This is a genomic window from Nocardia sp. Marseille-Q1738, assembly GCF_965283145.1.
Map to the genome: position 1 here is coordinate 283738 of NZ_CBDIMS010000003.1, position 57222 is coordinate 340959.

Sequence of the window (57222 nt, forward strand, 5' to 3'; positions counted from 1 at the left end):
GGCCAGCACCTCGCAGTCGGCGGCACCGCAGTTGGCGAGCGCCGCGGCCCTCGCCTCGTCGAAGCCCGCCTCATCGGTGCTCACCCCGTACGTCCAAGAGCCGCCGCTCACCGCGATCGCCGCGTACGAGCCCGCCGCATTCGCCGATCCCGCGCCCAACACCGATCCCACCGCAAGGCTGCTTACCGCGACGGCAAAGCCGACCTTACCCATCAATCTCATCGAACAGTCTTTCTCTTGGGATGCGCCCCGGAATCGGAACCACCGCAATCATTGCCGCTGTCCTCGAATCCGTCCAAATGCGGGACGAGTACGCCGATGCCGCATGACGACCCCGGAAGCCTGACGCAGCGCCAGGACATGGGACGGGCCCGGATCGTTGCGATCCGGGCCCGATGTCGAACGGCGCTACGCGAAGGCAGGAGGTACGCACAAGCGGCGCTGCCGGACGTAGTCCGTCCTCAGCCCGCGCATGGCCGGAGCGAAGGCGGAGGTACGCCTAAACCGTGAAGCCGAGCGCGCGCAGCTGTTCGCGTCCGTCCTCGGTGATCTTGTCCGGACCCCACGGCGGCATCCAGACCCAGTTGATCTTCAGGTCTTCCACCAGTCCGCTGCGCACCAGCGCGTTGCGCGACTGGTCCTCGATGACATCGGTCAGCGGGCAGGCCGCGGAGGTCAGCGTCATGTCGAGGACGGCGACGTTGTCCTGGTCGACGCGCAGTCCGTAGACCAGGCCCAGGTCGACGACGTTGATACCGAGTTCCGGGTCGACGACATCGCGCATCGCCTCTTCGATGTCCTCGAGCAGCTTGATGTCCTCGGCGGACAGCTCGACCTGCTCGGCCGTGTCGGTGGCCGGTGTGTCACTCATGACGCTTTCCCGTCTCCCATCGGACGCTTCACTTCTGTTCTGCCGTGCCAGCGGGCTGCTCGGGGCCGATCCGCAGGACAGCGTCCTTGAACGCCATCCACCCGAGCAGCGCGCACTTCACCCGTGCGGGGTACTTCGACACCCCGGCGAGGGCGATGCCGTCACCGATCACGTCTTCGTCGCCTTCGATGGTGCCGCGGCTGGAGATCATCTCGCTGTAGGAGTCGACCACCTTCAGCGCCTGCTGCACCGGCAGCCCGATGACCTGATCGGTGAGGATCGAGGTGGCGGCCTGGCTGATCGAGCAGCCCTGCCCATCGTAGGAGACGTCGGCGACGTCGCCGTTGTCGTCCAGCGCAACGCGCAGGGTCACCTCGTCGCCGCAGGTCGGGTTCACGTGGTGCACCTCGGCCCCGAACGGCTCCCGCAGCCCGCGGTGATGCGGGTGCTTGTAGTGGTCCAGGATCACTTCCTGGTACATCTGCTCCATGCGCATGTCTTATGCAACCCCGAAGAAGCTCTGCGCCTTCCGCACCGCGGCGACCAGCGCGTCCACCTCGGCAACGGTGTTGTAGACCGCGAAGGATGCGCGGGCGGTGGCGGCGATACCGAAACGCCGGTGCAGCGGCCACGCACAGTGGTGGCCAACCCGGATGGCGACGCCCTCGTCGTCCAGGATCTGCCCGACATCGTGGGCGTGGATGCCGTCGACCACGAACGACACCGCACCGCCGCGGTCGATGTTCTCGGCCGGGCCGATAACCCGCACGCCGTCGATCCCGGCCAGCCCTTCCAGCGCCGCGCTGACCAGCGTGTGCTCGTGTGCGGCAACGGCTTCCATGCCGATCTCTTCCAGATACCGCACGGCCGCGCCCAATCCGACCACCTGCGAGGTCATCGGCACGCCCGCCTCGAACCGCTGCGGCGGCGGGGCATAGGTGCTGTGGTCCATGAACACCGTCTCGATCATGGACCCGCCGGTGATGAACGGCGGCACCTCCTCCAGCAGCGCGCGGCGGCCGTAGAGCACGCCGACGCCCGAGGGGCCGAGCATCTTGTGCCCGGAGAAGGCGGCGAAATCGACGCCGAGCTCGCGGAAGTCCACCGGCATGTGCGGCACCGACTGGCAGGCGTCGAGCACCACCAGCGCACCGACATTCTTGGCCCGGCGCACCAATTCGGCGACCGGGGCGACCGCGCCGGTGACGTTCGACTGATGGGTGAACGCGACCACCTTCGTGGCGGGCGACAATTCCAGCGAGTCGAGGTCGATGCGGCCGTCCTCGGTGACCCCGTACCACTTCAGCGTCGCGCCGGTGCGGCGGGCCAGCTCCTGCCAGGGCACCAGATTCGCGTGGTGCTCCAGCTCGGTGATGACGATCTCGTCGCCCGGCCCGACGTGGTACGGGAACCGGTGGTCGGCGAACGCGTAGGTCACCAGGTTCAGCGACTCGGTGGCGTTCTTCGTGAAGACGATCTCGCCCGCGTCGACACCGACGAACCGCGCGATATCGGCCCGCGCGCCCTCATAGGCGTCGGTCGCCTCCTCGGCCAGCTGATGCGCGCCGCGGTGCACCGCCGAGTTGCTGGTGATCAAGAAGTCGCGTTCGGCCTCGAGCACCCCGATCGGCCGCTGCGCGGTCGCGCCGGAGTCCAAGTACACCAACGGTTTCCCGTCCCGAACCGTGCGGCTCAGGATCGGGAAGTCGGCCCGGATGCGGGCGACGTCGAGGGTGCGGACCGTAGCGGTCATATCAGGCTCCAGCGGTAGCAGTCTGGGTGAAGCGGACGTAGCCGTTGGCATCGAGTTCCTCGGCGAGCTCGGGGCCGCCCTCGGCGACGATGCGGCCGCCGACGAAGACGTGCACGAATTCCGGCTGGATGTAGCGCAGGATGCGGGTGTAGTGCGTGATCAGCAGGACGCCGCCGTCCTCGCGCTCCTTGTAGCGGTTGACGCCCTCGGAGACGATGCGCAGCGCGTCGACGTCCAGGCCGGAGTCGGTCTCGTCCAGGATCGCGATCTTCGGCTTGAGCAGGCCGAGCTGCAGGATCTCGTGGCGCTTCTTCTCACCGCCGGAGAAGCCCTCGTTCACGCTGCGGTCGGCGAAGGCGGCGTCGATCTCCAGCTCGCTCATCGACTCCTTCACCTCCTTGACCCAGTGCCGCAGCTTGGGGGCCTCGCCGCGGATGGCGGTAGCGGCGGTGCGCAGGAAGTTCGACATCGAGACGCCGGGAACCTCGACCGGGTACTGCATGGCGAGAAACAGGCCCGCACGCGCGCGCTCGTCGACCGACATCTCCAGCACGTCCTCGCCGTCCAGCGTGATCGAGCCGGAGGTCACCGTGTACTTCGGGTGACCGGCGATCGCGTAGGACAGCGTCGACTTGCCGGAGCCATTCGGGCCCATGATCGCGTGCGTCTCACCGGATTTCACCGTGAGGTTCACGCCCTTGAGGATCTTGATGGGCTCGCCGGACTCGTCGGGGTTGGCGACCTCGACGTGCAGGTCCTTGATTTCCAGAGTCGTCATCGAATTCGAATTCCTTTTGCAGGGTGAGTGGTTCGGGTTTCAGACGCCGATCGCGGCGAGTTCGGCTTCGATGGCCGACTCCAGCCGCTCCCGGATCTCGGGCACCGCGATCTTCTGGATGAGTTCGTGGAAGAAGCCGCGCACCACCAGGCGGCGAGCGGCGTCCTCCGGGATACCGCGGGCGCGAAGGTAGAACAGCTGCTCGTCGTCGAACCGACCGGTGGCACTCGCGTGCCCGGCACCGACGATCTCGCCGGTCTCGATCTCCAGATTCGGCACCGAATCGGCGCGGGCGCCGTCGGTGAGCACCAGGTTGCGGTTCACCTCGAAGGTGTCGGTGCCTTCGGCGGCGGCGCGGATCAGCACGTCGCCGACCCACACGGTGCGGGCGTCACCCTTGGGCGAATGCGGGTCGCCTTGCAGCGCACCCTTGTACAGCACGTTCGACTTGCACTGCGGCACCGCGTGGTCGACCAGCAGACGCTGCTCGAAGTGCTGGCCTGCGTCGGCGAAGTAGAGGCCGAGCAACTCGGCGTCGCCCCCGGGGCCGTCGTAGCGCACGGTGGCGGTGAGGCGCACCAGATCGCCGCCGAGGGTGACCGCGATGTGCCGCAGCGTGGCGTCCCGACCCACCTTGCCGTGGTGCGCGGTGGCGTTCACGGCGTCGTCGGCCCAGTCCTGGACCGCGACGACGGTCAGCTTCGCGCTGTCACCGAGCACGAATTCCACGTTCTCGGCGTAGGTTCCGCTGCCACGCTGGTCGATCACCACGGTCGCGACCGCGAAGGCGTCCAGCCTGATCTGCAGGTGTCCGTAGGCGGTCTTGCCCTCGCCGGGGCCGGTGACCGTGATGATGACCGGTTCAGCGACCTCGGTCTCCGCGCCGACCGACACGATGGTGGCCGATTCGAAGCCCGAATAAGCCTGGGCGGCAACCCGGTCCGCCGGCACACCCGCCTCGCCGAGGCGAGAGTCGGTGCGCGTCACGGTCTCGACCTTCACACCGGCGACCTGGGTGACCTCGACCGTGGCCGCGCCGTCCCGGACGGCGGTGCCGTCGTGCAGCCCGCGCAAGCGGCGCAGCGGCGTGAACCGCCACGCCTCGTCATGCGAGGAGGGCACCTCGAAGGCGTTCACGTCGTATGAGGTGAAGACCTCGCCCTTGTTGGTCGCGGCCCCTGCGCCCGGGTTCTGAATCGGCTTGGCCGTGGGGTTCTCGCCCTCGACCGCTCCAATCACACCAGTCGCCATCAGCCAACGGCCCCTTCCATCTGCAGCTCGATGAGCCGGTTCAGTTCCAATGCGTATTCCATCGGCAGTTCCTTGGCGATCGGCTCGACGAAGCCGCGCACCACCATCGCCATCGCCTCGTCCTCGGTGAGGCCGCGGCTCATCAGGTAGAACAGCTGGTCCTCGGAGACCTTGGAGACGGTCGCCTCGTGGCCCATGGTCACGTCGTCCTCGCGGATATCGACGTAGGGGTAGGTGTCGGAGCGGCTGATCGTGTCGACCAGCAGCGCGTCGCACTTCACCGTGGACTTCGAGCCGTGCGCGCCCTTGTTCACCTGCACCAGGCCGCGGTAGGAGGCCCGGCCGCCGCCGCGCGCCACCGACTTCGACACGATGGTCGAGGAGGTGTGCGGGGCGAGGTGCAGCATCTTCGCGCCGGTGTCCTGGTGCTGGCCTTCACCGGCGAAGGCCACCGAGAGCACCTCGCCCTTGGCGTACTCGCCGGTCATCCAGACGGCCGGATACTTCATGGTGACCTTGGAGCCGATGTTGCCGTCGATCCACTCCATGGTCGCGCCCGCCTCGGCCTTGGCCCGCTTGGTGACCAGGTTGTAGACGTTGTTGGACCAGTTCTGGATGGTGGTGTAGCGGCAGCGGCCGCCCTTCTTCACGATGATCTCCACCACCGCGGAGTGCAGCGAGTCCGACTTGTAGATCGGCGCGGTGCAGCCCTCGACGTAGTGCACGTAGGCGCCCTCGTCGACGATGATCAGCGTCCGCTCGAACTGGCCCATGTTCTCGGTGTTGATCCGGAAGTAGGCCTGCAGCGGGATGTCGACGTGCACGCCCGGCGGCACGTAGATGAACGAGCCGCCCGACCACACCGCGGTGTTCAGCGCCGAGAACTTGTTGTCACCGGCGGGGATCACCGAGCCGAAGTACTGCTGGAAGATCTCCGGGTGCTCCTTGAGACCGGTGTCGGTGTCCAGGAAGATCACGCCCTGGGCCTCCAGGTCCTCGCGGATCTGGTGGTAGACGACCTCGGACTCGTACTGCGCGGCAACACCGGCGACCAGCCGCTGCTTCTCCGCCTCCGGGATGCCCAGCTTGTCGTAGGTGTTCTTGATGTCCTCGGGCAGCTCGTCCCAGGACGCGGCCTGCTTCTCGGTCGAGCGCACGAAGTACTTGATGTTGTCGAAGTCGATGCCGTCGAGGTTGGAGCCCCAGTTCGGCATGGGCTTGCGATCGAAGATCCGCAGTGCCTTGAGCCGCTGCTCGAGCATCCAGACCGGCTCGTCCTTCTTCGCCGAGATGTCGCGGACAACCGCCTCGGACAGACCTCGTTGCGCACTGGCGCCGGCCACATCCGAATCGGCCCAGCCGTAACCGTATTTGCCCAGCGAGGCGATGGTCTCTTCCTGGGTGAGCGGTTGCACCTGGTCGGTGGTCGTCGTCATTCGGCACTCCTTCCGGAGTCGTTCGTTCGTACCGCTGCGGGCTGTGCAGCGGTTTGTGCTGACGTTGTGGTCTGGGCTATCGGTGGCACCACCAGCGGCACGTGCGTGGTGCAGGCGCAGTCGCCGTTGGCGATCGTCGCCAGTCGCTGCACGTGCGTGCCGAGCAGCTCACGGAACGCCTCGAGTTCGGCCGCGCACAATTGCGGGAACTCCTCGGCGACGTGCGAGACCGGGCAGTGGTGCTGGCAGATCTGCACGCCCGCGCCCACCTTGCGGGTGGTGGCGGCGAAACCGGCGTCGGTGAACGCCTCGGCGATCTCCTCGGCCTTGGCCTCGGTCCGCTCCGGGGTGTGCTCCGCGACCGGTTCGATCCCGGCCACGATAGTGCGTGCCCGTTGGCGAGCGAACTCGGTGATGGCCTGGTCGCCGCCGATCTTGCCGAGCTGTCGCATGGCGGCTCCGGCCAGATCGTCGTAGGCGTGGCCCAGTTTGCCTCGTCCCGCCGCGGTGAGCTGGTATTGCTTGGCCGGGCGACCGCGGCCCTTCTGCTGCCACGGCGCCGATCGGCTGGCTCGTGCCTGACCGGACTCGATCAGGGCGTCCAAGTGCCTGCGCACGCCCGCCGGGGCCAGGCCCAGCCTGCTCCCGATGGCGGTCGCGGTGATCGGCCCTTCCTCCAGCAGCAACTGGACGATGGCCGCACGGGTATGTCCCTCGCCGCCGACCGTCGCGGGCGCAGCGACCGACCCGGCGTCGGCTCTGCGACCGGCTCCTGCGTCGTCTCTCCGCAAACCCACGGTTTTCACAACATCAGTGTGGCGGAATTCGTTCCCGAAATCTAATAAGGGTCCCCTGAGTTCTCGACCCGACTGACCTGCGCGAATCGGGCGGCGACGAGCGTCCTTCCGGGGCGGTGCGGGACGGGTGCCGACGGGCCGCAAACCGCGACCTGTGCGGGGCTCCACCCGGCTGACCTGCAGATAGACAAGGCTGGACGAATCCGGCCGGTGAGCGCTCAACCATCGCCGACCAGTCCTCACCCTCAGCAGGCTCGATCCACGCGGCTGTCGGCGCTTCGGTGAGCGGGCGGAGTGCGATTGGTCACAGAGTGACGCTCACCGCACCGCGACCAGCTTCATCGGGGTCTCCAGCAGTGCCTCTACAGCGTCGTCCCACGCGGCCGTGGCGGTGGTGACCAGTGACGGATCGAAGCGGCCCGTGGCGACCAGATCGAGAATGGCGGGAATGACGGGTCGAACGTGCGCGCGGCCGGTGTGGAAGGTGCAGCAGCGGTTGTACATGTCGAGGACCGGCAGCGCGACATCCTGCAACTGGACGCTGACGCTGGTGCACCAGCCGTCGTAGGCGGTCGCAGCGATCGCCGCGCGCAGCGCCTTCGCCCCGCCCGCCGCCTCCACGATGATCGGGAACCGGCCGACTCGAGCCTCCGGTGGTCCCTCGACCGCCTCCGTGCCCAAGGATTTCGCGATCTCCAGTCGTTCGACGGAGTCGTCGAGATAAACGACGCGGGCGGAGCCGAGGGCGACAGCGAGCCCCGCGGCGTACAGGCCGATCGACGACGCGGCGGGGCCGCCGATCACCAGGACTTCGGCACCCGGGTCGTCGGCCAGTTGCGGCCCGACCGAGCGGTAGGCGTCCGGGATGTTGTCGCTGGCGCTGGCGACAGCGACCGGATCGACACCCGGCGGCAGCGCGACGAGCATGGCGTCGGCGTGCGGCACCAACGTCAGGTCGGCCCACAGCCCGCCCCATCCGAGCCCGCCCATCGCGCCGAGCCCGAAGGTGGACAGCCGCGGATGGCTGCCACAGTTCCCGGTCCGGCCCCGCGTGCACGCCCGACAGCTGCCGCACGAAATCTGGAACGGCACCACTACGAGATCGCCGACGACGACACTACGGACCTCCGGGCCGATCGCGACCACTTCTGCGACCCCCTCGTGCCCGAACGGGTAGGGCCCGGCCAGTGGGAACGTGCCGCGCAGGACGGAGGGGTCGATGTCGCAGGTGGCCAGCGCGACCGGCCGCACCAGCGCCTGGTCTGACCCGCTCAGCTCGGGTTCGGGATGTTCTTCCCAGCGCATTTCACCGGGACCGGTCAGCATCAGACGCTTCATCGTCCGAGTGTCGCTAGAACGTTCTTTCTAGTCAAGGTTCGACGATGATCGCCCCTTCTCCACTGGTGTTTCCGGAATATTTCCGGCCGACGCATCCGCGACCTCGGGGCCGGCGACGTCGGGCCTGGTTCCGGCGGCCGACTCATGCCCCGCCGCGCCCGCATGCACCGACGCGAACGCCGACCGGATGAGCCGCTCCATCGATACCGCCATGGTCCGCAACGGCACATCCGATTGCCTGAGCCGGGCCAAAATCGTCGCACCCTCGTACGCGGCGACCACCGTGGTGGCCAACGAGGCCGCTTCTTCCTCGCCGAGTCCGAGCTCGGCGAGCAGACCGGCGAAAGCCTGCTCCATCGTGTCGAAGGCGGTCACGCAGGCCGAACGCACCGCCTCGACGTCGCTGCCGCCGTCGAGCGCGGGTGTCCCGATCGGGCACCCATCGGTCCAGTCCGAGTCCGCGAGTTTGGCGACCATGTATTCGAACAGCGTCGCCATGGTGGCGAACACATCGTTCGGGGCCTGCCGGATCATCCGGCCGGTCAGCACCCCGGTGCCGGTGATCGCGGCGACCGCGATCTCCTCCTTGCCGCCGGGAAAGTGGTGGTAGATCGAGCCGTACGGCAGTTCCGCCGCGTCGCTCAACGCCTTCAGCCCGAACCCGTGATACCCGTGTCGCGCCAGTAGCCTGCACGCGGCGACCTCGATTCGCCGCCTGGACTCCGAAACCATGCGTCGATTGTGCCGCGCTGACGGGAGAGGTCCGATCGGAACGAGCGGTGCCCGTTCGCGGTGGGCGACCGCCGCCCGAACTAGGCTTCGTCTCGTGGCGGTACTGGAGGGCGCGCGGCGCAGGACACTGGCGTTCGGGCGCCGGGCACTCGGACTCGATGTGCCCACGCCCGATCACACGATCGCGGTGCTGCATCGGGACGAATCGGAAGTGCCCGGTCTCGACCGCAAAGAGCTGGCGCAGCTGGAGCGGATCCGCCTGATGGGCGCGACGGGCACGGTGCTGATGGCGATCAGCGCGCTCGGCATCGGCGCGCAGCCGGTGCATCAGAACCCGACCTCCGGTGTCCGCGTGCTCGGCATCTTCGCCCGTGCGCACACCGGCTCGCTGGCCATGTGCATGACCGGCACCGTCGTGGTGGTGCTGGCCTGGCTGCTGCTGGGCCGGTTCGCGGTGGGCGGCATCGGCGGCTCCCCCATCCACCGGCTGACCCGCTCGCAGCTGGACCGCACGCTGTTGCTGTGGATCATCCCGCTCAGCGTGGCGCCGCCGCTGTTCAGCAACGACGTGTACTCCTATCTGGCGCAGAGCGAGATCGCCGCGCGCGGCATCGATCCCTATGAGGAGGGGCCGGTCGCGGGGCTGGGCATCGACAACGTCCTCACCAACAACGTTCCGACTATTTGGCGTGATACTCCCGCGCCGTACGGTCCGCTGTTCCTCTGGATCGGTCGCGGAATCGCCGAACTCACCGGCGACAACATCATCGCGGGCGTCTGGGTGCACCGGATGCTGGCGCTGGGTGGCGTCGCGCTGATCGTCTGGGCGCTGCCGCGGCTGTCGGTGCGCTGCGGCGTCGCGCCGGTGAGCGCGCTGTGGCTCGGCGCGGCCAACCCGCTGGTGCTGTTCCACCTGGTCGGCGGCGTCCACAACGACGCGCTCATGCTCGGGCTGATGCTGGCCGGACTCGAGTTCTGCCTGCGCGCCATCGAGGACACCCACCCGTTCGACGGCCGCGCCTACGCCTGGCTGACCAGCGGCGCGGTCATCATCACGCTCTCCTCGTCGATCAAATTCACCTCGATCATCGCGCTCGGCTTCGTCGGGATGGCGCTCGCCCGGCGCTGGGGCGCCTCGCTGCGCACCGTCGCCATCGCGGCCGCCATGCTCGGCGCGATCGCCGTCGGCACCACACTTTTCGTGAGTTCGGCGAGCGGGCTCGGCTTCGGCTGGATCTACACCCTGAACACCGCGAGCGTGGTGCGCAGCTGGATGTCGCTGCCCACGGTGCTCGGCATCATCACCGGATTCGGCGGCGTGCTGCTCGGACTCGGGGACCACACCACCGCGCTGCTGAGCATCACCCGGCCGATCGCGGCGGTGGTCGCGGGCTTCTTCACGGTGCGCATGCTGGTGGCCACCGGCACCGGGCGGCTGCACGCGGTGGGAGCGCTCGGCGTGGCGCTGGGCGCCATCGTGCTGCTGTTCCCGGTGGTGCAGCCGTGGTATCTGCTGTGGGCGATCGTGCCGATGGCCGCGTGGGCCACCCGGCCGGTGTTCCGCGTTCCGGCGGTGGTCTTCTCGGCGGTCGTGAGCGTGATCCTGATGCCGCGCGGCGCAAACCTCGAGGTGTTCCAGATCGTGGGCGCCGCCATCGCCACCGTGATCGTCGGAGTGCTGTTCATCGTGATCACGCGCAACGTGCTGCCGTGGCGTGGGCAGACGGGGGTGTCGGCTCCGTCACAGGTGCCCACCTCTTACGGTGTGAGATCGTGACCGAGCGCAGCGAGGGAACCAATCAACACAGCACCTACGGGCACGACGCAGCCGAGCGCCAGCGAGGCGGAGTCGTGACCGAGCGCAGCGAGGGAACCAATCAACACAGCACCTACGGGCACGACGCAGCCGAGCGCCAGCGAGGCGGAGTCGTGACCGAGCGCGGCGAGGGAGCCATCCAGACAGCGGGCGCAACGCGGCCGAGCGAGGCGAAGTCGTGACACTGACTTCCGGACCTGCCGTCAGCGTCGACGGTGTCGTCAAGCGTTACGGCGAGACAACGGCGGTGGACGGCTTGACGTTCGACGTCGAACCGGCGCAGGTGCTCGCGCTGCTCGGACCGAACGGGGCGGGCAAGACCACCACGGTGGAGATGTGCGAGGGGTTCGCCGCACCGGACGCGGGTGCGGTGCGGGTGCTCGGCCTGGACCCGATCGCCGATTCCGAACGGCTTCGTCCCCGCATTGGCGTCATGCTCCAAGGCGGCGGCGCGTATCCGGGTGCGCGAGCGGGCGAAATGCTCGATCTGGTGGCCGCCTATTCCGCCGATCCGCTCGATCCCGATTGGCTGCTGCGCACGCTCGGTCTTCAGGACAACCGGCGCACGCCCTACCGTCGTCTCTCCGGCGGCCAGCAGCAGCGTCTCGCGCTGGCCTGCGCACTGGTGGGCAAGCCGGAGATCGTCTTCCTGGACGAGCCGACCGCCGGTCTGGACGCCCAGGCCAGGCTGATGGTCTGGGAACTGATCGACGCCCTGCGCCGCGACGGGGTGACCGTGGTGCTCACCACGCACATGATGGACGAGGCCGAGCAGCTCGCCGACCAGCTGGTGATCATCGACCACGGCCGCATCGTCGCCTCCGGGACTCCGGCCGAGGTCACCGCACATGGCGCGGCCGGTCAGCTGCGGTTCTGCGCGCCGGCCAAACTGAATTTGGATTTGTTGAAGGCGGCGCTGCCGGAAGGCTTCGCGCCCAGGGAGACCGCACCGGGCACGTATCTGGTGGAGGGCGAGATCACTCCGCAGGTGCTCGCGACCGTCACCGCGTGGTGCGCGCGAATGGATGTGCTGGCCACCGACATCCGGATCGATCAGCGCCGTCTCGAAGACGTCTTCCTGGAACTGACCGGACGGGATTTGCGCGGATGAGCACGCACGATTCGACCGCCAACCGCTTCGCGCCGGGCACCTTCACCCCCGCCCCCCGCCCGAGTTCCCGCTCCGCGATGATGCTCGCGCAGACCCGGCTCGAGCTGATCCTGTTGCTGCGCAATGGCGAACAGCTGCTGCTGACCATGTTCATCCCGATCACGCTGCTGGTCGGTCTGAGCCTGCTGCCGTTCGGCGACCTGGGCACGCACCGGGTGGACACCATCGTGCCCGCGGTGATGATGGTCGCCGTGATGTCCACCGCGTTCACCGGTCAGGCCATCGCGGTCGGCTTCGACCGCCGCTACGGCGCGCTCAAGCGGCTCGGCGCGACGGCATTGCCGCGCTGGGGTGTCATCGCGGGCAAGAGCGCGGCGGTGCTCATCGTCGTGGTGCTGCAAGCGGTCCTGCTCGGCCTGATCGGCGTCACGCTGGGCTGGCGACCCGAACCCCTCGGGCTGCTGCTGGGCGCCGCGGTGATCGCGCTGGGCACCGCCACCTTCGCGGCGATGGGCCTGCTGCTCGGCGGCACGCTCAAGGCCGAGGTGGTGCTCGCGCTGGCGAACATCCTGTGGTTCGTCATGCTCGGCATCGCCAGCATCGTGTTCGCCCGCGACGACCTGCCGACCGCGGTGAGCGTGCTGGCCCGGCTGGTGCCCTCGGGCGCGCTGGCGATCGCCTTGGAGGACGCGATGCGCGACAGCCTCGACTGGTTCGGCCTGGCCGTGCTCGCCGTGTGGGGCGCGGTGTCCGGAGTCCTCGCGACCAGGCTGTTCCGCTTCCACTGAGCCAGCCAACGACGGAATGTAGTAGACCGGGTGCGGTGGCCCGATCCGGCCGGGCTACCATTTTCGACGTGCTGTATCGCGCGTTCCTGCGACTCGTCGACAAGCTGCCGCTGCCCTCGTTGCGGGTGCAGCGCCTGATCGCGGTCGCGGTGATCCTCTCCCAGGCGGGCATCTCGGTCACCGGCGCCGTCGTGCGAGTCACCGCGTCCGGTCTCGGTTGCCCCACCTGGCCGCAGTGCTTCCCCGGCAGCTTCACGCCGGTCGCGGTGTCGGAGGTTCCGGCGATCCACCAGACCGTCGAGTTCTCCAATCGACTGCTCACCTTCGTCGTCTCGCTGTGCGCCGGGCTGATCGTGCTCGCCGTGACCCGCGCGCGGCGACGCCGCGAAGTGTTGGCGTACGCGTGGCTGATGCCCGGCGGCACGGTCGTGCAGGCCATCATCGGCGGTATCACGGTGCGCACCGGACTGCTGTGGTGGACCGTCGCGACGCACCTGCTCGCGTCCATGGTGATGGTCTGGCTCGCGGTGGTGCTGTACGCCAAGATCGGCGAACCCGACGACGGCGTCGACACCGTGCAGGCGCCCGCGCCGCTGCGCTGGCTCACCGGGCTCACCGGCGTCGCGCTCGGCGCCGTCTTGATCGCGGGCACCCTGGTGACCGCGGCGGGTCCGCACGCGGGCGACAAGAGCATCGAGCGGCCCGTCGAGCGGCTGGAGGTCGAGATCGTCACGCTGGTGCACCTGCACTCGCAGCTGCTGGTCGGATATCTCGCGCTGCTGATCGGCCTGGCCTTCGGCCTGTTCGCCGTCGGCATCACCCCCGCGGTACGCACCCGGCTGTTGGTCCTGCTCGGATTGGTCTGCTCGCAGGCGCTGATCGGCGTCGTGCAGTACTTCACCGATGTGCCCGCGGCGCTGGTCGTCGTGCACGTCGGCGGGGCCGCGGCCTGCACCGCCGGTACCGCGGCGCTCTGGGCCTCGCTGCGCACCAGGGAGCGGGTCGGCGCACCGGCCCCCGCGACGCAGGCAGCCTGAGCGCCGTCCGCGGGTACCGTGGTCGTCCGTGTCCACGCCTGACCCGGAACCCGAAGCACCGCAGCCGTTTCCCGACCTCGACCCGTACGCCCACGGGCTGCTCGACGTCGGGGAGGGCCAGCGGATCTACTGGGAGACCAGCGGTAATCCGACCGGCAAACCGGCACTGGTCGTACACGGCGGCCCCGGCGGCGGAGGACGGCGGGGCGCGCGGAAGTCGTTCGACCCGCAGGTCTACCGGATCGTCCTGTTCGATCAGCGCGGGTGTGGGGAGAGTCTGCCGCACGCTTCCGACCCCACGGTCGACATGGCGCACAACACCACCGACCACCTGATCGCCGACATGGAACGGTTGCGCGAGCACCTCGGCATCGATCGGTGGCTGCTGTACGGCGGTTCCTGGGGGTCGACGCTGATCCTCGCCTACGCCCAGCGCTACCCGGAGCGGGTCAGCGAGATCGTGCTCGTCGGGGTCACGATGACCAGACCCGAAGAGATCGACTGGCTCTATCGTGGCGTCGCGCGGCTGCTGCCCGAGCAGTGGGAGAGCTTCCGCGCCGGAGTTCCCCTCGCCGATCGCGACGGCGACCTCGTCGAGGCTTATCGCAAGCTGATGGAAAGCCCCGACGCGGCTACGCGGGAGCTGGCGGCGCGGCGCTGGTGCGCCTGGGAAGACGCGGTGATCGCCCACGAAAACCTCGGCAGCCCCGGCCAATACAGCGCCAAGCCGGACGCGGGGCAATTGGCTTTCGTGCGGATCTGCACGCACTACTTCGCCAACGCCGCCTGGCTGGAGGACGGGCAATTGCTGCGCGATGCGTACCGGCTCGCGGGCATCCCCGGCGTGCTGATCCACGGCAGGCTCGACCTGAGCGGTCCGCTGTATACGGCATGGCAACTGGCGCAGGCCTGGCCCGATGCCGAATTGCAGGTCATCGCGGATTCCGGGCACACCGGCAGCCCGGCCATGCGCACCGCCATCCTGCGGGCCATCGACCGGTTCGCCCGCTAGGGTCCGGACTGCCGCACGGGCCGGGTGGCCGGTCACCCACGTGGGCGCCGGTTACCAGGAAGCAACCCGGTCCGCACCGAAGATCTGGTCCCCCAATGAAGGGTCTTAGGTCCCTGTCATCGAGGCCCGGCGACCCCGTTCGGCGCGGGGGGTCGGCTGCAACTGTGAAGTCAACCACGTCGCAGCGATCAACCGGAGAACAGATGAGCACGCTCGCCGATCGCCAGTCGATCGTCGTCGGAATCGACGGCACCGCCACCGCGCTGGCGGCAGCCCGCTGGGCGGGTGCCATCGCGAATCGCCTGCGCGCCCCACTTGTGCTGCTCGGCGTCGCCCCCACCCTCGACTACCCGCTGACCTCGTCGTCGGGCATCAATCTGGTGCCCGAACTCCGGGCCGCGGCGAAGAACAAGCTCGACGAGGCGTTCGAGGCCGTACGCGCCGATCAGCCGCGGGTGGAAATCCGCCAGTTCGTCGAAGACGGCATGCCCGCACGCAAGCTGATCGAGCACAGCGCCGTCGCACGCATGATCGTCGTCGCGGCGAACTTCAGCGACCGGCTCACCACATTGCTCCTTGGATCAACCACCCTGACGGTCGCGAACAAGGCGGCCTGCCCGGTGACGGTGTGGCGTGGCAGCACCGACCAGCCGCTGCCGGACGGGCGGCCGGTGCTGGTCGGCGTCGACGGCAGCCTCGCCAGCACCGCGGCGGTCGGCGAGGCGTTCGAGCTGGCGTCGGCGCTGGACGTCGAGGTCGTCGCGTTGCACGCCTGGAACGACCCCGACCTGCTGCAGTGGACTCCGGTGCCGGACGCCTGGGAGACGCTGGCCCAGCAGGAGGAGGAACTGCTGTCCGAGCGCATGGCCGGGTGGAGCGAAAAGTACCCGGACACCACCGTCACCAAAGTGGTCCAGAAGAACACGCCCGCGCAGGCGCTGCTCGAATACGCCGAGAGCACGCAGCTGGTGCTGACCGGCAGCCGCGGGCACAACCGTCTCACCGGACTTCTGGTCGGATCGACCAGCCAGAATCTCCTGCACCACGCCCCGAACCCGGTTGTCATCTGCCGTGAACGCTAGGACCGCGAGTAGGAGCCTTCACCGCATGCCCGACCAGCCACCTCCCGACGACCGCGACAAGGAGCTCGCTCCCCTCGCGCCGATCGCGCTGGTCCTGGGCCTGGTGATGATCGTCGCCGCGCTCATCGCGGTGGTCGAGGTCCCCGGGTGGGCAGTGGACTACGGCATCATGGTGGTCGCCGCGGGTTTCGTCTACCTCGGCGTCGCCGCGTGGTTGGTGTACTGGGGTGTGGGGCAGCTGCGGAATCGCTCCAGCGACTGATCGGCATATAACCGCAGCCTGACCAGCAAACGTGCCACCAAATGCTCGTGGTCGACGCACTTCGAATGCGGATACTGTGATCGGATGTGTGGTGGCGAACTATTGGAGCTCTGGCAACAACATTGGCCGCGGTGTCCCCCATTGGCTGACGAGCTGAAACATGCCTATCGGGATCGATGGGTGCGGTTCCATAGCCTGCCTGGGTCGAAGCGCTATCCAGGAACTGCTGACGAGTACAGCATTGTGCTCGACCGGTACAACACGGTCCTGGACGAGTTGTTCGCTGGGCAAGAGGTCTACCTCATCACGTGCGACTGGTCCAACCGTGCTGAGCCAGGCGCGCGGCCCGATGAGCATGCACAATGGCATCCCGGTGCCCGCTACTGGACCTCGGTCTGCAATGACCCAACCGAGACCGACGCCGAGTTCATCGCCTACACCCACCTGTTCGTCAGCCAGATCCCCTGGCAGTGCGGCGCTGCAGACGACCTTCTGCGCGCCGTCGCCGACGACACCACCGCAGGGGTCATGATCGCTGACCTGTCTTTGGGGCGGATTCACCATCCCTACGACGGCGGCACGGATGTCCTGCTGCCCACCACCGCCGAACGTGACACGCTCATGCACCAATACGCGCGCTGGCTTTCCCCTCACCCCGAAGGTTTCTGAGCGCCGCGCTTGCGCAGGCCGCGAAATCCAGACGCACGTCGTGGCACGTGCATCAGTTCGGGCCTTCTGCAGGGACATCAATCAGTCTCAGCAGCAATGCATTGAGTTGGGCTTGTTCCTGTTCGGTCAGGTTGCGTAGCAGTTCGTTCTGGGCCGCGTTGACGACAGCATCTAGTTCGAGCAGGACCTTGGTGCCTGTCGAGGTGATTTCGACGATATTGCGTCGGCCGTCCGTCGGGTCGGGGATGCGGCGGGTGACTCCCTCGCGTTCCATGCTGTTGAGCGCCGATACGGCATCGCCGCGATCGATTCCCAGTCTGCGGCACAGTTCGGCCTGACTGAGCGGGCCGTACTCGGTGAGGCCGGCGAGGATGGCGTATCGCATCCGCACGCCTGGGCGGTGACCGGCCTTGGCGGCGACCACACGCTTGGCGCGGGCGGCGGCGTGATTCAGCAGCCACGATGTCAATCCACGCAACCGCGCCGGGGGGTAGGGCGCCGGGTCGGGTGTCGGCTCGTCCACGCAGGAAAGCTATCACATTCGTTGGATACCCAACGAACGTTTGATATCGTTGGAACTCCAACGATCAACCGATACGCGACTTGGAAGGGATATGCCATGACCCGAATAGCGGTCATCATCGGAAGCACCCGGCCGGGCCGGCGAGGACCGATGGTCGCCGAATGGGTGTACAAGCTGGCGTCTCAACGGACCGACGCCACCGTTGATCTCATCGACTTGGCCGACTATGACCTGCCGCATCTCGATGAGCCGGTGCCTGCCGCCATGGGGTCGGACTACGCCAAGCAGCACACGCGGCGATGGTCGGAAACGATCGCCGCCTACGACGGGTACGTCTTCGTGACACCGGAATACAACCACGCGATCCCGGGTGTGCTGAAGAACGCGATCGACTTCTTATATGACGAGTGGCGGAACAAATCCGCGGGCTTCGTCGGATATGGCCTGCTCGGTGCCACCAGGGCCGTCGAACAGTTGCGGTTGATAATGGCGGAGCTGCACATCGCCGACGTGCGTGATCAGATCGCCTTGTCGGTGTTCACGGACTTCATCGACGGCGCCGACTTCGCACCGGCGGAGCACCACGAGCCCGTCTTGCGACGCATGCTCGATCAAATCATCACGTGGGCCGATGCCTTGGCGCCGCTGCGTGCGGATGTTCGGTCGTAGACGCGAGCGCTGCTCCGAATCACCGACCCGATCACGCAAATGGAGCCAAGGGCCGAAGAAACCAAGCCGTTTTGTGGCCGAGGAATTCTGGAATGAGAGGAGAAACGGTGCCCGAGATAGTGCACAGATACCTGCAGGTCGGCACCATTCGTATGCACATCGCCGAAGCCGGGACAGGGCCGCTGGTGGTGCTGCTGCACGGCTTCCCGGAGTCGTGGTATTCGTGGCGCCACCAACTGGTGGCTCTGGCCGCTGCGGGGTATCGGGCCGTGGCACCCGATCAGCGCGGATACGGGGAGACCGACCGGCCGGAGGCCGTTGAGGACTATACGATTCTGCACACTGTCGGTGACGTCATCTGCCTGATCGACGCATTGGGGGAACAGCAGGCGGTGGTAGTCGGCCATGACTGGGGCGCAGGGGTGGCCTGGCACAGCGCCCTGATGCGGCCGGATCGGATCCGGGCGGTGGTGGCGCTCGGGGCGCCGCAGGGGCCCAGGCCTGCGGTCCCCCCGCTGACGACGATGCGGGCGACCGTAGGGGACAACTTCTACATCGCATACTTCCAGCGCCCCGGGGTCGCCGATCGAGAGCTGGTGCAAGACCCACACGCCACAGTGCGTCGAGCGCTACACGGCGCGTCGGGTGACGGCTATCCGTGGAATCCAGTCATACCGGACGGCGGCGGACTTCTGGACACCTGGCCCGAGCCGAAGCAGCTACCGGAATGGCTGTCCGAAGACGATATCGAAGTCTATGCAGCGGATTTCGCACGCACAGGATTCACCGGTGCACTGAACTGGTTTCGCAATGTCGACCGGAACTGGGCGCTCACCGCGGCCTGGCAGGGCGCCGTGGTACAACCGCCCGCCCTCTACATCGCCGGGGACCTAGATTCTGCCGCGGCGCTGCCCGGTGCACGCGAATTGATCGCGGGCACCTCGCCCCTGGTGCCCAACTTGAAGTCGGCCGTCGTGCTGCCCGGATGCGGTCACTGGACTCAACAGGAACGGCCCGCCGAGGTCAATGACGCAGTACTCGCTTTTCTCAATGCTCTGTGACGCCAGAGCGCACCCACCCGAAACCACGACGAATGGAATGAAGATGTCCGACCGACCCAATGCGTTCAGCGCTGTGGCCGATGAGGCCGATGCCGTGCAGTTACAGGAACTGATCACCGGAATCGTGGAAGGCTTCAACCGCAAAGACGCAGAACTCCTCGACGCTCGGTTCACTGCCGACGCGGTTCTCGTCGCCCCCGACGGCCGGATGGTCCGCGGATGGGACGAACTGTTCGCGTACCACACAGAACGTCTGGCCCACGCGGTCGTGGACTGGTCGACCGATATTTCGATTCTCTCCGTAAACCGACTGAGCTCTGACGTGGCCGTCGTTCATGTCCGGCAAGACACGACGACCCCGGATCGGGCATTCAGTAATCACGGCACGGTCGTCACGATCGAACGGGACGGGAAATGGTGGATCGCCGCGTTCCACAACACCACAGTGTCGATCCATTAGGCCGCCGGGAAAGCTCTGGAACCGATACCGCCCAACGGCAGCAGCCCGGCACCGGAAACGCTGCGTGAAGTTCTGGACAAGCTGACCGAGCTGGCCCCACCGGTGCACCTTCGTCGAAATCGGCCGCGCACACGCGCTCCGGCGCGACTACCGCAGCTCCCTGTACGCACTGTTGCGCGCCGAACACATCGCACCCCAGCAAGCCCGGGGAATGACCCATGTTCGTGAACTGGTCGGCCACATGATGCGCTCGGCACGCCGCGACCTGACCACCGGTGACCTGGGCCGACTCGCCAAACGCATCGGCGCGGTTCCGGCATGAACCGCAGCGATCCGGTGTCGCGACAGATGCGCGAGATTGCCAGCGGCTGTTGACAAGACTTCGCGGTCAGGTCACCTGAGCAGAGCCGGGCAATCATGACAGTATCTAGACCATGCCGATCGCCACCAGTTCGTTCGACCATGCCCGCTTGACAGTGACCGACATCGACAGGTCGCGGGCCTTCTATGACGCCGTCTTCGGCTGGCCGATCGCGTGGGAGTGTCCCGCGGACGCAGACGAAGCCACGCGGGAGCGATACGGATTCCTCTTCGGCGGCGTGATCTACCAAATGGGTGATGCACTGCTCGGACTTCGCCCGGTCGCCAGCGACGAGTTCGACGAAGATCGAGTAGGACTCGACCACCTCGCCTTCGCCCTTGCCACACGGTCGGAGCTCGATGCGGCGGCTGCCTTGCTCGACGAACTCGGCATCGCTCACGCGGGCGTGAAAGACCTCGGCCCCATGTACATTCTGGAATTCCGCGATCCCGACAACATCGCGCTGGAATTGGTCGTACGCAAGCAGTGATCGCCTCCTTCCGTCGTGCAGGCGCGGCATCGCAGGTGCCGCTGCAGGCGCTGCTGGCGCACCCACGCCGCACAAATGTGGAACGCCCGGCGTCGAACTGAGGGCTGCGCCTGCCTGCGGCAGCGGAGGTGTCGGACTGCGCCGGGCGCTGCTGCCATATCCACTGGTCCGTCAACGCACCGCCGAATGAAGCCTCGCGGAGCAATGGAATGCTATGCGGCACAGCAAATTACAGTCGATTTGGTCAGCCGACTGACGCGTTCCGACCGATCCATCGATCGAACAGCCGGTCCACCTCACCGGTCGCGAGTTGGGTCGCTAGATAGGCATTCAGCGCGGTGGCCAAGACCGCGTCGTTCTTCCGCACCAGCAGCACCTTGCCGAACGAATCGAACGGCGCCTCCGGGTGCAGTACCTGGAGGTCCGGGTGCTGGCGGACGCGGTAGCGGCCCTCGACGGCGTCGGTGACGAACACGTCGGCGCGGCCCTGTTCGATCTCGCCGAAGATCGTCAGGTTGTCCGGCCACAGGGTGAGCTGCGCCTCGGGAAAGTTCTTGCGCGCGAATTCCTCGTTGGTGCCCCCGCGGTTCGCGATGACCCGGACGCCCGGACGGTTGATCTCCTCGATGGTCGAGTAGGCGGCGCCGTTCGAGCGGCGGGTGATCGGGGTCTTGCCGTCGGTGCCGTAGGTGATCGAGAAGTCGGCGAAAGTGCGGCGGGACGGCTGGTCGGAGATGCCTCCGACGGCGATATCGCAGTTCCGCTCGGCGAAATCCCTTTTCAGGGTGGCCCACGTCACGGGCACGAATTCGATCGGGCGGCCGAGCGCGGCGGCGAATCCGCGGGCGAGATCGACGTCCACGCCGCGGTAGCCGCCGTCGGCGACCGAGTACGGCGGGTAGTCGCCCGGCGTGCAGGCGCGCAAGGCATTCGACGTGTCCTGCGCCGCCGCCGGAATCGTCACTGCGACAAGGGCGGTACACCCGGCGGCCAGCACCGCGCCGATGCGGCTCGACAGCCGCGTCATCCGGCTACGCACCGATCACTTCTCGTTGCGCGCCTTGGGGAAACGGGTCTGCTTGGCGACCCAGCCCGCCATCTTGGCCCAATGGCCCTTGCGGGGGGTGACGATCGAGGTGAGCTCGCGCTCCCATTCGTCGGTCTCGGTGAGGCCGTCGATCGTGGCAACCAGCTCCTTGGCGGCGTCCAGGTCGGGGACGACGCGATCGCCGAGGACGCCGTCGGCGCCGACCAGGGTGACCCGGACGCCGGTGCGCCCGATCGGCTGGAGCACGGCCGTGGCGGAGCCGCCGTGATCGGCGACGAATCCCTTGACGGACTCCACGAGAGCGCCCGACGGCTTCGTCGGGGGCGTGGCGGTTTCAGCACTCATGGCAGGCAGTTTACCGACCGGTAGGATGCGGTCCAGCCCCTCGGGTGTACAACTGGATCTCATGCGCGCCATTCAGGTTTCCGAGCATGGTGGTCCCGAGGTCCTGAAGTACGTGGAGGTGCCCGATCCGCAGATCGGGCCGGACCAGCTACTGGTCGAGACGCAGGCGATCGGTGTCAACTTCATCGACACCTACATCCGCACCGGGCGCTACCCGCAGGATGTCCCCTACATTCCGGGAGCGGAGGGCACCGGCGTCGTCGCCGAGGTCGGCGCGAACGTCACCGAGTTCTCCGTCGGCGACCGGGTGGCCTGGGCCTCCGCACCGGGCAGCTACGCACCCGAAGTCGCGGTGAATGCCGCCGTCGCCATCGCGGTGCCGGACGGTGTCGAGCCGCCGGTGGCCGCGTCGGCGCTGTTGCAGGGCATGACCGCGCACTACCTCATCGAATCCATCTACAAGCCGGAGCCCGGGGAGACCGTGCTGGTGCACGCGGGCGCGGGTGGTGTCGGGCTGATCCTGACCCAGCTCCTCACGGCACGCGGCGTGCGCGTGATCACGACGGTGTCCTCCGACGACAAGGAGATCCTGTCCCGCGCGGCGGGCGCGGCCGAGGTGCTGCGCTACGGCGACGAGCTCGCCTATCAGGTGCGCGAACTCACCGACGGGGTCGGCGTGGCCGCGGTCTACGACGGCGTCGGCGCGGCGACCTTCGAATCGAGTCTGGCCTCGCTGCGTGTGCGCGGCATGCTCGCGCTGTTCGGCGGGGCGAGCGGGCCGGTGCCGCCGTTCGACCTGCAACGCCTCAGCACGTCCGGTTCGCTGTTCGTCACCCGCCCCAGCCTCGTGCATTACACCCGCGACCGCGCCGAACTCGCTTGGCGCGCGGGCGATGTCCTCGACGCCATCGCCGATGGCACGTTGACTATCCGGATCGGCGCGACCTATCCGCTCGCTCAGGCCGAGCGGGCCCACCGCGACCTGGAAGGCCGCAAGACCACCGGTTCCATCGTCCTTCTTCCGTGAACTCGAGCAGGGGGCGACTCGACGGGTGGCTCACCGTCAGGTGTCTTCCACGGCAAAGAAGCGCCCGGGCGATGATTCCCTGACTCGCCGCAACCGAACAGTCTCGTAGGTCGAGCCATACTGCGCCGGTGTGGATGAGGCCGTTGAGGCGGGAAACGTCCGCCGCGATGACGGGGTGACCTACCTGACCGAGCCCGGGCAAGGATCGGTCGGCGCGGAGAATCGTCCGCGCCGACCAGAGCATTGTCAGGTGAGCTGTCGCGTCACTGGTTGGCGCCGGCGATACCCCCGATGATCCCGCCGATGACACAGCCGGGAAGGGCCCCGACGATCAGGAAGAGCAGGCCGATCAACGCACCCACGGCGCAACCGATCAACACGCCGGCGACCGTGGTACCGGCGTCACCGATGAACTGCGGTGCACCCGGCTCCGGTGTCGCCGTGCCGACGGGTGTCAGGGTCAAGGTCGTCGCGGTGGCATCGATGCCGGGCGCCACATGCACCTCCTGGCCCGAGACGCTGCGCAGCGTCGTCGGCACCTGGCCGATTACCGAACCGTCCGGCGCCGCCACGGATACCCCGGTGGGTGTCAGGACGAATGAGCCCGAGGCAAGGGTGACGGTCGCACTGGACCGGTCGGATGCCACCGCGGCCGTGTACGCGACACCCTGGTCGACACCGCTGATTTCGGCACCGGCCACACCCGCCTCGCCATGGCCGCTCGCGGCCGTGACGCCCAGTGCGACGGTGGAAAGAACTGCTGTCGCGGCAATTTTCGCAATGATCATGATGGTTACCTGCAATCACGAGTCGATTCACCGCGGCCCCGAACATGAGCGCCCGGTCGCCGTCATCGAATCGGCAGCACGCGTGGGGCGTGGCGAATCGGGATCCAATTGTGCTGCCCTGAACAGGGATCCGGCCCTCCGGCACGTCCCTGATAAACAAACCGGGCTGTTCCCATGGTGCGCTCGATCGGATCACAATGGAATACCCCTGTTTCGGGGTGGCGTGTCAGCCCGCAGCGTAACCCAGCGGCAATCGCGCGGCTACTCCAGCTCGCCTCGGTCTCTAGGTAAACCTGCTGCAGACTCTCCAGCGTCTCGAATTCGAGTTACCCCAACAGCTTCTGCTCGGCGGCCTCCAGCAATCATTCCGCGATCCCATCCAGGGCTCAGGGATCGGACTGCTCCATGGCGGGCCGTTCCGCAACACTGCCTACCTGTCGGTGAACAACGTTGCGCTGTACCGGCTTCCATTCGACTACGCGCTGCGCGACGGAAATGTGCTGAGTATTGATATGGCAGTCGGTGTCGATGGCTCGGTGACGCCGGTTGTGCGGCGCTGTGTTTCGGCCGGAATCAGCTGGGTTCCGGGATATCGCGCCCGGTCAACCCTCGGTAGACGAAGCGGGTCAGGCCGTCCACCGCCTGTTCATCGGTCAACGCGACCGTGCCGTCCTCGACCGCGGCCAGCAGGCTCTGGGTGAGCAGGAACATCATCGCCAGGCTGGCGTCGGGGGTGCTCGGCAGCCGTAATCCTTTGTCGGCGAAGCCCGTCACGTGGTCGGCGATGTCCGCGCGCTGCTGGACGGCGAAGCGCGAGACCATACGGGCGAAGTCCTCGTTGACCAGCGCCGCCTGATTCACCGCGCGCAGCACCGGTCCGTGCTCTCGCGCGAAGGTCCAATACGCGGCGACGTGGTAGCGCACGGCCTCCGGGTCGCTGAAATCCGGGTTGTGATCGGGCTCTTCCGCACGCGCGTCACCCGCGGCGGCCAGATCGCTCAGCAGCGCCTGGAGCAATTCCTCCTTGCTCGCGAAGTGGTTGTAGAACGATCCCGCCGCCCGGCGCGCCTCCGTCGTGATGTCGGTGATCTTGGTGTTCAAGTAGCCGCGCTCGGCGAACAACCGCAGCGCCGCCGCCTTCAGCGCCTGCTCGGTCTCGGCCGACTTCTCCTTGCGACTCAGCGACACCCACCTCACCTCCTTGACAAGCAAAAGTACCAACCGCAATACTGAATTCAGTTTCACTGAATCAAATTTCATCAGGAGTATGTCGTGTCACGTCTCGTTCTCGTCACGGGCGCCGGGCCCACCGGCCTCACCCTCGCTGTCGATCTCGCCCGCCGGAACATCCCGGTGCGGATCATCGACAAAGCCGCGACGTTCTTCGCTGGCTCCCGCGGCGACGGCATCCAGCCGCGCACGCTGGAGGTTTTCGACGATCTGGAAGTACTGGACGCGGTGCATGCGGTGGGGATGCCGACACCGGTGATGCGCGTTCACCTCGATGGCCAGTTCGTCGCCGAGCACAGAATGTCCGAACCGGTCGAGCCCACCCCCGCAGTCCCCTACCCGAATCTGTGGGTGCTCGGCCAGTCCAGAACCGAGGCCATCCTGCGCGATCGGCTCGCCGAGTTCGGCGTGTCCGTGGAACTCGGCACCGCGCTGGTCGGCTTCAGACAGGACGACGACGGCGTCACCGCGACCCTGGAGTGTGACGGGACCAGGGAGAACGTGCGAGCCGCCTACCTGATCGGCGCCGACGGCGGCAAGAGCACCGTGCGCAAGACGCTGGGCATCCCGTTCGAGGGCAGTACCGACGAGTCGATCCGCATGCTGCTCGGCGATGTGCGCGCCGACGCGCTCGACCACGAGTTCGGCTACTGGTTCGCCTCCGCCGACCGGCCGATGGAGGGGATCGCGTTGTCACCGTTGCCCGGTGGACGTCAGTTCCAGTTCGCCGCGCCGCTGAACGGCGACGCGCAGCCGAGCCTCGAACTGCTGCAGGAGTACGTGGACCGCTATCGCGGGCGCGACGACGTCATCCTCACCGACCTCACCTGGGTAACGGTGTGGCGGCCGAATGTCCGTCTGGCGCAACGGTTCCGCGATGGCCGCGTCTTCCTCGCCGGTGACGCCGCGCACGCGCATCCGCCCACCGGCGGCCAGGGCATGAACACCGGCATCCAAGATGCGTACAACCTCGGCTGGAAGCTGGCCGCCGCTCTCGAGGGTGACGACACGTTCCTGGACAGCTACCAGGTCGAGCGCCGGATGGTGGCCGCCCGGGTGCTCGGGCTCAGTTCCGAACTGCTGGACAAGCTGGTCGACGGCGACGAGGACGCGATCGAGCGGGGACCGGAGACCCAGCAGTTGGATATCAGCTACCGCGATCCGGCTGTGCGCGCGGCGCTGGCCGTCGGTGATCGGGCGCCGGACGCGCCACTGAAGGATGCCGCAGGACGACCGGTGCGGCTGTTCGACCTGTTCCGCGGGCCGCACGCGACGCTGTTGTCGTTCGGCGCTCCCGTCGAGGCGGAGCCGGGCGTGCCCGCGTATGCGGTGGTCCGGCCGGGAACGGCGGTGGCGGGACCGCACGTGGTGGACGTCGACGGGCACGCTTTCACGGCCTACGCCGCAACCGAGGGCTCCCGGGTTCTCGTGCGCCCGGACGGCTACGTGGGCGCGATCAGCTGAAGACGCTGCCGATGGTGTCCCAGCCGAGCACCGAGTCCACCGCGAGGCCGCAGAACACCACGGCCAGGTAATTGTTCGACTGCAGGAACAGCCGCAGCGGCTTCACCGACTCGCCGCGCCGCACGCCCGCGTACAGCTGGTGGGCCATGAGCAGGAACCACGCTCCGGCCACCAGCGCGACGGCCGCGTAGATCACGCCCGTCGCCGGCACGAGGGCCAGCGTGGTGAGCACGGTCAGCCAGGTATAGATGACGATCTGCCGGGTGACGGTCTGCTCGGTGGCCACCACCGGCAGCATCGGCACCCCTGCCGCGCGGTAGTCCTCCTTGTAGCGCATGGCCAGCGCCCAGGTGTGCGGCGGCGTCCAGAAGAAGATGACGCCGAACAGCGCGATGGCGGGCCAGCCGATGCCTCCGGTCACCGCCGACCAGCCGACCAGCGCGGGCATGCAGCCCGCCGCGCCGCCCCACACCACGTTCTGCGAGGTGCGGCGCTTGAGGCCCAGCGTGTACACGAAGACGTAGAACAGGATCGTCGCGACGACGAGCAGGCCGCTGAGCAGGTTCGCCTGCCACCACAGCCAGGCGAACGAGCCTGCGCCGAGGACGACGCCGAAGACGAAGGCGTTCCTGGTCGGCACCGCCTCGCGGGCCAGCGGACGCTTGGCGGTGCGCTTCATCACCTTGTCGATGTCGGCGTCGGCGACACAGTTGAGCGTGTTCGCGCTCGCCGCGCCCATCCAGCCGCCGAACAACGTCGCCAGGATCAGGCGGATGTCGACGGTTCCGCGGTCGGCGAGCAGCATGGTCGGGATGGTGGCGACGAGCAGCAGCTCGATCACCCTCGGCTTGGTCAGCGCGACGTAGGCCAGCGCTCGCCGCAGCAGCCGGGACGGTAGGCCAGGACCCGTGAACCGGTCGGCCAGCGCCGTCGCGGAGGAGCCGTGCGCACCATCGCCACCCGGCTGTCGCCCAATCCGCACTGTTTCTCCTCGCACGCTGTGCATCGCATCCGGCATGGACCAGCAGCGCTCGTCCTGGCGGTACGGATGTGCCAGTACCGGATCCTCGTCCGCCCCGGCGCCCTCCGACCGGTACGGCGCGATTACTACTACAAAGGATGGTAGACCCCTGCCGCCCCCGCCCTTCCCCGCGCCCCCGCGCAACGGCACCGGAATGTGACGGAGCGGACCGGTCATTCCGCGCGTTCGACCGTCCGCCCTCGAGACGGGTCCGTACTCCTCCGACGCGAGACCGGGGCGACGCGATCACGAGCCAGGATCGCCCCGACGAGAGCCGCCGGGGCGGAGGGAATCAGCCCCGTCTGGCCGCACCGTTTCACGGCCGGGCCGCCGCTCAGCCGGAGGCCGTGCAGTCGCCGGCGGAGGCCCATGCGGTCGCATCGACCCGCCCGGCGTCGGCGCGAGTCTTACGGGTTCCGTTCATGCGGCTTACATCCGGATCCGAAGCGGACTGCCAATACGAGTCGCGAATTCTGCATGCCCGGTAGGGGCCGCAATGTGGGCGCGAACACACAGCATGCGGCACAGCGTGTCGAGTACGCGTCCTGGCAGCATCGTTTTCCGGCCCACTCGCGCCGAGGCCATCGTGCGGACGATCGGTCAACGCACGCCAGGCCTACCGGTGTGCGAGGCAAATGGGTCACCGTTCGATCCCGGCCCACACCGGAGGGGGCGAAGCGCGTGTGACGTGATCATGAACCTCGGCCGCTTCGGCACGAGCCGCAACGTGGGCGCGAACACGCAGCGCCGCGGGCGCCGCAAAACGCCACGGCAAAACAACACAGGGTTACTGCTGTGCCGGTCACCGGGCACATCTAGGGTAGTTGGGTAAACCCGGTATGCACGCCGTAGCTGCCGCGCGATCATCGCCGTCAGAAACCCACCCGCCGTCGACGAACCAATGTCAGGAGAACCTCGGTCGTGTCGATCACAGACGACATCCGCGCCCTCACTCAGCCGAACCACCCGGACGACTGGACGGATCTGGACACCAAGGCTGTCGACACTATTCGGGTCCTCGCCGCCGACGCGGTGCAGAACGCCGGAAACGGTCACCCCGGTACCGCGATGAGCCTGGCGCCGCTGGCGTACACCCTCTACCAGCGCACCATGCGCATCGATCCCACCGATCCCAGCTGGGTCGGCCGGGACCGGTTCGTGCTGTCGTGCGGCCACTCCAGCCTCACCCAGTACATCCAGCTGTATCTGGCGGGTTTCAGTCTGGAACTGGACGACCTGAAGCACCTGCGCAAGTGGGGCTCGCTCACCCCGGGTCACCCGGAATTCCGGCACACCGACGGCGTCGAGATCACCACCGGCCCGCTCGGCCAGGGCCTGGCGGCGGCGGTCGGCATGGCGATGGCGGCGCGGCGCGAGCGCGGTCTGTTCGACCCGGACGCCGCGCCGGGCACGAGCCCGTTCGACCACTTCGTCTACGTCGTCGCCTCCGATGGTGACCTGGAGGAGGGCGTCACCTCCGAGGCGTCGTCGATCGCGGGCACCCAGCAGCTGGGCAACCTGGTCGTGGTCTACGACGACAACAAGATCTCCATCGAGGACGACACCACCATCGCCTTCACCGAGGACGTCGCCGAGCGCTACGCGGCCTACGGCTGGCACGTGCAGGTGGTCGAGGGCGGCGAGGACGTCGTCGCCATCGAGGCCGCGCTGGCCGCCGCCAAGGCCGAGACCGACAAGCCCTCGATCATCGTGCTGCGCACCATCATCGGCTACCCGGCGCCCAGCAAGATGAACACCGGCTCCGCGCACGGCGCCGCACTGGGCGCCGACGAGGTCGCCGCCACCAAGAAGGTGCTCGGCTTCGACCCCGAGCAGAGCTTCCAGGTGGACCCGGCGGTGATCGCGCACACCCGTAAGGTCGTCGAGCGCGGCAGGCAGGCGCACGAGGAGTGGCAGAAGTCGTTCGACGCGTGGGCCGCGGCCAACCCGGAGAACAAGGCGCTGTTCGACCGCCTCGCCGCGCGGCGGCTGCCGGAGAACTGGGCCGCGAATCTGCCGACCTACGAACCGGATCCGAAGGGCATGGCCACCCGCAAGGCCTCCGGCAAGGTGCTCGCCGCGCTGGCCCCGGTGCTGCCGGAGCTGTGGGGCGGTTCGGCCGACCTGGCCGAGTCCAACAACACCACCATGCCCGACCAGCCCAGCTTCGGGCCGGAGTCGATCTCGACCGGCATGTGGAAGGCCAACCCGTACGGCCGCACGCTGCACTTCGGTGTCCGCGAGCACGCGATGGGCGCGATCCTCAACGGCATCGCGCTGCACGGCCCCACCCGCCCCTACGGCGGCACCTTCCTGGTGTTCAGCGACTACATGCGCCCCGCCGTCCGCTTGGCCGCGCTGATGCGGGTGCCCGCGATCTACGTGTGGACGCACGACTCCATCGGCCTGGGCGAGGACGGTCCCACGCATCAGCCGATCGAGCACTTGGCCGCGCTGCGCGCCATCCCCGGCCTGAACGTGGTCCGTCCCGGCGACGCCAACGAGACCACCTACGCCTGGCGCACCATCCTGGAGCGCGACAGCAGCGAGCACACCTCGCACTTCTCGGTGTCGGAGCCGCCGCACCAGGACGGCCCGTCCGGGCTCGCGCTGACCCGCCAGGACCTGCCGATCCTGGAAGGCACCAGCTACGAGGGCGTGTCGAAGGGCGGTTACGTCCTGGCCGAGGCATCCACCGGCACCCCGCAGGTGATCCTGATCGCCACCGGTTCGGAGCTCCATCTCGCCGTCGCCGCCCGCACTACGCTGGAGGAGCAGGGCATCGCCACCCGCGTGGTGTCGATGCCGTGTGTGGAGTGGTTCGACGCACAGGAAAAGGCCTACCGGGACGAGGTGCTTCCGCCCGCGATCGCCGCACGCGTCGTCGTCGAGGCCGGTATCGCGATGCCGTGGCACCGGTTCGCCGGTGACGCGGGCGAGATCGTGTCGATCGAGCACTTCGGCGCCTCCGCCGACTACAAGACCCTGTTCCGCGAATTCGGCTTCACTCCGGAAGCCGTCGTTGCCGCCGCGCAGCGCACGCTCGAGAACGTGAAGGGATAGCGCTCATGGCTCAGAACGAAAACCTCGCCGCCCTGTCGGCGGCGGGGGTGTCCGTATGGCTCGACGATCTGTCCAGGGACCGGATCCAGTCCGGCAACCTGGCCGAGCTGATCGCCACCCGTGGCGTCGTCGGGGTCACCACCAACCCGACGATCTTCCAGGGTGCGCTCAGCCAGGGCCACAGCTACGACAGCCAGCTGAAAGAGCTTGCCGCTCGCGGCGCCGACGCCGATGCCGCCATCCGCACCATCACCACCGACGACGTCCGCGCGGCCTGCGACGTGTTCGCTCCGGTCTTCGAAGCGACCGGCGGTGTGGACGGCCGGGTCTCCATCGAGGTCGATCCCCGCCTGGCGTTCGACGCGGACAAGTCCATCGCGCAGGCGGTCGAGCTGTGGAAGATCGTCGACCGGCCCAACCTGTTCATCAAGATCCCGGCCACCGAGGCGGGCTTGCCCGCGATCACCGCGGTGCTCGCCGAGGGCATCAGCGTCAACGTCACGTTGATCTTCTCGGTGCAGCGCTACCGCGCGGTGATGGGCGCCTACCTGGACGGCGTGCGGAAGGCGAAGGTCGCCGGGCATGATCCGGCCAAGATCCATTCCGTCGCTTCGTTCTTCGTGTCCCGGGTGGACACCGAGATCGACAAGCGGCTGGAGGCGATCGGCACCGAGGAGGCGCTCGCGCTGCGCGGGAAGGCCGGTATCGCCAACGCCCGCCTGGCCTACGCCGAGTACCAGGACGTGTTCGACGGTGGCAAGCACACCTCCACCTACACGAACCTGGCCGCCTCCGGCGCGAATCGGCAACGGCCGCTGTGGGCGTCGACGGGCGTGAAGAACCCGGACTACTCCGACACCATGTACGTCACCGAGCTGGTCGCAACGAACACGGTGAACACGCTGCCGGAGAAGACCCTCCAGGCGGTCGCCGATCACGGTGAGATCCGCGGCGACACCGTCAGCGGCACGGCCGCGGCGGCCAAGGAGGTCTTCGACCAGCTGACCGCCGTCGGCATCGACCTCGACGATGTGTTCGCGGTGCTCGAGCGCGAAGGCGTGGACAAGTTCGAGAAGTCCTGGGAAGAGCTGCTTTCGGCCACGGCCGAGGAGTTGAGGTCGGCCGCCGCTTCCGCTTCCGGGAACAGCTGACCGATGGCCGGTTCAGCGTCCACGGGTCGAGCGGCCGCGAACGATTGGCACAACCCGCTGCGCGACAGCCGGGACCAACGGCTTCCGCGCATCGCGGGACCGTGCAGCATGGTGATCTTCGGCGTCACGGGTGACCTGTCCCGCAAGAAGCTGATGCCGGCCATCTACGACCTGGCGAACCGGGGGCTGCTGCCCCCGGGTTTCGGCTTGGTCGGCTTCGCCCGCCGCGACTACGCCGACGAGGACTTCGCCTCGGTCGTCCTCGACGCGGTGAAAACGCACTCGCGCACTCCGTTCCGCCAGGAGGTCTGGGACCAGCTCGCGGAGGGCATCCGGTTCGTCCAGGGCACCTTCGACGACGACGCGGCGTTCGACCGGCTCGCCGACACCCTGGCCACCCTGGACAAGGAGCGCGGCACCGGCGGCAACCACGCCTTCTACCTGTCGATCCCGCCGAAGACGTTCCCCGTCGTGCTCGATCAGCTCTCCGGGCACGGCCTGGCGCAGACGAAAGGGTTCGACGAAGCGGGCCGCAAGCCGTGGCGCCGAGTGGTGATCGAGAAGCCGTTCGGGCACGACCTGGAAAGCGCCCAAGAGCTCAACGCACTGGTCAACCGGGTGTTCCCGGAGGAGACGGTGTTCCGCATCGACCACTACCTCGGTAAGGAGACGGTGCAGAACATCTTGGCGCTGCGCTTCGCCAACCAGTTGTACGAGCCGATCTGGAACGCCAACTTCGTCGACCACGTGCAGATCACCATGGCCGAGGACATCGGATTGGGCGGCCGCGCCGGGTATTACGACGGCATCGGTGCCGCGCGGGACGTGATCCAGAATCACCTGCTGCAACTGCTGGCGCTCACCGCCATGGAGGAGCCGATCAGCTTCGAGCCCAAGCAGCTGCAGACCGAGAAGATCAAGGTGCTCTCGGCGACCAAGCTCATCGAACCGCTGGACGAGACCACCGCCCGCGGGCAATACGCGGCGGGCTGGCAGGGCAGCGAGCACGTGGTCGGACTGCTGGACGAGGAAGGGTTCGATCCGAATTCGCGGACCGAGACCTATGCGGCGATCAGCCTGGAGGTCGACACCCGCCGCTGGGCGGGTGTCCCGTTCTTCCTGCGCACCGGAAAACGGCTCGGCCGCAGGGTGACCGAGATCGCGGTGATCTTCAAGCGGGCGCCGCACCTGCCGTTCGACCAGACCATGACCGAAGAACTGGGGCAGAACGCGCTGGTCATCCGGGTGCAGCCGGACGAGGGCATCACCACCCGGTTCGGCTCGAAGGTGCCGGGATCCGGCATGGAAGTGCGTGATGTCAACATGGACTTCAGCTACGGCGAGGCGTTCACCGAGTCCTCTCCCGAGGCCTACGAGCGCCTGATCCTCGACGTGCTGCTCGGGGTGCCGTCGCTGTTCCCGGTCAACGCGGAGGTCGAATTGTCCTGGCGCATCCTGGACCCAGTGCTCGAGCGCTGGGCCGCCGATGGCAAACCGGAGCCGTACGAGGCGGGCACCTGGGGTCCGGCGTCGGCCGAGGAGATGCTCGCCCGCACCGGGCGCGAATGGCGGCGGCCGTGATCGTCGACATGCCGGAGACCAAGACCAGCGAGGTCACCAAGCGTCTCGTGCAGCTGCGCGAGAGCAACGGCGTGATCACCGTGGGACGGGTGCTCACCCTGGTGGTGTGCACGCTGGACAGCTCCGAGGCCGAGGACGCGATCGACGCCGCGAACGACGCCAGCCGCGAGCACCCCTGCCGCGTGGTGGTGCTCGCACGCGGTGACCGAGAAGCCGCCACCCGGCTGGACGCGCAGATCCGGGTGGGCGGCGACGCGGGAGCGGCCGAGGTGATCGTGCTGCGCCTGCAGGGCGAACTGATCAGCCACGAAAGCAGCGTCGTCATCCCGTTCCTCCTGCCGGATACGCCGGTGGTCGCCTGGTGGCCCCGCGGAGCCCCGGAGTTCCCGTCCAGGGACTCGGTGGGTCGGCTGGCGACCCGGCGCATCACCGACGCCACGTTCGCGCCGGATCCGCAGGCGGCGATCAAGAAGCGGCTCGGCTCCTACGCGACCGGCGACTCCGATCTGGCCTGGAGCCGGATCACCTACTGGCGCGCGCTGCTGGCCGCCGCCATGGACGAGCCGCCGTTCGAGCTGGTGGAGTCGGCGACGGTGTCCGGGCTGCGCGACGAACCCGCCCTGGACGTACTGGCGGGTTGGCTGGCGGCCCGGCTCGGGTGCCCGGTTCGCCGCCGCACCGGACCCTTGCACGTGGAACTGCACCGCCGCACGGTCTCCATCGCGATCGAGCGTCCGCAAACCGGCCGCACCGCCACGCTCACCCGCACCGGCGACCCGGTGCAGCGAATCGCACTGGCCCGCAGGGAGACTCGCGACTGCCTCGCCGAGGAACTACGCAGGTTGGACTCCGACGACATCTACGCGGAGGCACTGGCCGGAATCGAGAAGGTGATCTATGAGTGACCACACCGATTCACCCTTTCCCAGCGACACCGTCGAGGTCCACCTCGACACCGAGTCGCTTGTCGCCGCCGCGGCAGCCCGTTTCGTGTCGGTCGTCGTCGCGGCCCAAGCCGAGCGCGGTGCGGCGTCGGTGGTGCTGACCGGCGGCGGCACCGGCATCGCCCTGTTGGAGCAGGTGCGCAAGTCGCCCGGCGACATCGACTGGTCCCGGCTCGACGTGTTCTGGGGCGACGAGCGTTTCGTGCCCGCGGGTGATCCGGAGCGCAACGACCTGCAAGCCGGGCAGGCTCTGCTCGACCACGTGCCGGTGGACCCGGCGCGGGTGCATCCGGTGGCCGCGTCCGATGGCGAGTACCCCGATCCCGTGGAGGCGGCCGCCGAGTACTCCGCGGCCGTGCACGCCTACCTCACCGAGCACGGCGCGTTCGATCTGCATCTGCTCGGCATGGGCGGCGAGGGGCACGTGAACTCGCTGTTCCCGCACACCGACGCCGTGCGCGAGGACCATGAGCTCGTTGTCGCCGTGACGGATTCGCCGAAGCCGCCGCCGGTGCGGGTGACCCTCACCCTGCCCGCCGTCCGGCGGTCTCGCCACGTCGTGCTGGTGGTCGGCGGCGCGGCCAAGGCCGAGGCCGTCGCCGCGGCGATCGGCGGCGCTGACCCGCTGGAGATTCCCGCGGCCGGCGCGACCGGCATCGACTCCACCACCTGGCTGCTCGATCAAGACGCCGCGTCAGCGCTGCGCTGAGTGTGCGCGGCGCAGCGTGCCGCCTGACGGCGGACGTCCGGGCACGTGCCGATCCGAAGGTCAGCTCGATGCCGGAGCTCGTTGCCGCACCAGGGGTGGATAGACCTGAGCAGGTCCAACCGGCGGTGTCGCGCAAATTCATCCAAAAAACACGCCTCTGACCGGAATAATGCCGTCTGATATCGCGCCCATACGGTGCACTTTTACGCGATGATCGTTCGGTGACCGAGCAGGGAGTGGATCTGGAGGAGAGGTTTCGCGCCACGATCGCCGCACTCACCCCGCGACCGAGCCGGGCAATGGGTGAGCCGGTCGTCCCCGGCAGCACGATTACCGGCGCGGCGTGCCTGGAACTGTTCGAATCGCAGGCGACGAGCAGGCATCTCGATCTCGCGGCACGACGCCTCGGCAGCGCCCGGCGCGGTTATTACAGCATCGGGTCGTCCGGCCACGAAGGAAACGCCGCGTTGGCGGCGGCCCTGCGGACCTCCGATCCCGCTTTGCTGCACTACCGATCGGGCGCGTTCTTCGTGCACCGGTCCCGGCGCGTACCCGGCCTCGACCCGATCCGGGACGTGCTGCTGGGAGTGGTCGCCGCGGCGGCCGATCCGATTTCGGGTGGCCGGCACAAGGTGTTCGGCAGCGCGGCGGCGAACGTCATCCCGCAGACGTCCACCATCGCGTCGCACCTTCCGCGCGCGGTGGGGTTGGCCTTCGCGATCGATCGTGCCGCGCGACTGGGCGTTTCCAGCCCGTGGGCGTCGGACTCGGTGGTGCTGTGCAGTTTCGGCGACGCGTCGGCGAACCACTCCACCGCGACCGGGGCGATCAATGCCGCGGTCCATACCACGCACCAAGGGATTCCGATGCCGATCCTGTTCGCCTGCGAGGACAACGGCATCGGCATCAGCGTTCCCACGCCACCGGACTGGATCGAACAGGCGTACGGCCATCGGCCTGGTCTGCGGTACTTCAGCGCGGACGGTTGCGACGCCGTCGACGCGCTGACCACCGCGAGCACCGCCGCGCAGTGGGTCCGGGACAACAGGAAGCCCGCGTTCCTGCGTCTGCGGACCGTCCGGCTGCTGGGTCACGCGGGGTCGGATATGGAGGCCGCCTACCGCCGCGCCGCCGATATCGCCGCCGAGCTGCTCCGCGATCCGGTGCTGGCGACCGCGCGGCTGCTGGTCGAGTCCGGCGTGGTTACGCCCGCCGACGTGCTCGACCGCTACGCCGACCTGGGTCGCCGCGTCGCCGCGACAGCCGAAATCGTCCGCGAGGAACCGAAACTCGCCTCCGCCGCGGCGGTGATCGCTCCGATCGGCCCATCTCGCCCTGCCCTGGTGCGCGCGGACGCGCTCAGAGCCGAACCCCTGCCGGACGACGGTCGCTCCGAATCACGGAACCGGGCGACCTCACGCGCCGATGCGTACCGTACGAACACGAATGGCGCTGCCGCGCAGGGTGATCCGGTGACTCTCGCCCAGGCGATCAACAACACGCTCGCAGACCTGCTGGCCCGCGATCGCGATGTGCTCGTCTTCGGCGAGGACGTCGGCCGCAAAGGCGGCGTGTACGGGGTGACCAAAGGATTACAGAAGGCGTTCGGCGCCCGCCGCGTGTTCGACACCCTGCTGGACGAGCAGAGTGTCCTCGGCACCGCACTCGGCGTGGCGCTGGCCGGGTTCGTGCCGATTCCGGAGATCCAGTACCTCGCCTACCTGCACAACGCCGCCGACCAGATTCGTGGCGAAGCGGCCACGCTGTCGTTCTTCTCCGACGGGCGCTACCGCAACCCGATGGTGGTGCGGATCGCCGGATACGCCTACCAAAAGGGCTTCGGCGGCCACTTCCACAACGACAACTCGATCGCCGCGCTGCGCGACATCCCCGGCGTGGTCCTCGCCTCCCCCTCCCGCGCCGACGACGCCGCGGCAATGCTGCGGACCTGCGTGTCCGCCGCCCGGGTGGATGGCAGGGTGTGCCTGTTCCTGGAGCCCATCGCGCTCTATCACACCCGCGACCTGCACACGCCCGGCGACGACGGCTGGCTGGCGCGGACGTCGCGCACCGAGTACGTCGAGGTCGGCCGAGCCCGCGTCTACGGTGACGGCACGGACCTGACCTTGGTCAGCTTCGCCAATGGCGTGCCGATGAGCCTGCGCGTGGCGCGGCGCCTGGCCCGCCGCGGTATCCATGCCCGCGTGCTCGATCTGCGCTGGCTCGCTCCGCTACCGGTGGACGACCTGGTGGCGCACGCGCGTGCGACCGGCCGGGTGCTCGTCGCGGACGAGACCCGCCGTAGCGGCGGCGTGTCCGAGGCGGTCTGCGCGGCGCTGGTCGATGCCGGTTTCTCGGGATCTCTCGCCCGCGTCACCAGCGAGGACAGCTTCGTGCCGCTCGGACCCGCCGCCGACACGGTGCTGCTCGACGAGGATCGGATCGACGCCGCAGCCCGCGCGCTCATGGGCCCCGCGGCACAACGGGCGCCGAGCGAAGGCGAGGCAACCGCCGCGACGGACGCGCGGCGCGCCGAGGCGCGGCATCCAGGCGAATTCGATTCGGGCAGGGAATAGTGGAAATACAGTGAGGTGACGGTGACCAGCAGCGGAAGGACACGGCAATGACCACGATGTCCATGCTCGGCGAGGTACGACCGGAGCACGAGCACACGGCCGACGGCGATCTGGTGCTCCTGCACTACCTGCGTTCCTTCCACAAGCCCGTGCTGGACGTCTGGTCGGCGGCTACCGAGCGGGGCCAGCTCTCCCGCTGGCTCGGCAGCGTCACCGGCGGCAACGGCAACCTCACCATCGAGCTGCTCGACGGCCCGGTTCCCGGTCCCGTCGCGGTGCGCGTCGATCACTGCGTGGCGCCGCACGAGCTGGTCGTGCACGTCGACGGCTGCCTGCTCGAGGTCCGGATGAGCCAGGTCGGCGTGGTCACTACCGTCGAATTGACCCGCCGCCATGTCTGCCCCGCCGACGCGGGCGCCATCGGCCCGCGCTGGCAATACCTGCTCGACCGCCTCACGGCCTATCTCGACTACGAGCCGCTGCCGCGCTGGTCGGACTACCCGAAGCTGGCCGAGGAATATCGCTAGGCGGCCGCCTCGCCTTCGCTAGGCTACGGCCGAGTCCGTCCGACAGGCGTTCTCTATGCGGCTACGTCAGCCTTCGCTCGACCCGGCGCGGGACTGTAGCGGAACCTCCGTCCGGCACGCCCTCTGTGCGACTGTCTTCCTCACCGAACGCAGGACTAGTAACGCACGGTCCGGCAATACCGCTTCATGCGGCTTCCCGTCGCTCGGTATGTCCGTACGTGCGTGCGGACTGCGTTCGGATGGGACCCGTCAGGCGGTTCAGTAGAAGAACCCGGCGATGCCCCAGCCGGGCCGGGCCTGGGCCTCGCGGATCCATTCGACGCACGACTCGATGGCGGCGAGTACCTCGTGGTCGACCTCCTCGCGTTGCGGCGGCGTCGTGGACTCCCACTGCACCAGCGCTTCCGCGCACTGCTCCGGCGTCCATTCGCCGTAGCCGGGCAGATCATCCGGTTGGGGCAGCGCGGGCGGCAGCGAGTGGTACATGAAGTCGCGGACGCTGATCGCCTTGATGCCGAGCGCGGCGAGTCCGTCGTCGACGTGGTCCAGCCAGCGGCCGCGGAACGCCGAGAAGTAGCGGTTGTCCACGAACCGGCCGTAGAACTGGCAGATCGTCTGGAAGGCGTAGCCGTATTGGAAACCGTAGGACGGGTCGAACGGACCGCCGTCGATGACGGCGCGCACCGCCTCGTAGCGGGTGGGTGCGCCGCCCGCGATCTCGTCGGCGAACCAGTCGTCGTCGTGGGTCAGCTGGGCCTTGAACCGGCCGCCGATCATCCGCCGGAGCTTGTCGTCCCGGGACCCGATGGCGGCGGAGACCCTGTCCAGTTCGACGACGTAGATGCTCAGGCTATAACTCATTCACCAGACATTAGCGGTGCCCACCGACAGCGAACGGCCCTGGGCCCGAAGATGTTTCACCTCAGGCCGAAATCCCGGCGGAATGCGCATCCAGGTGGTGCAGATGCGCGGTGAGCAACGCGTTCACCTCCACGGTCCGCTCCAGCTGCACGAGGTGACCCGCGTCGGCGATCTCGGTCACCGCACGCAGGTCGACGACATGCTCGCGCATGGTGGCCAGCGGATCACGGCCGCTGAATCCCTCCATGTCGGGATCGCGATCGCCGTACAAGAAATAGGCCGGCACAGTGACTTTCGCGTCCGCGTAGTCGGCGGTGAGTTCCCAGTTGCGGTCCAAGCTGCGGTACCAGTTCAATCCGCCGGTGAACCCGGTGCGTTCGAAATCGCGTGCGAACGTGTCCAATTCGGGTCCGCTCAGCCAGCGCCACGGCAACGCGGGAGCCTCTGGCAGCACGTCGAGATAGCCGGTGCCTTCCGCCGGGAAGCGCCAAGTGTCCAGATAGTGATAGTCGGCGCTCAGCGCGAAATACACACGCGCGAGAAATTCCCGCGGACACGCGCCGAGTTCCGCGTCGGCGACGCCCGGGGTCTGAAAGTAGTGCAGGTGCAGGAAGTGTCGTGCGGCGGCCTTCGCCCATAGCTGCGAAGGCGCACGCGGCGGACGGGGCGCGAACGGATTGTTCAGGACGATGACGGCGCGCACCCGCTCCGGCGCGCGCAATGCCAGTTCCCACACCAGCGCGGCGCCGAAGTCCAAGCCCACGAACACCGCCTGCTCGGCGCCGATGTCATCGAGCAGACCGAGCAGGTCGGCGCAGACAGCGCGATTGGTGTACGCCTCGAGCTCGGCGGGTACGTCGGTCTGTCCGTAGCCGCGCAGGTCGGGCGCGATCGCGCGATATCCCGCCGCGGCGAGCGCGGGAAGCTGACGGTGCCAGACGTACCAGGTGTGCGGAAAGCCGTGGCAGAAGATCACCGGCTGCCCCTCCCCCTGCTCGGTGACGTGCATGCGGATATCGTTGGTCGTCACGAACCGATGGGTCAGCTCCACTCCGGCCTCCAAAGACTAGAACACGTTATTATTTCACGGTAATGTTCCGGTTCCGTGAGCGGAATACCCGACGGGCTCGAAGGCAAGATCGCGGTGGTCACCGGCGCCAGCCGCGGTATAGGCAAGGGAATCGCGCTGGAGCTGGGCGCGGCAGGTGCGACGGTGTTCGTGACCGGGCGCTCCACGGCGCAGGGACGCTTGCCCGGCACCGTGCACGCGACGGCCGCCGCCATCGATGCGGCAGGCGGAGTGGGTATCCCGTTCGTGTGCGATCACCGCGACGACGACGCGGTGGAACGGCTGTTCGAACTGATCCGCACCGAGCACGGCAGGCTGGACGTGCTGGTGAACAACGTCTACAACTCCCCCGCCGCGGCCAGGTGGCTCGGCAAGCCGTTCTGGGAGGTTCCACCGGCGGCCTGGGACGAGACCTTCGACGTTGGCGTCCGATCACATTACGTGGCAAGTGTTTTCGCCGCGCCGCTGCTGATCGAATCGGGCGGGTTGATCGTCAACATCTCCTCGCCGGGCGCGCGCAGGTACATGCACAACGCCGTGTACGGCGTCGCGAAGTCCGCGCTGGACCGGCTCACCGCCGACATGGCGCACAACCTCGCGGGCACCGAGGTGACCGTGGTGTCGCTCTGGCCGGGCATCGTGGATACCGAACTGCTGCAACTGGTTCCGGCCGACGCACACGGGCACCGGCTGGTCACGCTACCCGGCGAGGGCACCTTCGACCTCGCCGAGGCGCAGACGCCGCGCTTCACCGGCCGCGCCGTCGTCGCGCTGGCCACCGATGCTGGGCGCCGCTCGCGCACCGGACTGTCGTGGCGAGTCGCCGATCTCGCGGAGTACTACTGTTTCACCGACGTCGACGGACGGGTTCCGCGCACCGATTGACCAGTCCGAGCACGCCGAAGAAGCGCTGCACCGACCGCGGCGGGACCGGCTTGGCGCGCCAGGCCACATAGACGTGCGAGGGCGGCGCATCGGGAATGTCGCGATAGGCCACGCCGGGATGCGGGGCCCGGGTACACGCCAGGTCCGGCACGACACCGATGCCACGGTTCGCCGCGGCCAACTCGATCCGCTCGTCGAAGTTCGTGCAGGTGATGATCGCCCGGACCGAGTCGGCCGGGTTCCACGACGAGGCGTGGGTGGTGCCGGAGACGGTGTTGGCCACCAGCGGCTGATCGGCCCGATCGGACCACGACAGGCCGGTCGTCGTCGCCAGCGGCGAGTGCGCGGCCACCGCGAGCACCCGCGCGGGACAGATCCTCCGTCCACTGGTGGCCGCCCCGGTGCTCGGGACGAGTTATTCCGTCGCGTTCGTCATCGCCGCGATCGTGCTGGGTGCGGCGGCGCTCACGGCGGGCGCGGTGATTCGGATCAGGCGAACTTGATCTCCAGGCCGATGCCGAGAATGGCGATCAGCCAGATGACGCCGGTGAAGATGGTGACGCGGTCGAGGTTCTTCTCCACGACCGTGGAGCCGGACAGACTGGACTGCACGCCGCCGCCGAACAGGCTGGACAGACCTCCACCCTTGGCGCGGTGCAGCAGCACCAGCAGCACCAGCAGCACGCTGGTGATGATCAGGAGGATATCCAGGAACATCCGCATGCCGGACAGTGTATGCGGTCGGTGCGATCGCACCGAATCAGGCACTCGGCGTCTCGCTCCAGCTGGGCGCTGCCGGACGTAGTCCGCCCTCAACCCGCGCACCGCCGGAGCGAAGGCAGGAGGTACGCACAACGGGCGCTGCCGGACGTAGTCCGCCCTCAGCCCGCGCACGGCCGGAGCGAAGGCGGAGGTACGCCTAGCGCCGGTCGACCGCCACGAGGTGGGTGACCCGGTCGCCCTCGGCGGTGGTGAACTTCGCGACGGCCTGCTCGCGTAGCTGGTCCTGGGCGGTGAGGCGAACCTGGTGCTGGTGCATGTGCTCGGCCCAGGACCGCACGACGAATGCCTCGACGTAGCGGTCGATCACCCCGACATCGCGGTAGAGCCGCCACTCCATCGCGCCGGTACGCTGCCGGGACCGGCCGACGAAGGCCATGGCGGCAAGGAATTCCTCGACGCTCTCCGGCGGCACGTCGTAGTCGCGCAGGATCAGCACCGGGCCGTCGTCGGGATCGGGTTCGACGACCAACTGGGGCTCCGGCCAGAATGCCGACGGGGTCAGGTCGATCTGCTCCGCGTTGTGCCGGATCGGCAGCCAGAACGTACTCACCGCGCAGAACCCGAGCAGCACCGCGGCCCACAGCAGCGCGGGCACCGACCCGACGGCATCGGCGAGCAGACCCCAGACCAGCGAGCCGATCGCCTGTCCGCCCATGAACACCAGCAGATACACCGACAGCCCGCGCGCACGCACCCAGGCCGGTAGCAGCAGCTGCATGGTCGCGTTCATCGTGGACATCGCCAGCAGCCAGGCCAGCCCCGCGAAGACCAGCAGCACCAGAATCACCGGCACGACGCGGAGCAGCGCGGTGCCCGCGGTCGCGAGTCCGAACAGGATCGCGGCCGTGCTCAACCGCTGGGTCGGGTTCAGCCATCGCCGCAGGCGCGACAACGCGGCGGCGCCGACCACCGCGCCGAGGCCGAGCGCGCCGAGCATCAGACCGTATCCGGAGGACGACAGGCCGAGCCGATCGCGTGCGATCACCGGCAGCAGCGCCCACACCGCGCTGGCGGGGGTGATGAACAAGATCGAGCGCAGCAGCACGCGGCGGATCGCCGGCGCGGCCCGGATGAACCGGGTGCCCGCCTGCAACGCCGCCAGCGGACGCTCGGTGGGTAGTCGCCGATCCGTCGCCGGCCGACGCCAGACCGTCAGCGCCGCGACGATTCCGCCGAAGGACACCGCGTTCAGCGCGAACACCAACGTCGGCCCGGACAGCGCGACCAAGACTCCGGCGAGCGCGGGCCCCACCGCGCGGCCGATATTGATGTTCATGCTGCCCAGTGCCGCGGCCGCCGGTATCTGCTCGCGCGAGACCAACTCCGGCTGAATCGCCTGCCAGGCGGGCGCGGTCAGCGCCTGACCGCAGCCGAGCAGGAACAGCAACGTCAGCAGCACAGCAGGCGTGGTGTGCCCGGTCGCGGTGGACACGGCGAGAATCGTCGCGAGCGCCGCCATCGTGGACTGCGCGCCGAGCAGCAGCCTGCGCCGATCCACCAGGTCGGCGATCACGCCGGACGGAATGGCCAGCAGCATCACCGGCAGCGTGATCGCGGTCTGCACGAACGACACCAGAGCCGCGGCGTTGGGCAAGTCGACCAGCATCCACTGCGCCCCGACCATCTGCATCCAGGTGCCCAGATTGGACACCAACTGGGCCACCCACAGCGCCCGGTATATCGGTGAACGCAGCGGCGCCCACGTGGAGCCAGGGGTAGTCGGGGCGGCGGTCACGCGCCGAAGTTTAAAGCGTGCACGCCGACGGAACGACTCGCCCGAGCCGCCGACCTACGCCAGAGTCCTCAGTCCCGCACACGGCGGCCGATGGTCGCCGTGTCCAGCCCTTCGACCAGGGATCGCCCGGGTATCGCCGCGAGCAACAACGCCACGATGAGCAGCGCGGCGCCCAGCAGCCCCAGGGCGGTGAGACGTTCGCCGAGCACTACCGCGGCCAGCACCGCCCCGGTGAGCGGTTCGAGGAGCGCGAGAACGGCGGCGATTCCTGGACCGACATCAGAGAGCCCGCGAAAGTACAGGGTGTAGGCGATCGCCGTCGGCGCAAGCCCGAGCAGCAGGACCAAGGCGATGCTGCCCACTGTCGGGTCGAACGCGAAACCGCTCATGCCCGCCAACGGAACCAGCAGCAGCGCGCCGCCGGTGAACCCGAGGCCGGTGGTGGTCATCGCGTCGAGGCCGGGCACCGGCGCCGCGTTGATCACGGTGACCGTCGCGAACGCGGTGGCGGCCACCGACGCGAGCACCGCGCCCATGAGCAACCCGCCCGCGCTCGCACCACCGGACGGCACCCCGACCAGTAGCGCCAGCCCGCACAGGGCGATCCCGATCGTCGCAGCGCGGCGCCGGTCCACCGCACGCCGTCCGGTGACGTGCTCGAGCACGGCGACGACCACGGGGGACATGCCGATGGTGATCAGGGTGGCGAGACTGACCGTTGCGGCCGCGACGGCGCCGAAGTAGGCCGCCTGAAAGGTTGCCGCGAGGACAGCGACCGCGCCGATGCGGCGCCACGCCAATGGATTTCGCGGCCAGGGCTGTCGTCTTGTGGCGAGCACGGCCAGCAGCAGTAACCCACCGACGGCAAGTCGGCAGGTGCCGACCGAAACGGGGGGAAGACCGGTGGCCCGGTGCAACAGGGTGCCGAGCAGACCGCCGGTGCCCCAGAGGATTCCGGCGCCGACGAGGTAGACCAGCGCAGAACGGCTGGCGGTGGACACAGACATGGACATAGAAGATCGCGCTCCTGCGACTGAAAGGGATGGGGTCGCGGAAGCGAGGTGCACAGCGATGCCGAAAATGGCGCGCACACCGTTCGGTGGCGCGCTGAATACCTACACCTCGCTCAGGAGGCGGGCGGCGGGGTGATGGGGAAGCAGCGGTGCACGGCACAGATAGTAACGCACACCGAGCGAGTCATCCCATGTATCCCGATTCTCGGCTCGACCGCCCCCTTGCCGCGATGTCGGCGACGGCGAGCGCGAATCGAGCATCCGGCACGCGACCAGGTGACGGCAGCCTCGAAGGAGTTCGTCACCTACCCGACGTCCCGGAAGAACGCACCACAATGTCGGCAGGCCGTCACAAGCTGCGAAATCCGGGCTGCCCAGCGCCTCGTCGGTAGCATCGCCGCATGGCGGCACACTTCGCGCGACTAGCCCTCGCTGTCCTGATCGCTCCATGCGCGCTCGCGGCGTGCTCGAGCAACGGTCCGGGGCAGACCTCCGACGGGCCGAGCCCGGTGGGCCGCACCTTCCTCTCCACCGGCGTCGAGGGAACCCCGATTCCCGGCGGCGGCCCGCTGACGGTCAGCTTCCCCGACGGCCGTATCGCCGCGGACGCGGGATGCAACAAGTTCTCCGGCGCGGTCACGCTGGACGACCACGTTCTGCGCGTCTCCGGTCTGTCCACGACCCTGATGGCCTGCCCCGACGATCGCAGCGGCGCCGACGAATGGCTCAGCGGCCTGCTGAATTCCGAGCCCAGCTGGCGACTCGACGACGCGCGACTCACGCTGCACAGCGACGACCGGACCGTGACCCTGCTCGACAAAAAGGTCGCTCAACCGGACCGGCCCGTCAAGGGCACCCCGTGGCTGGTCACCGCTTTCATCGCCGACGATGCCCAGATCCGCTCCCGCGCGCTCGACGAGGCGAAGCCGACACTCACCATCGCCGAGGACGGCGCAGTCTCGGGCAGCACCGGGTGCAATCGCGTCACCGGCAGCGCCGACGTATCGGGAGCGGAGATCACCTTCCGGGTCGCCACCACGAAAATGGCGTGCTCCGCCGAGGTGATGGAGGTAGAGCAGGCGGTCTTGAAAGCTCTGGACGGCAAGACCACCGCCACGGTGGACGCCGACACGCTGACCCTGCGCAACGACAACGGCGCGGGCTTGATCCTGCACGCGGAGTGAGCCACCACTCCTGCCAGGTGAGGATCCGGCGAAATCACTACAGCCCGGCATCGCGGCGAGCGATACCGGGCTGTAGCGCGTAGTCCCTCGTGCGGGTCAGGGCAAGGGGCCGCCCGCCGCGATCGCCGAGAGGGTGGCGAACTCGTCACCCTTGAGCGAAGCGCCGCCGACCAGAGCGCCATCGATGTCGGTCTGGGCGACCAACTCGCCGACGTTCTTGGCGTTCACCGAACCGCCGTAGAGCACGCGGACCTCCGCGGCGACCTCGGGTGAGGCCAGCAGCGCCAGCTCACCGCGAATCGCGCCACAGACCTCCTGCGCGTCGGCAGGCGTGGCGACCCTGCCGGTACCGATCGCCCACACCGGCTCGTAGGCGATGACGATCTTCGAGATCTGTTCCGCCGTCAGGCCTTTCAACGATCCACGCAGCTGTTCGAGGTTGTACTCGACGTGCGTGCCCGCCTCGCGGATGTTCAGGCCCTCGCCGATGCACACGATCGGAGTGATGCCGTGCTTCAACGCCTGCTTGGCCTTGGCCAGCACGATGGCGTCGTCCTCGTTGTGGTACTGGCGCCGTTCCGAGTGCCCCACCACGACGAAGGCGCAGCCCAGCTTGGCGAGCATGCTCGCGCTGATCTCGCCGGTGTAGGCGCCCGATTCGTGCACCGAGACGTCCTGCCCGCCGTAGGTGAGCAGGAGCTTGTCCCCTTCGATGAGGGTCTGCACGCTGCGGAGGTCGGTGAACGGCGGGAGCACCGCCACGTCCACCTTGTCGAAGTACTTCTCCGGCAGGGCGAATGCGATCTTCTGCACCAGAGCGATGGCCTCGAGGTGATTGAGGTTCAACTTCCAGTTGCCCGCGATGAGCGGTTTGCGTGCCATGCTCAGTCCTCCAACACCGCGATGCCGGGGAGTTCCTTGCCCTCGAGGTACTCCAGCGAGGCGCCGCCGCCGGTGGAGATGTGCGAGAAGCCGTCCTCCGGCAGGTTCAGCGCGCGTACGGCCGCCGCCGAGTCGCCACCGCCGACGACGGTGAACGCGCCCTTGCCGGTGGCGGTCACGATCGCCTCGGCGACCCCGCGGGTGCCCGCGGCGAACTTCTCGAACTCGAACACGCCCATCGGGCCGTTCCAGAACACCGTCCGTGCCTCGGTGAGCAGTGCCGCGAAACGGTCCACCGACTCCGGACCCACGTCCAGGCCCAGCCAGTCGTCCGGGATCTCGTGCGCTGGCACCACCCTCGACTCCGCGTCGGCGGCGAACTTGTCGGCCACCACGATGTCGCGCGGCAGGTGGATGACGTCGGCGTACCGCTCGAGCAGGCCCTTGCAGGTGTCCACCATCTCCTCCTGCAGCAACGAGGCGCCCACCGAGAGGCCCTGTGCGGCAAGGAAGGTGAAGCACATGCCGCCGCCGATCACCAGCGTGTCCACCTTCGGCGCGAGCGCCTCGATGACCGCGAGCTTGTCGGAGACCTTGGAACCGCCGAGCACGACCGCGTACGGCCGGTCCGGGTTCTCGCTCAGCTTCGCCAGCACCTCGACCTCGGCCGCGACCAGCGTGCCCGCGTAGTGCGGCAGCAACTGCGCCACGTCGTACACCGACGCCTGCTTGCGGTGCACCACGCCGAAACCGTCGGAGACGAATGCGCCGTCGTCGCCGACCAGCTCGACCAGCGCCGCGGCGAGCTTGCCGCGTTCGGTGTCGTCCTTGCTGGTCTCACGCGGGTCGAACCGGATGTTCTCCAGCAGCAGCACGTCGCCGTCGGTGAGGCCCTCGGACCGCGCGAGCGCGTCCTGGCCGACCACGTCACCGGCGAGCTGGACGTTGCGGCCCAGTTCCTCGGCGAGCCTGGCGGCCACCGGCGCCAGCGAGAGCTGCGGGTCCGGCTCGCCCTTCGGCCGGCCCAGATGCGCGGTCACGATGACCTTGGCGCCCGCCTCGGCCAGCGTCTTGATGGTCGGCGCCGAGGCGATGATCCGGCCGGGATCGGTGATCTGTCCACTGTCGTCGAGGGGGACGTTCAGGTCGGAGCGCACGAGCACGCCCCGGCCCTCCACACCCTCGCCGAGCAGATCCGCGAGTGTCTTGACAGCCATACGCGTCAGAGCGACTTGCCGACGAGGCCGATGAGATCGGCGAGACGGTTGGAGTAGCCCCACTCGTTGTCGTACCAGGAGACGACCTTGACCTGGTCGTCGATCACCTTGGTCAGCGGCGCGTCGTAGATCGACGAGGCCGGGTCGGTGACGATGTCGCTGGAGACGATCGGGTCGGTGTTGTACTTGAGGATGCCCTTCAGCGGGCCCTCGGCGGCGGCCTTGTACGCGGCGTTGATCTCCTCGAGCGTGGCCGACTTGCGCAGCGTGGCGGTCAGATCGGTGACCGAACCCGTGGGGACCGGCACACGCATCGCGTAGCCGTCCAGCTTGCCCTGCAGCTCGGGCAGCACCAGGCCGATGGCCTTCGCGGCGCCGGTGCCGGTCGGCACGATGTTCAGCGCGGCGGCGCGGGCGCGGCGCAGGTCGCCGTGCGGGCCGTCCTGCAGGTTCTGGTCCTGGGTGTAGGCGTGGATGGTGGTCATCAGGCCACGCTCGATGCCGAACTCGTCGTTGAGCACCTTGGCCAGCGGGCCCAGGCAGTTGGTGGTGCACGAGGCGTTCGAGATGATGTTCTGGCTGCCGTCGTACTTGTCGTCGTTGACGCCCATCACGATGGTGATGTCCTCACCCTTGGCGGGGGCGGAGATGACGACCTTCTTCGCGCCTGCGGCGAGGTGGCCCTTGGCCTTGGTGGCATCGGTGAAGATGCCGGTGGACTCGACGACCACGTCGACGCCCAGGTCGCCCCAGGGCAGCGCCGCCGGACCCTCCTTGATGGCCAGCGCCTTGATCCGCTGGTCGCCCACCACGATGGTGTCGTCGCCGTCGAGCGAGACGTCCTGCGGCAGCCGGCCGAGGATCGAGTCGTACTTGAGCAGGGTCGCGAGGGTCGCGTTGTCGGTGAGGTCGTTGACCGCGACGATCTCGATGTCGGTGGTGCCGAGCGCCTTCTGCGCCTCCACCGCCCGGAAGAAGTTACGTCCGATACGACCGAAGCCGTTGATGCCTACCCGGACAGTCACGTTATCGCTCCTCAGCTTTTCAGCGGGTCATTCCGATGCCCTATTCACACTAACGCCCTGCCGTGACCTTGCCGACACGCACCTGGCATTCGTGAGGACGGCATGCCTGGTCAGACGCCTGACCAAGAAAAGTTCCGAGATCGAACACGCCCGATACCACGGCCGGGCGGCGGATAGAGCCTCAGGCTTCGTCGAGCAGCTCGGCCGTGACGGCGGATTCGGTGTCGGGCACGCCGAGCTCCTTGGCGCGCCGGTCGGCCATCGACAACAGCCGCCGAATCCGGCCCGCCACAGCGTCTTTCGTCATCGGCGGATCGGCGAGCTGGCCGAGTTCCTCCAGCGAGGCCTGGCGGTGCTGCACGCGCAGCTTGCCCGCGGCGGCGAGGTGGTCGGGCACGTCGTCGCTGAGGATCTCCAGCGCGCGTTCCACCCTGGCGGCCGCGGCGACCGCGGCCCGCGCCGAGCGGCGCAGGTTGGCGTCGTCGAAGTTGGCCAGCCGATTGGCGGTGGCGCGAACCTCGCGGCGCAGCCTGCGCTCCTCCCACACCATCCTGGTGCCGTGCGCACCCATCCTGGTCAGCAGCGCGCCGATCGCCTCGCCGTCGCGTACCACGACACGGTCGGTGCCGCGCACCTCACGCGCCTTGGCTGTGATCCCGAGCCGCCGGGCCGCGCCGACCAGCGCCAGCGCCGCCTCCGGACCGGGGCAACTGACCTCCAGCGCGGAGGAACGTCCCGGCTCGGTGAGCGAGCCGTGGGCGAGAAACGCTCCGCGCCAAGCGGCTTCGGCGTCGGCGATGCTGCCGCCGACGACCTGCGCAGGCAGGCCGCGCACCGGACGACCGCGGACATCGAGCAGACCGGTCTGCCTGGCCAGGGCCTCGCCCTCCTTGGACACGCGCACCACGTACCGGGAGGTCTTGCGCAGCCCACCCGCGCCGAGCACGTGCACATCGGAGCCGTAGCCATAGAGCTCGAAGATCTCCCGGCGCAGTCTGCGCGCGATGGACCCCATGTCCACCTCCGCCTCGACGATCACCCGGCCGCCGACGATGTGCAGGCCGCCCGCGAAACGCAGCAGAGCGGACAGTTCCGCCTTGCGGGAACTGACCTGTGCGACGGTGAGCCTGCTCAGCTCGTCTTTCACATCGGCTGTCATCGCCACGAGACGCGCTCCTTTCCACCCAACCCGGAACGCACATCCTGACCCATGTGCCGTCCCTCGACTCGAAGCCCTGCCATTTGCGGCCGAGGTTGCCGGATCACTTGATCCAGTGCGGCGGCAAGCTTTCCGGGGTGATGCCGGTCCGTTCCCGCTTCGGCGACATCGGAGAAGGTTACTCGCGCCCGCAACTGTTCGGCAGCCCTGGCCACATGTTCCCGCTCGCGTCCCTCCGGCACCGAGCCGGAGTCCACCAGCACCTCGTCGACCACGAATTCCGGTGCGTGCTGGGACAATACATGCAAATGCCGCTCCGCGGAGAACCCGGCGGTCTCCCCCGGCTCGGCGGCGAGGTTGAGCACGAGCACTTTGCGCGCCCTGGTGTACACCAGCGCCTCGCGCAGTTCGGGCACGAGCACGTGCGGAATCACGCTGGTGAACCACGATCCCGGGCCCAGCACGACGACGTCGGCGTGCTCGATCGCCGAGGTGGCCTCGGCACTGGCCGGCGGGTCGGACGGAATCAGCCGCACCCGCCGCACCTTACCGGGCGTCGTGGCGATGGCAACTTGGCCGCGAATGCAGCGACTCACCCTCGGATCCGCTTCCAGCCCAGACACATCCGCCTCGATGTCGAGCGCGATCGGCGACATGGGCAGCACCCGTCCGGTGATACGCAACATCCTGGCGACCTCGTCGAGCGCGGCGACCGGGTCGCCGAGCACTTCGGTGAGCCCGGCCAGGATCAAGTTGCCGACGGAGTGCCCGGCCAGGGCGCCGGTGCCGCCGAAACGATGCTGGACGGTTCGCGTCCAGACTCCGTCGGCGTCAGCGGCCAAGGCGGCCAGCGCCATGCGAAGATCCCCCGGCGGCAGCACCCCCAGTTCGGCGCGTAGCCGGCCCGAGGACCCGCCGTCGTCGGCGACGGTGACCACCGCGCAGATCTTCCTGGTCAGCCGGCGCACGGCGGTCAGTGTCGCGTACAGTCCGTGGCCACCACCCAGCGCGACGATGCTGGGATTGGATTCCCAACCGGTCATTCGCGCCCCAGATCTCGATGCACCACACGGACCACATCCGCGGATTCCTCCGGCCCGCCGGTGACCTCACTCATCAGTTCGCCCAGTGCTTCGGCTATCGCGACGCTTCGGTGCTTGCCTCCGGTGCAGCCCACTGCGACCGTCATGTATCGCTTCCCCTCTTGGCGGTAGCCGTTCGTCGTCAGCTCGACCAGGTGGTGGCAGGTGCGCAGGTAATCGTCCGCACCGGGGCGCGAAAGCACGTACTCGCTGACCACCGACTCTTGGCCTGTATGTTCCCGCAACTCCGGTATCCAATGTGGATTAGGTAGAAAACGCACATCCAACACCATGTCGGCGTCGAGTGGAACCCCGTACTTGAAGCCGAAGGACTGCACGGTGAGCTGCAGCGCGGTGGGCGCGCCGCCGCCGTAGGCCTCCTCCAGCTTGCGGTGCAACTGGTGAATGGACAGCTCGGTGGTGTCGATCACCAGGTCCGCGGCGGTCTTCACGGCCGAAAGACGCACCCGCTCGGCCGCGATGCCCGCCGACAGCGTGCCGTCCTTGCTCTCGCTCTGCAGCGGATGCCTGCGCCGGGCGAAGCCGAAGCGGCGGATCAGCACGTCGTCGGAGGCCTCCAGGAACAGCACCCTGGTGCGCACGCCCAGCGGCCGCAACTGTTCGGTGACCACGGACAGGTCACCGGTGAAGAACCGGCTGCGCACGTCCATGACCAGCGCCAGACGCCGGATCGGTGGCTTCGCGGACGCGCCCAGTTCGACCATCCGCCCGAACAGCTCGGGCGGTAGGTTGTCGGCCACATACCAGCCGAGGTCTTCGAGCACGCGGGCCGCGGTGCCGCGGCCCGCGCCCGAGAGCCCGGTCACGATCACCACCTCGACCTGCGAGTTCACCCCGGCGAGGGTGCCGGACGAGCCCGCTCGTCCCGCGCTCGTCGGCGCAGAGCCCGCACTGCTGTTCGATTCGACGCGTGTCATGTCCTACCGGATCCGTCTCTCGGGTGCCTTCCGATCATCGCGCACCGGTCTCGGTATCGGGCGCAGACACACAACGTACGCGAAACCGAATCTTCCGGTGCACTGTCGACTGACTATTCGGACCGGAGCGCCGCAAGGACCGCTTTCGCGGTAGCCACCCCGATGCCGGGAACCTCGGTGATCTGCTCGACCGTGGCCTGCTTCAGCTTGGCCACCGAGCCGAAATGGGTCACCAGCGCGGTCCTGCGCGCCGTGCCGAGGCCGGGCACCGAGTCCAGCGCCGAGGCGATCATCCTGCGCGAACGTTTGCTGCGGTGGAAGGTGATGGCGAAGCGATGCGCCTCGTCGCGGACCCGCTGCAGCAGATACAGCGCCTCGCTGTTGCGCGGCAGGATCACCGGATCACTCTCGCCGGGTACCCATACCTCCTCGAGCCGTTTGGCGAGGCCTATCACGGCGACATCGGTGATGCCGAGCTCGTCGAGCACCTCGGCGGCCGCCGCGACCTGAGGCGCGCCGCCGTCGACCACATACAGGTTGGGCGGGTAGGCGAACTTGCGCGGGCGTCCGGTGCGGGGATCGATACCGGGCCGCGAGGTGAGGTCGAGCGCGTCGCCGTCGCCTTCGGTCGCGGCGAGGTCTTCCTGTTCCACCATGTCCCGTTCGCGGCGCAGCTTGAGGAAGCGGCGGCGGGTCACCTCCGCGATGCTGCCGACGTCGTCGGAACGGCCTTCGCCCGCCGCCTCCTTGATCGTGTAGTGGCGGTACTCGGATTTGCGGGCCAGGCCGTCTTCGAAGACCACCAGCGAGGCGACCACGTCGGTGCCCTGCACGTGACTGACGTCAACGCATTCGATGCGCAGCGGCGCGGTGTCGAGGTCCAGTGCGTCCTGAATATCTTGCAGCGCTTGCGATCTCGACGTGAGATCACCGGCTCGCTTGAGTTTGTGCTGGGCCAGCGCCTCCATCGCGTTGCGCTGCACGGTCTCGGCGAGCGCCTTCTTGTCCCCGCGCTGCGGCACCCGGACCTTCACCGCCGAGCCACGCAGTTCCGACAGCCACTGCTGGACCTGCTCCACGTCGGCGGGCAGCTCCGGCACGAGCACCTCGCGCGGCACCACGGTGGCGGGCTGCTCGTCGGCGCCCTGCTCGACCACGGCGACCTGCTCGCCGTAGAACTGGGTGAGGAACTGTTCGACCAACGCGGCGAGTTCGCCGCCCGCCTCCGGGACGTCGACGGCGTCGCCCGACTTGTCGACCACCCAGCCGCGCTGGCCGCGCACCCGGCCGTCGCGCACGTGGAAGACCTGCACGGCCACCTCCAGCTCGTCGGTGGCGAAGGCGATCACGTCGGCATCGGTGCCGGTGCCGAGTACCACCGCCTGCTTCTCCAGCGCGCGGCGCAGCGCCTGCACGTCATCGCGCAGCCGGGCGGCGGCTTCGAAGTCCAGATCTCCGGCGGCGTCGTGCATGCGCCGCTCCAGCTCGCGGACCAAGCGGTCGGTGCGGCCGGCGAGGAAGTCGCAGAAGTCCTCGACGATCCCGCGGTGTTCCTCGGCGCTCACCCGTCCGATGCACGGCGCCGAGCACTTGTCGATGTAGCCGAGCAGGCAAGGGCGCCCGATCTGCCTGTGCCGCTGGAAGACTCCGTTGGAGCAGGTGCGCGCGGGAAACACCCGCAGCAGCAGGTCGAGGGTCTCGCGGATCGCCCAGGCGTGCGCGTACGGACCGAAGTACCGGACGCCCTTGCGCCGCGCGCCACGGTAGACGAACAACCGCGGGTACTCCTCGTTCAACGTGACCGCGAGCACCGGATAGGACTTGTCGTCCCGGTAGCGGACGTTGAAGCGCGGATCGAATTCCTTGATCCAGTTGTATTCCAGCTGTAGCGCCTCGACCTCGGTGGAGACGACCGTCCACTCGACGCTCGCGGCGGTGGTGACCATCTGCCTGGTGCGCGGGTGCAGGTTCGCCACGTCGGCGAAGTAGGAGTTCAGCCTGCTGCGCAGACTCTTGGCCTTGCCGACGTAGATAACCCGCCGATGGGCATCCCGGAATTTGTAGACACCGGGTTCGACGGGAATCGTGCCCGGCGCGGGCCGGTACGTCGCTGGATCTGCCACACATTCAGCCTAATGACCGGGACCGACAGCCCGGCACGGCGGCATCGCGCCGTCAGGGCTCCCGGACGCCGAACCACGCCTTGGCGTCCGGCAGGCACAGCAGGTGCACGACGACCGCCGAAGTGCCGAGCGAATAGGCCGCGGCGACGACCCCGATCAGGGGCGGGACGGTCGCGAGGTCGCGGAGCGCGGAGCACCCGACCACGGCCTGCAGGATCGCCAGCGCCAGCGCAAGGCCGCGCACCATGTGCGCGCCCTCGGCGAACCCGAAGACGAGCAGGCCGAGCGCCCAGGCGACACAGAACTGAGTGGACGCCATGGCCGCCGCGTCGCCACCGCGCGTCAGGTTCATCAGCACCGGATACGCGAGCCCGAACCCCGCCATTCCCGCGACGGCTTCCCGTACGTCCCGAATCGCCTCCGGCATGGCCGTTTCCACGCCGACGGACGGCTCCTCACCCGAAAACGCCATGCTCACACCCGTACCCCCGTTGGTACCGAACGAACCGACGCACTGACGAACACGTCGATTCGCACGGTAACACGATGGCGACCCGAGAAACTCGGGCTTCGGCAAACGGATATTTCGTAGTGACACCGTCTACTCCAGGAGCCCGTGCCGGCGCAAAGCAGTCAGCAGCGCGTCCGGGCGTTCGGCGGTGGGCAAGGCCTCCACCAGGGCGAATCGGCTGCCGAGCGCGGCGGCGCCGCCGTCGGCCTCGGCGCTGTCGCCGATCATCAGGGCCGCGTCGGCGGATACGCCGAGTTCCTCCAGGGCGGAGTGGAATATCTCCGGGTCGGGCTTCATGGCGCCGACCTCATAGGAGAGCGTGAACGCGCCGACCAGGCGGTCCCAGCCGCGTGCCGCGAACGACGGGCGGATGTCGAAGGGGATGTTGCTCACCACCGCGACCGGAACATCCTGTGCCGCGAGAAGATTCAAGACGGCCTCGCTGTCGGGATAAGGCGTCCACTCCAGCGGGTCGAGCAGCCGGGCATACAGTCGTTCGGCGTCCTCGTCGGTGGGGACGCCCGACTTGCGCAGCACCTCCATCATGGCGATGCGATGCAGCGCGGGATCGAGATCGCGGTTGTCCCACGCGTACTTCGTCTCGGCGTCGAATTCCACGATCTGCTCCACCGGCGCCGTCATCCTGCGCATGATCTCGGCCTTCTCGTGGACGTCGAACCCCCGCCCGTCGGGCCAGGTCAGATCCGCGTACCAGGATTCGTCGTCCTCCAGCCGGAACAAGGTCCCGGAGAAGTCGAACAGCACCGCCTCGATCGTCACTCGACCAGCCTACCGACGCCCCGCCGGGCTACCCGTTTCGATGCGGTTCGGCTGCCGTTCTCGACACTCGCTGCGGCCAGGGCGATTTCGTCCGTGGGAAGGAAAGCCGGGCAAGCGGGCGGTGGCGGGCGATAGAGTCCCCCGCATGGCGCGCAAGCGAGGAACCTGGGTCGCCCCCGCGGCGGCGTTCGTGCTGACCATCGGGATGGTGACGGCCTGTTCGTCCGGTGCGGACCGAGCAGGCGGTGTCTGCGAGACGGTCCCGAACGGCACGCCGGTCACCGCGTCCGCGACCGGCCCTGCGGGCAGCGGCACCAAGGACCTGAGCACCAACCCGGAGATAGCGAGCGGCTATCGCACGAACATGACGCCGGTGCGCACGCACACGTTCGCGGTCTCCACCGCCAACCCGGTGTCGACCAAGGCCGCCTGCGAGGTGCTGCGCGACGGCGGAACGGCAGCGGACGCCCTGATCGCGGCGCAGACGGTGCTCGGGCTCGTGGAACCGCAGGCGTCCGGCATCGGCGGCGGAGCGTTCCTGCTCTACTACGACGCGAACACGAAGACCGTGGACGCCTACGACGGCCGCGAAGTGGCTCCGGCGGCCGCGACGGAGAACTATCTGCGCTGGATCAGCGACACCGATCGCACCGAGCCCAAGCCGAACGCGCGCTCCAGCGGCCGCTCCATCGGGGTGCCGGGTGTGCTGCGCATGCTCGAGCTGGCGCACCGCGACCACGGCAAGACCGCGTGGCGTGAGCTGTTCGACCCCGCCATCGGACTGGCCGATCAGGGGTTCCCGATCAGTCCGCGCCTCGCCGGTCAGATCGCGGAGTCGGCGAAGGACCTCGCGCTCGACGAGGACGCCAAGGCGTACTTCCTCAACCCGGACGGCAGCCCGAAGGCCGCCGAGACCGTACTCACCAATCCGGCGATGGCGAAGACGCTCGGCGCCGTCGCCTCGGAGGGCGCGCAGGCCTTCTACACCGGCGCCATCGCCCGCGACATCGTCGAGGCCACGAGCCGGTCGTCCGGCGGGCGCACGCCGGGGCTGATCACGACCGAGGACCTGGCCGGCTACCAGGCGAAGAAGCGCACGGCGCTGTGCACCGGGTACCGCGGACACGAGATCTGCGGCATGCCCAGTCCCTCCTCCGGCGGCATCGCCGTCGCCGCCACCTTGGGCATCCTGGAGAACTTCGACCTGGCCACCATGCGGCCGGACAATATCGATCGCAACGGCGGACGGCCGAACGCCGAAGCCGTGCATATCATCGCGGAGGCCGAGCGTCTCGCCTACGCCGACCGCAACAAGTACGTGGCCGACACGGATTTCATTCCGCTGCCCGGCAATTCCGCACAGACCCTGCTGAACAAGGACTATCTGCGGCAGCGCGCCGGGCTGATCGATCGCGGCCGCAGCATGGGCACCGCGCAGCCCGGTGACTTCGGCCCCGTTCCGCTGGGCGTCGGCCCGCAGCCGCCCGAGCACGGCACCAGCCACATCTCGGTGGTCGACGAATACGGCAACGCGGCGGCCATGACCACCACCGTCGAGTCCGCGTTCGGTTCGTTCCACCTGGTCGACGGCTTCGTGCTGAACAACCAGCTCACCGACTTCAACGCCGACCCGCTCGGCGCCGACGGCGTGCCGATGGCCAACCGTGTCCAGCCGGGCAAGCGTCCGCGCAGCTCGATGAGTCCCACGCTGGTGTTCGACAAGGGCCCCGATGGCGCACGCGGCCAGCTCACCCATGTCGCCGGTTCGCCCGGCGGTTCGGTGATCATCCAGTTCGTGGTGAAAACCCTGGTCAACATGTTCGATTGGGGCCTCGACCCGCAACAAGCGGTCTCCGCGGTCGCCTTCGGCGCCGGGAACAGCCCGTCCACCGGGGTCGGCGGCGAGCATCCGGCGATCAACGCGGCCGACAACGGCGACCACGACCCGCTCGTGCTCCGGCTCCGGCAACTCGGTCACCAGGTGTCGGTCGCGCCGCAAACCAGCGGCCTCAGCGCCCTGAAACGCAACGGCCCGGACGGGTGGATCGGCGGCGCCGATCCCCGCCGTGAGGGCGCGGTCCTCGGCGACACCCACACCCATTGAGCCGGCCGCGCCGGATCTCGGCCGTGCTCTCGCTCCAGCACCGCGACGGTCGGAGCACCAGGCCGTCATCCGTCGCTGGCGTCCGTCGATAGAGCCCTGC

The 57222-nt window shown here is 68.3% G+C and carries 56 protein-coding genes (1 of these 56 only partly in view); 25 read left to right on the plus strand and 31 right to left on the minus strand.

Annotated features, from left to right (window positions below):
* The 10 genes from ACWPXK_RS14775 to ACWPXK_RS14820 form a co-directional block, all read right to left on the minus strand.
* Window positions 1–171: the beginning of a DUF4189 domain-containing protein gene (locus ACWPXK_RS14775; protein ID WP_454196685.1), read on the minus strand. The gene continues 204 nt to the left of window position 1, outside the view; 171 of the gene's 375 nt are visible here — the first part of the coding sequence; the start codon lies at window positions 169–171; the stop codon falls past the left edge of the window.
* Window positions 172–499: 328 nt separating this feature from the next.
* A complete protein-coding gene (locus ACWPXK_RS14780) occupies window positions 500–871 on the minus strand; it encodes a metal-sulfur cluster assembly factor (protein WP_454196686.1) in 372 nt (123 codons plus the stop codon).
* A gap of 28 nt (window positions 872–899) precedes the next feature.
* Window positions 900–1367 (minus strand): Fe-S cluster assembly sulfur transfer protein SufU, encoded by a 468-nt coding sequence (gene sufU / locus ACWPXK_RS14785; protein ID WP_454196687.1) that lies wholly within the window; start codon window positions 1365–1367, stop codon window positions 900–902.
* Between the two features lie 3 nt (window positions 1368–1370).
* Complete coding sequence (locus ACWPXK_RS14790) at window positions 1371–2624, minus strand: cysteine desulfurase (RefSeq protein ID WP_454196688.1); 1254 nt, start codon at window positions 2622–2624, stop codon at window positions 1371–1373.
* Window position 2625: 1 nt separating this feature from the next.
* Window positions 2626–3402, minus strand: coding sequence for a Fe-S cluster assembly ATPase SufC (gene sufC / locus ACWPXK_RS14795; RefSeq protein WP_454196689.1), 777 nt, complete (start codon window positions 3400–3402; stop codon window positions 2626–2628).
* A gap of 39 nt (window positions 3403–3441) precedes the next feature.
* Window positions 3442–4653, minus strand: a complete 1212-nt coding sequence (gene sufD, locus ACWPXK_RS14800; protein WP_454196690.1) for a Fe-S cluster assembly protein SufD — start codon at window positions 4651–4653, stop codon at window positions 3442–3444.
* Entirely contained in the window at window positions 4653–6089 is a 1437-nt protein-coding gene (sufB, locus tag ACWPXK_RS14805; RefSeq protein WP_454196691.1) for a Fe-S cluster assembly protein SufB, read from the minus strand. Before sufB ends, sufD begins: the two co-directional genes overlap by 1 nt.
* On the minus strand, window positions 6086–6895 hold the full coding sequence (locus ACWPXK_RS14810; RefSeq protein WP_454196692.1) for a helix-turn-helix transcriptional regulator: 810 nt from the start codon (window positions 6893–6895) through the stop codon (window positions 6086–6088). Before ACWPXK_RS14810 ends, sufB begins: the two co-directional genes overlap by 4 nt.
* 309 nt (window positions 6896–7204) lie before the next feature.
* Window positions 7205–8224 (minus strand): alcohol dehydrogenase catalytic domain-containing protein, encoded by a 1020-nt coding sequence (locus tag ACWPXK_RS14815; protein WP_454196693.1) that lies wholly within the window; start codon window positions 8222–8224, stop codon window positions 7205–7207.
* Window positions 8225–8251: 27 nt separating this feature from the next.
* A complete protein-coding gene (locus tag ACWPXK_RS14820; protein ID WP_454196694.1) occupies window positions 8252–8956 on the minus strand; it encodes a TetR/AcrR family transcriptional regulator in 705 nt (234 codons plus the stop codon).
* Window positions 8957–9050: 94 nt separating this feature from the next.
* On the opposite strand from ACWPXK_RS14820, the gene mptB reads away from it, so the two are divergent.
* The 9 genes from mptB (at window position 9051) to ACWPXK_RS14865 (ending at window position 16733) form a co-directional block, all read left to right on the plus strand.
* Window positions 9051–10733 carry a polyprenol phosphomannose-dependent alpha 1,6 mannosyltransferase MptB gene (gene mptB / locus ACWPXK_RS14825; protein WP_454196695.1) on the plus strand — a complete coding sequence of 561 codons (1683 nt, stop codon included), beginning with the start codon at window positions 9051–9053 and terminating at the stop codon, window positions 10731–10733.
* The gene (locus tag ACWPXK_RS14830) at window positions 10730–10954 is read left to right on the plus strand and encodes a hypothetical protein (RefSeq protein WP_454196696.1); all 225 of its coding nucleotides are present in this window, start codon (window positions 10730–10732) and stop codon (window positions 10952–10954) included. The genes mptB and ACWPXK_RS14830 overlap by 4 nt, the downstream gene beginning before the upstream one ends.
* The gene (locus tag ACWPXK_RS14835) at window positions 10951–11883 is read left to right on the plus strand and encodes an ABC transporter ATP-binding protein (RefSeq protein WP_454196697.1); all 933 of its coding nucleotides are present in this window, start codon (window positions 10951–10953) and stop codon (window positions 11881–11883) included. Before ACWPXK_RS14830 ends, ACWPXK_RS14835 begins: the two co-directional genes overlap by 4 nt.
* The gene (locus tag ACWPXK_RS14840) at window positions 11880–12671 is read left to right on the plus strand and encodes an ABC transporter permease (RefSeq protein WP_454196698.1); all 792 of its coding nucleotides are present in this window, start codon (window positions 11880–11882) and stop codon (window positions 12669–12671) included. The genes ACWPXK_RS14835 and ACWPXK_RS14840 overlap by 4 nt, the downstream gene beginning before the upstream one ends.
* A 68-nt stretch (window positions 12672–12739) precedes the next feature.
* Window positions 12740–13708 (plus strand): COX15/CtaA family protein, encoded by a 969-nt coding sequence (locus ACWPXK_RS14845; RefSeq protein ID WP_454196699.1) that lies wholly within the window; start codon window positions 12740–12742, stop codon window positions 13706–13708.
* A 28-nt stretch (window positions 13709–13736) separates the two neighbouring features.
* Window positions 13737–14720 carry a prolyl aminopeptidase gene (gene pip / locus ACWPXK_RS14850; protein WP_454196700.1) on the plus strand — a complete coding sequence of 328 codons (984 nt, stop codon included), beginning with the start codon at window positions 13737–13739 and terminating at the stop codon, window positions 14718–14720.
* A 203-nt stretch (window positions 14721–14923) separates the two neighbouring features.
* Entirely contained in the window at window positions 14924–15802 is an 879-nt protein-coding gene (locus ACWPXK_RS14855) for a universal stress protein (RefSeq protein ID WP_454196701.1), read from the plus strand.
* A 25-nt stretch (window positions 15803–15827) separates the two neighbouring features.
* A complete protein-coding gene (locus tag ACWPXK_RS14860; RefSeq protein ID WP_454196702.1) occupies window positions 15828–16064 on the plus strand; it encodes a hypothetical protein in 237 nt (78 codons plus the stop codon).
* Between the two features lie 141 nt (window positions 16065–16205).
* The gene (locus ACWPXK_RS14865) at window positions 16206–16733 is read left to right on the plus strand and encodes a DUF3885 domain-containing protein (RefSeq protein ID WP_454196703.1); all 528 of its coding nucleotides are present in this window, start codon (window positions 16206–16208) and stop codon (window positions 16731–16733) included.
* A gap of 52 nt (window positions 16734–16785) precedes the next feature.
* On the opposite strand, the gene ACWPXK_RS14870 is transcribed toward ACWPXK_RS14865, so the two are convergent.
* Window positions 16786–17202: a MarR family winged helix-turn-helix transcriptional regulator gene (locus ACWPXK_RS14870; protein ID WP_454196704.1), complete on the minus strand. Its 417-nt coding sequence runs from the start codon at window positions 17200–17202 to the stop codon at window positions 16786–16788.
* A gap of 150 nt (window positions 17203–17352) precedes the next feature.
* Between ACWPXK_RS14870 and ACWPXK_RS14875 the strand changes: the two genes are divergently transcribed.
* The 4 genes from ACWPXK_RS14875 (at window position 17353) to ACWPXK_RS14890 (ending at window position 20297) form a co-directional block, all read left to right on the plus strand.
* Window positions 17353–17925 (plus strand): NADPH-dependent FMN reductase, encoded by a 573-nt coding sequence (locus tag ACWPXK_RS14875; protein WP_454196705.1) that lies wholly within the window; start codon window positions 17353–17355, stop codon window positions 17923–17925.
* Between the two features lie 107 nt (window positions 17926–18032).
* Window positions 18033–18986, plus strand: a complete 954-nt coding sequence (locus ACWPXK_RS14880; RefSeq protein WP_454196706.1) for an alpha/beta fold hydrolase — start codon at window positions 18033–18035, stop codon at window positions 18984–18986.
* 37 nt (window positions 18987–19023) lie between these two features.
* On the plus strand, window positions 19024–19446 hold the full coding sequence (locus tag ACWPXK_RS14885) for an SgcJ/EcaC family oxidoreductase (RefSeq protein ID WP_454196707.1): 423 nt from the start codon (window positions 19024–19026) through the stop codon (window positions 19444–19446).
* Between the two features lie 434 nt (window positions 19447–19880).
* Window positions 19881–20297 (plus strand): VOC family protein, encoded by a 417-nt coding sequence (locus ACWPXK_RS14890; protein WP_454196708.1) that lies wholly within the window; start codon window positions 19881–19883, stop codon window positions 20295–20297.
* Between the two features lie 244 nt (window positions 20298–20541).
* On the opposite strand, the gene ACWPXK_RS14895 is transcribed toward ACWPXK_RS14890, so the two are convergent.
* Complete coding sequence (locus ACWPXK_RS14895) at window positions 20542–21336, minus strand: transporter substrate-binding domain-containing protein (protein ID WP_454196709.1); 795 nt, start codon at window positions 21334–21336, stop codon at window positions 20542–20544.
* 3 nt (window positions 21337–21339) lie between these two features.
* Complete coding sequence (locus tag ACWPXK_RS14900; protein ID WP_454196710.1) at window positions 21340–21690, minus strand: hypothetical protein; 351 nt, start codon at window positions 21688–21690, stop codon at window positions 21340–21342.
* A 61-nt stretch (window positions 21691–21751) separates the two neighbouring features.
* On the opposite strand from ACWPXK_RS14900, the gene ACWPXK_RS14905 reads away from it, so the two are divergent.
* Window positions 21752–22717 (plus strand): quinone oxidoreductase family protein, encoded by a 966-nt coding sequence (locus ACWPXK_RS14905; protein WP_454196711.1) that lies wholly within the window; start codon window positions 21752–21754, stop codon window positions 22715–22717.
* 263 nt (window positions 22718–22980) lie between these two features.
* Here the strand turns inward: ACWPXK_RS14905 and ACWPXK_RS14910 are convergent, their stop codons facing one another.
* Together ACWPXK_RS14910 and ACWPXK_RS14915 are read right to left on the minus strand one after the other, a co-directional pair.
* The gene (locus ACWPXK_RS14910) at window positions 22981–23505 is read right to left on the minus strand and encodes a hypothetical protein (protein WP_454196712.1); all 525 of its coding nucleotides are present in this window, start codon (window positions 23503–23505) and stop codon (window positions 22981–22983) included.
* A gap of 573 nt (window positions 23506–24078) precedes the next feature.
* Window positions 24079–24693 (minus strand): TetR/AcrR family transcriptional regulator, encoded by a 615-nt coding sequence (locus ACWPXK_RS14915; protein ID WP_454196713.1) that lies wholly within the window; start codon window positions 24691–24693, stop codon window positions 24079–24081.
* An 84-nt stretch (window positions 24694–24777) separates the two neighbouring features.
* Between ACWPXK_RS14915 and ACWPXK_RS14920 the strand changes: the two genes are divergently transcribed.
* On the plus strand, window positions 24778–26199 hold the full coding sequence (locus ACWPXK_RS14920; RefSeq protein WP_454196714.1) for an FAD-dependent monooxygenase: 1422 nt from the start codon (window positions 24778–24780) through the stop codon (window positions 26197–26199).
* Here the strand turns inward: ACWPXK_RS14920 and ACWPXK_RS14925 are convergent.
* Entirely contained in the window at window positions 26192–27124 is a 933-nt protein-coding gene (locus ACWPXK_RS14925) for a heme o synthase (RefSeq protein ID WP_454197045.1), read from the minus strand. The two genes, ACWPXK_RS14920 and ACWPXK_RS14925, sit on opposite strands and share 8 nt — an antisense overlap.
* A 1017-nt stretch (window positions 27125–28141) precedes the next feature.
* Here ACWPXK_RS14925 and tkt point away from each other — a divergent pair.
* The 7 genes from tkt (at window position 28142) to ACWPXK_RS14960 (ending at window position 37771) form a co-directional block, all read left to right on the plus strand.
* On the plus strand, window positions 28142–30283 hold the full coding sequence (tkt, locus tag ACWPXK_RS14930; protein WP_454196715.1) for a transketolase: 2142 nt from the start codon (window positions 28142–28144) through the stop codon (window positions 30281–30283).
* Window positions 30284–30288: 5 nt separating this feature from the next.
* Window positions 30289–31434 (plus strand): transaldolase, encoded by a 1146-nt coding sequence (tal, locus tag ACWPXK_RS14935; protein ID WP_454196716.1) that lies wholly within the window; start codon window positions 30289–30291, stop codon window positions 31432–31434.
* Between the two features lie 3 nt (window positions 31435–31437).
* A complete protein-coding gene (gene zwf, locus ACWPXK_RS14940; protein WP_454196717.1) occupies window positions 31438–33015 on the plus strand; it encodes a glucose-6-phosphate dehydrogenase in 1578 nt (525 codons plus the stop codon).
* A complete protein-coding gene (gene opcA / locus ACWPXK_RS14945) occupies window positions 33012–33920 on the plus strand; it encodes a glucose-6-phosphate dehydrogenase assembly protein OpcA (protein ID WP_454196718.1) in 909 nt (302 codons plus the stop codon). Before zwf ends, opcA begins: the two co-directional genes overlap by 4 nt.
* Window positions 33913–34668 (plus strand): 6-phosphogluconolactonase, encoded by a 756-nt coding sequence (gene pgl, locus ACWPXK_RS14950; RefSeq protein ID WP_454196719.1) that lies wholly within the window; start codon window positions 33913–33915, stop codon window positions 34666–34668. Before opcA ends, pgl begins: the two co-directional genes overlap by 8 nt.
* A 299-nt stretch (window positions 34669–34967) precedes the next feature.
* Entirely contained in the window at window positions 34968–37244 is a 2277-nt protein-coding gene (locus ACWPXK_RS14955; protein ID WP_454197046.1) for a thiamine pyrophosphate-dependent enzyme, read from the plus strand.
* A 47-nt stretch (window positions 37245–37291) separates the two neighbouring features.
* Window positions 37292–37771, plus strand: coding sequence for a hypothetical protein (locus ACWPXK_RS14960; RefSeq protein ID WP_454196720.1), 480 nt, complete (start codon window positions 37292–37294; stop codon window positions 37769–37771).
* 258 nt (window positions 37772–38029) lie between these two features.
* On the opposite strand, the gene ACWPXK_RS14965 is transcribed toward ACWPXK_RS14960, so the two are convergent.
* A complete protein-coding gene (locus ACWPXK_RS14965; RefSeq protein WP_454196721.1) occupies window positions 38030–38632 on the minus strand; it encodes a DUF7691 family protein in 603 nt (200 codons plus the stop codon).
* A gap of 61 nt (window positions 38633–38693) precedes the next feature.
* Window positions 38694–39641 carry an alpha/beta hydrolase gene (locus tag ACWPXK_RS14970; protein WP_454197047.1) on the minus strand — a complete coding sequence of 316 codons (948 nt, stop codon included), beginning with the start codon at window positions 39639–39641 and terminating at the stop codon, window positions 38694–38696.
* Between the two features lie 96 nt (window positions 39642–39737).
* On the opposite strand from ACWPXK_RS14970, the gene ACWPXK_RS14975 reads away from it, so the two are divergent.
* Window positions 39738–40586, plus strand: a complete 849-nt coding sequence (locus ACWPXK_RS14975) for an SDR family NAD(P)-dependent oxidoreductase (protein WP_454196722.1) — start codon at window positions 39738–39740, stop codon at window positions 40584–40586.
* Here ACWPXK_RS14975 and ACWPXK_RS14980 read toward each other — a convergent pair.
* The 4 genes from ACWPXK_RS14980 to ACWPXK_RS14995 all read right to left on the minus strand — a co-directional run bounded on the left by ACWPXK_RS14980 (window position 40549) and on the right by ACWPXK_RS14995 (window position 44117).
* Complete coding sequence (locus ACWPXK_RS14980) at window positions 40549–40947, minus strand: LysR family transcriptional regulator substrate-binding protein (protein ID WP_454196723.1); 399 nt, start codon at window positions 40945–40947, stop codon at window positions 40549–40551. The genes ACWPXK_RS14975 and ACWPXK_RS14980 overlap by 38 nt on opposite strands.
* Window positions 40948–41075: 128 nt before the next feature.
* Window positions 41076–41309: a preprotein translocase subunit SecG gene (secG, locus tag ACWPXK_RS14985; protein WP_039798855.1), complete on the minus strand. Its 234-nt coding sequence runs from the start codon at window positions 41307–41309 to the stop codon at window positions 41076–41078.
* 196 nt (window positions 41310–41505) lie between these two features.
* Entirely contained in the window at window positions 41506–43104 is a 1599-nt protein-coding gene (locus ACWPXK_RS14990; protein ID WP_454196724.1) for an MFS transporter, read from the minus strand.
* Between the two features lie 68 nt (window positions 43105–43172).
* Complete coding sequence (locus ACWPXK_RS14995) at window positions 43173–44117, minus strand: DMT family transporter (RefSeq protein WP_454196725.1); 945 nt, start codon at window positions 44115–44117, stop codon at window positions 43173–43175.
* 401 nt (window positions 44118–44518) lie between these two features.
* Here ACWPXK_RS14995 and ACWPXK_RS15000 point away from each other — a divergent pair, with 401 nt between their 5' ends.
* Window positions 44519–45301, plus strand: coding sequence for an META domain-containing protein (locus ACWPXK_RS15000; protein ID WP_454196726.1), 783 nt, complete (start codon window positions 44519–44521; stop codon window positions 45299–45301).
* A gap of 96 nt (window positions 45302–45397) precedes the next feature.
* On the opposite strand, the gene tpiA is transcribed toward ACWPXK_RS15000, so the two are convergent.
* The 9 genes from tpiA to ACWPXK_RS15045 form a co-directional block, all read right to left on the minus strand.
* The gene (gene tpiA / locus ACWPXK_RS15005) at window positions 45398–46183 is read right to left on the minus strand and encodes a triose-phosphate isomerase (RefSeq protein ID WP_454196727.1); all 786 of its coding nucleotides are present in this window, start codon (window positions 46181–46183) and stop codon (window positions 45398–45400) included.
* A gap of 2 nt (window positions 46184–46185) precedes the next feature.
* The gene (locus ACWPXK_RS15010; protein ID WP_454196728.1) at window positions 46186–47400 is read right to left on the minus strand and encodes a phosphoglycerate kinase; all 1215 of its coding nucleotides are present in this window, start codon (window positions 47398–47400) and stop codon (window positions 46186–46188) included.
* Between the two features lie 5 nt (window positions 47401–47405).
* A complete protein-coding gene (gap, locus tag ACWPXK_RS15015) occupies window positions 47406–48425 on the minus strand; it encodes a type I glyceraldehyde-3-phosphate dehydrogenase (RefSeq protein ID WP_454196729.1) in 1020 nt (339 codons plus the stop codon).
* Window positions 48426–48606: 181 nt separating this feature from the next.
* Complete coding sequence (gene whiA, locus ACWPXK_RS15020; protein ID WP_364322509.1) at window positions 48607–49590, minus strand: DNA-binding protein WhiA; 984 nt, start codon at window positions 49588–49590, stop codon at window positions 48607–48609.
* Window positions 49581–50627 (minus strand): gluconeogenesis factor YvcK family protein, encoded by a 1047-nt coding sequence (locus ACWPXK_RS15025; RefSeq protein ID WP_040780004.1) that lies wholly within the window; start codon window positions 50625–50627, stop codon window positions 49581–49583. Before ACWPXK_RS15025 ends, whiA begins: the two co-directional genes overlap by 10 nt.
* The gene (rapZ, locus tag ACWPXK_RS15030) at window positions 50624–51604 is read right to left on the minus strand and encodes an RNase adapter RapZ (RefSeq protein WP_454196730.1); all 981 of its coding nucleotides are present in this window, start codon (window positions 51602–51604) and stop codon (window positions 50624–50626) included. The genes ACWPXK_RS15025 and rapZ overlap by 4 nt, the downstream gene beginning before the upstream one ends.
* A gap of 113 nt (window positions 51605–51717) precedes the next feature.
* Window positions 51718–53727 carry an excinuclease ABC subunit UvrC gene (gene uvrC, locus ACWPXK_RS15035; protein WP_454196731.1) on the minus strand — a complete coding sequence of 670 codons (2010 nt, stop codon included), beginning with the start codon at window positions 53725–53727 and terminating at the stop codon, window positions 51718–51720.
* Between the two features lie 52 nt (window positions 53728–53779).
* Window positions 53780–54199: a hypothetical protein gene (locus tag ACWPXK_RS15040; protein WP_454196732.1), complete on the minus strand. Its 420-nt coding sequence runs from the start codon at window positions 54197–54199 to the stop codon at window positions 53780–53782.
* 129 nt (window positions 54200–54328) lie between these two features.
* A complete protein-coding gene (locus tag ACWPXK_RS15045) occupies window positions 54329–55018 on the minus strand; it encodes an HAD family hydrolase (protein WP_454196733.1) in 690 nt (229 codons plus the stop codon).
* Between the two features lie 205 nt (window positions 55019–55223).
* Between ACWPXK_RS15045 and ACWPXK_RS15050 the strand changes: the two genes are divergently transcribed.
* The gene (locus ACWPXK_RS15050) at window positions 55224–57122 is read left to right on the plus strand and encodes a gamma-glutamyltransferase family protein (protein ID WP_454197048.1); all 1899 of its coding nucleotides are present in this window, start codon (window positions 55224–55226) and stop codon (window positions 57120–57122) included.
* The last annotated feature ends 100 nt before the right edge of the window (window positions 57123–57222 follow it).

Coding starts and splice junctions, on each gene's coding strand:
- ACWPXK_RS14780 (WP_454196686.1), bottom strand. CDS start 871: ATGAGTGACACACCGGCCACCGACACGGCCGAGCAGGTCGAGCTGTCC.
- sufU (WP_454196687.1), bottom strand. CDS start 1,367: ATGCGCATGGAGCAGATGTACCAGGAAGTGATCCTGGACCACTACAAG.
- ACWPXK_RS14790 (WP_454196688.1), bottom strand. CDS start 2,624: ATGACCGCTACGGTCCGCACCCTCGACGTCGCCCGCATCCGGGCCGAC.
- sufC (WP_454196689.1), bottom strand. CDS start 3,402: ATGACGACTCTGGAAATCAAGGACCTGCACGTCGAGGTCGCCAACCCC.
- sufD (WP_454196690.1), bottom strand. CDS start 4,653: ATGGCGACTGGTGTGATTGGAGCGGTCGAGGGCGAGAACCCCACGGCC.
- sufB (WP_454196691.1), bottom strand. CDS start 6,089: ATGACGACGACCACCGACCAGGTGCAACCGCTCACCCAGGAAGAGACC.
- ACWPXK_RS14815 (WP_454196693.1), bottom strand. CDS start 8,224: ATGAAGCGTCTGATGCTGACCGGTCCCGGTGAAATGCGCTGGGAAGAA.
- ACWPXK_RS14820 (WP_454196694.1), bottom strand. CDS start 8,956: ATGGTTTCGGAGTCCAGGCGGCGAATCGAGGTCGCCGCGTGCAGGCTA.
- ACWPXK_RS14840 (WP_454196698.1), top strand. CDS start 11,880: ATGAGCACGCACGATTCGACCGCCAACCGCTTCGCGCCGGGCACCTTC.
- ACWPXK_RS14855 (WP_454196701.1), top strand. CDS start 14,924: ATGAGCACGCTCGCCGATCGCCAGTCGATCGTCGTCGGAATCGACGGC.
- ACWPXK_RS14860 (WP_454196702.1), top strand. CDS start 15,828: ATGCCCGACCAGCCACCTCCCGACGACCGCGACAAGGAGCTCGCTCCC.
- ACWPXK_RS14875 (WP_454196705.1), top strand. CDS start 17,353: ATGACCCGAATAGCGGTCATCATCGGAAGCACCCGGCCGGGCCGGCGA.
- ACWPXK_RS14885 (WP_454196707.1), top strand. CDS start 19,024: ATGAAGATGTCCGACCGACCCAATGCGTTCAGCGCTGTGGCCGATGAG.
- ACWPXK_RS14890 (WP_454196708.1), top strand. CDS start 19,881: ATGCCGATCGCCACCAGTTCGTTCGACCATGCCCGCTTGACAGTGACC.
- ACWPXK_RS14900 (WP_454196710.1), bottom strand. CDS start 21,690: ATGAGTGCTGAAACCGCCACGCCCCCGACGAAGCCGTCGGGCGCTCTC.
- ACWPXK_RS14905 (WP_454196711.1), top strand. CDS start 21,752: ATGCGCGCCATTCAGGTTTCCGAGCATGGTGGTCCCGAGGTCCTGAAG.
- ACWPXK_RS14910 (WP_454196712.1), bottom strand. CDS start 23,505: ATGATCATTGCGAAAATTGCCGCGACAGCAGTTCTTTCCACCGTCGCA.
- tal (WP_454196716.1), top strand. CDS start 30,289: ATGGCTCAGAACGAAAACCTCGCCGCCCTGTCGGCGGCGGGGGTGTCC.
- zwf (WP_454196717.1), top strand. CDS start 31,438: ATGGCCGGTTCAGCGTCCACGGGTCGAGCGGCCGCGAACGATTGGCAC.
- pgl (WP_454196719.1), top strand. CDS start 33,913: ATGAGTGACCACACCGATTCACCCTTTCCCAGCGACACCGTCGAGGTC.
- ACWPXK_RS14955 (WP_454197046.1), top strand. CDS start 34,968: ATGGGTGAGCCGGTCGTCCCCGGCAGCACGATTACCGGCGCGGCGTGC.
- ACWPXK_RS14960 (WP_454196720.1), top strand. CDS start 37,292: ATGACCACGATGTCCATGCTCGGCGAGGTACGACCGGAGCACGAGCAC.
- ACWPXK_RS14965 (WP_454196721.1), bottom strand. CDS start 38,632: ATGAGTTATAGCCTGAGCATCTACGTCGTCGAACTGGACAGGGTCTCC.
- ACWPXK_RS14970 (WP_454197047.1), bottom strand. CDS start 39,641: ATGCACGTCACCGAGCAGGGGGAGGGGCAGCCGGTGATCTTCTGCCAC.
- secG (WP_039798855.1), bottom strand. CDS start 41,309: ATGCGGATGTTCCTGGATATCCTCCTGATCATCACCAGCGTGCTGCTG.
- ACWPXK_RS14995 (WP_454196725.1), bottom strand. CDS start 44,117: ATGTCCATGTCTGTGTCCACCGCCAGCCGTTCTGCGCTGGTCTACCTC.
- ACWPXK_RS15000 (WP_454196726.1), top strand. CDS start 44,519: ATGGCGGCACACTTCGCGCGACTAGCCCTCGCTGTCCTGATCGCTCCA.
- tpiA (WP_454196727.1), bottom strand. CDS start 46,183: ATGGCACGCAAACCGCTCATCGCGGGCAACTGGAAGTTGAACCTCAAT.
- ACWPXK_RS15010 (WP_454196728.1), bottom strand. CDS start 47,400: ATGGCTGTCAAGACACTCGCGGATCTGCTCGGCGAGGGTGTGGAGGGC.
- ACWPXK_RS15025 (WP_040780004.1), bottom strand. CDS start 50,627: ATGACCGGTTGGGAATCCAATCCCAGCATCGTCGCGCTGGGTGGTGGC.
- rapZ (WP_454196730.1), bottom strand. CDS start 51,604: ATGACACGCGTCGAATCGAACAGCAGTGCGGGCTCTGCGCCGACGAGC.
- ACWPXK_RS15040 (WP_454196732.1), bottom strand. CDS start 54,199: ATGGCGTTTTCGGGTGAGGAGCCGTCCGTCGGCGTGGAAACGGCCATG.
- ACWPXK_RS15050 (WP_454197048.1), top strand. CDS start 55,224: ATGGTGACGGCCTGTTCGTCCGGTGCGGACCGAGCAGGCGGTGTCTGC.